Genomic DNA, 57,553 nt, shown 5'->3' on the forward strand with positions numbered 1-57,553 from the left:
GATGAAGCTGCTATACCTCGTACTCAACAAGGCCGCCGATGAATGGAAACGGCCACCGCGCGAGTGGGCCGAGGCAAAAACCCAGTTCGCCGTGATCTTCGGCGAGCGGTTCGTCATCTGATGACGATAACCGGCCTCGCGCACAAAATATCTGACAGTCCCTGCCCCTGCCCTCTTCGTTATCGGCTTCTCACGCGCGCTCCAGTCCAAGACAAGGTGCCGCTCTTTGCGAAGGGACCTCGGTCAAGATACCCTGGACATTGCCTAGAGTTCGACGTGCCGAAATGTCTCGCGCAGATGCGCTTCCAGCTGCGTGACCAAGGCACCACGTCCTAAGCTGCGGGAGGCGCGACGGATCTGCAAGGCAGGCAGGGGCCGTTCTAGCGACAACATCTTGATCGCCCCGCCGCCATAGTGCTCATCCTGCGCGGAGGCGAACATGCACACATAGCCTTCACCGCGCTGAGTGCTTGTGAGGATATGGCCATAGTCATCTGTTTCAACGCCGACACGCGCCTCACCCAAGCCATATGTTTCAAGCACGCGATCGATGAGCGGCCGCAGCGCTGTTCGCTGCGACAGGTGAATTGCAGGGAGCGCAGAAAGGTCGGCTACGCTCACGACGGGCTTGGAGGCGAGCGGATGATCTCGCGAGACGAAAATACCCAGCGGCTCGCGCTTCATCAAAAGGGAGTGGGCAGGCGGTAGCTCGCCACCATCGTCGACGCTAAAATAATAGCCCAGATCTACCATGCGGCGCTCCGCCTTTTCGGGAAAGCCGAGCGTACCGCTGCTATCGATATCCATATCGATGAGCACATCGGAATGGCTCACACGGAAGGAGTCAATTCCGGCCTGCAGATAGCGCATGATATAGGGATGGGCACCGACGACGACCCTGCGTGCTGCGGTGCGATCCGACGCATCATATAGGTAACTCAGATCATCGAGAATATTTGAGGCGAACTGGTATGCGCGCTCCCCGGGGCCGGTTAGCGTCGCCGGGCCACCGACGTGCCGCTCGAAGAGCTCATAGGAGAGCCGACCTTCGAGCGCGCGAATGTTAGCGCTCACAGCTTCGGGAGTGATGCCCAAGCGATCGGCCGCGCGGCGAAAGCTTCCGTGACGGATTATCGCGGCAAAAATCTCCAGCTGGCGAAAGGTTATCACGCAGACCCCCTAAGCAATTCTTTAATACTTGCTAAGCCTGAACTTACTTCCCGGCAAGGCCGGATGTTCGATAGCTGCCCCTCAAGAGGCTCGGTCATCGGGTCGGGAGAGGGTTCGAGATGCGTGTCGAGGGGCGTTTGGATCGCCTGTTCCTATCGCTCGAAGTAGCGATGCATGACTTGCAGCAGTCACGCACAGGGTGCGTTAAGCGCAACTGGAATTGCGTGACGGCCTGATGGAATTTGACGTCATCATCGTCGGCGCCGGCACCAGCGGGTGTGTTGTCGCCAATCGGCTTTCGGCCGATCCTGGCCGCAAGGTACTATTGCTGGAGGCGGGCGGCCCCGCGCGTCACCCACTCATCAGAGCGCCCATCGCCTGGCACCTCGCCTCAGAAAAGAGAAAGTTCAGCTGGGGCTACGAGTCCGAGCCTGAGGAAATGACCGGCAATCGTACGCTCCCGCAGGCACGTGGAAAATTGCTGGGAGGCACCTCTTCCATCAATGGCCAGATGTATTCGCGCGGCAATCGCGGCGACTATGATGGCTGGGCGGAAATGGGCCTGAAGGGCTGGAGCTACGACGAGGTTCTGCCTTATTTTCGCCGGGCTGAAACGAACTGGCGCGGCGACACGACTTATCATGGCGGCTCAGGTCCATGGAACGTGGCGCGCAACCCCAAAGCCCCGAACATCTACCCCACGATGATCGAGACCGCGCGCAACCTCGGCTATCACGAGCTCGATGATTTCCACGGCCAAAGCCAGGAAGGCTTCGGCATGCCGGACTTCACCTGTCGCCAAGGCCGCCGCGAGAGCACAGCAACGGCCTATCTCGACCCGATCCGGAGCCGGCGCAATCTCGACGTCTTGACGGGTGTGCTGGTTCGCCGGGTACTGATCAGCGGCGCAAAGGCGGTTGGCGTCGAATTTCTGCAGGACGGCCACGTCCGCCAGGTTCGTGGGCGGGAGATCGTCATCTCGGCGGGGGCTTTCAACTCCCCGCAATTACTGATGCTCTCCGGCCTCGGGCCGGCTGCGCATCTGCGCAACCACGGCATCGAGGTGGTAGCCGATCTGCCGGCGGTCGGTGCAAACTTGCAGGATCATCCGCTGGTCGCGGGGGTATTCTCGGCATCGCGTCCACTCGGCTTTGAGGCCATGCTGCGACTTGATCGCCTCGGCTTGCATGCGTTGCGTTGGGGCCTCTCGGGCGGCGGGCCGATCGGCTATGCACCTCTCTCGGTCCAGGCCTATCTCCGTTTGCTGGATGGCTCGGAGTGGCCAGACACGCAGTTCCAGATCAGCCATGTCTCCTTCATGTCGCGCCCTTGGTTTCCGGGTTGGCGGCCAACCGCGGGCAACCAGTTCACGGCTGCCACCATGCAGATGCGCCCTATGGGTCGGGGCAGCATCACCCTGCGCTCTGCCGATCCGCGCGACCCGCCGCGGATAAATCTCGGGCTGCTGAGCCACCCTGACGACCTGATGGCGGCGCGCGAAATGCTGAAGTTCATCCGCAGGTTTTTCGCGACAGCGCCTTTATCCAGCATCATTGCGGCTGAGTTGTTTCCCGGATCTTCCGTGCGCACGGACGCTGACCTTGATGCGGTCATTCGTGACACGATCCAGACTGGCGCCCATCCGTCCGGTAGTTGCGCTATGGGGCTGGACCCGAGGCAGTCGGTGGTCGATGCCACGCTCAAGGTCCATGGTATTGAGGGCCTGCGGATCGCGGACACTTCGATCATGCCGCGCATCGTGAGCGGCAACACTGCCGCTCCCGCCGTGATGATCGGCGAGAAGCTCTCCGATCTCATGCTGGGCAGAACTCTTGCGCCCACCACGCCTGACCAACGCGCGCAGGTCGCCGCGTGAGGAACCCTGATTTCATGGAGCCATCATGGCCACTTTAGCTGCCCATCCAGTCATTCGCCTGTCGCACCCGGATCGCCTGTTTATCGGTGGGTCCTGGATAGAGCCGGCGAAGGGCGGGCGCATCGAGGTCATCTCGGCGCACAGCGAGGCGGTGATCGCCACCGTCGCCGAAGCGACCGAGGCGGACATGGACGCCGCTGTCGCAGCGGCTCGGCACGCCTTCGACGAAGGTCCATGGCCACGCATGGACCCGGCCGAACGCGCCGCCTGGCTTCGCAAGCTGCATGCGGCGCTCGAGCCGCGCGTGCCCGAACTTGTCCGCGCCTGGATCGACCAGATCGGTTCGCTGGCTACCGTCGCACCCTTCGTGATCGGCGGCGGGATGGCAACGCTGCAATTCACCATCGACCAGGCCGAGACCTATCCCTTTGTGGAGACGCGCGCACCGGCAGACGGCCACGGCGAGGCAATGATCGTGCGCGAACCGGTGGGCGTTGCAGTTACCATCGTGCCTTGGAACAACCCATTCGGCATCATGATCAGCAAGGTTGCCGGCGCGCTGCTGGCGGGTTGCACGGTCATCATGAAGCCTGCGCCAGAAACGCCAATCGAGGCGTTCATTATCGCCGAGGCGGCCGACGAGATCGGCCTGCCGGCAGGTGTCCTCAACCTCGTTCCGAGTCACCGCGAAGCGGCCGATCACTTGGTTCGCAATCCCGGTGTCGACAAGGTCAGCCTGACCGGATCAACGATCGCAGGCAAGCGGGTTGCGTCGGTCTGCGGCGAACGGCTCGCCCGGTGCACGCTCGAACTGGGCGGGAAGTCCGCGGCGATCGTCCTCGACGATTATGATCTGGAGGCGGCTGCGAAGATGCTGACCTCTACGATCATCATGTCGGCCGGTCAGGTCTGCGCGACGCTTTCGCGCGTGATCGTCTCCAAGCATCGTCATGATGCGCTGGTCGAGGCGATCCGGGCGGAAATGGAGAAGGTGCGTGTCGGAGACCCATTCGATCCTGCCACACAACTAGGCCCTCTTGCGCTGGAGCGGCAGCGTGACCGAGTGCTTGGCTATGTCGAAGCAGGGAATGCGGGAGGCGCTCGGCTGGTCTTCGGAGGAGGTCGGCCGCTGCACTTGGCGCGCGGCTACTATGTCGAGCCGACATTGTTTTCATGTGTCGATCGGTCAATGAAGATCGCGCAGGAGGAGATTTTCGGGCCAGTCCTCTCAGTCCTCCCGGTCGCGGGTGAGGCTGACGCGATCCGGGCCGCGAATGCCTCCGATTTTGGCCTCTACGGGGCCGTTTTCACCCATGATCGCGAAAGCGCTTATCGCGTCGCACGGGGCATGCGGACCGGCACTGTCACGCACAATATCTTCCGGTTTGATCCTCACCTGCCCTTCGGCGGGTTCAAGCAATCTGGCATCGGCCGCGAGGGCGGCGTTGCCGGGATCACCAGCTACACCGAGCTCAAATCAATTCTTCTCGACGCTCCGGCGGACGTCTGAAGACAATAGGAGTGGCATCCGATGGCAATCATCATCACGGGCGCATCAGGAAATTTCGGGCGAGCGACAATTGAGGGTCTGCTTGAGCGAATGCCGGCCCGCGAACTGATCCTGGTCACTCGCGATCCGAGCAAGCTGCAGGACCTGGCCAGTCAAGGGGCCACGGTCAGACGCGGCGACTATGACGACTATGACTCGCTCGTTTCGGCCTTCGCCGGCGGCGACAAGATGCTTCTCATCAGCGCGAGCAAGGTCGGCAGCCGCATTCCACAACATCGCAACGCGATCAATGCCGCCAAAGCTGCCGGGGTGGGTCATGTCGTCTACACCTCCTATGTCGGCAAGGATGGCGACAATCCGTCGCTGGCCGTCGGAGACCATCGCGGCACCGAGGCGATGCTGGCCGAGTCCGGCCTCGACTGGACGATTCTGCGCAACAGCCAATATACGGACGCGGTCATCGAGGCGATGTCACCGCTCGCGTTGCAACGTGGACGCTGGATTGCCTCGGCTGTGGACGGAAAGATGGCCCAGGTCTGGCGCGAGGATTGCGTCGCGAGCGCCGTCGCGGTTCTGAGCACGCCTGGCCACCGCAATATCATCTACAACATCACCGGACCGGAACTTCTCTCCTTCCGCGAGATCGCCGCGCTTATCTCCGAGGTGGCGGGACGTCCCATCGAGTATGTGCCGGTCGATGACGAAGGCATGTACGCTTTCTTCGACAGTCTGGGCATTCCACGCGAGGCTGTGCCCGATCAGACGGTGGGCGATGTTCCCTGGTCGAGCGACGATATGGTCTCCGTCGAGCGAGCGGTCCGCGAAGGCTATATGGCCGTCATCTCCGATGATGTCGAGAAACTGACCGGCCGCGCGCCCAAGTCGATCCGCGCATTCGCGCTCGAGCGTCAGGACGATCTTCGGTCAGCCTGAAAATATTATTACGAAACAATATGTTAAGAAAATTATTGGGGAGGTTGATATGCAATGGAAGCTTGGGAAGAGCTTAAGTCGATTCGGTATGGCGATGAGCGCATCGGCACTCGCAATCAGCGCGGCTCAGGCTCAGACTCAGACCGCCGAGCCGCCCGCAGAGAGTGAACAAGCGGATGCCGAGATCGTCGTGACGGCGCAGTTCCGCGGTCAGCGATTGCAGGATACGCCGATCGCTATCACTGCACTTTCGGGTGAAGCGCTGGTGGCGCGGAGTCAGACGACGATTACCGATCTAGGTAAGATCTCGCCTAATGTGAATCTCTCGAACGCCACCGGCCTAATGGGCAACTCGATCGCCGCCTTCATCCGCGGTGTCGGCCAGTCGGATTCCAGTTTTGCGCTTGAGCCAGGCGTCGGCATCTATATCGATGATGTCTATTACGGCACAACTTACGGTGCTGTCCTCGACCTCACGGACCTTGATCGCGTCGAGGTTCTTCGCGGACCGCAAGGGACGCTTGCGGGCAAAAACTCGCTGGGTGGCGCTATAAAGCTCTTTTCGGCCAAGCCTGACGATGAGGCAGGCGGCTTCGTCGAAGGCACCTATGGTCGGTTCAGCAGGATCGACGTTCGAGCCAGTGCCAACATTCCCGTTGCGGACGGCCTCTTCATGCGCATTTCCGGCGTTTCTAAACATACGGACGGCTATATGCAGCTGCTCGACTTCGGCTGTGTAAACCCGGGCGGCGGGCTACCTGCGACAGGCGGCCAAAATGATTGCAGGCTCGGAACCGAGGGTGGCCTTGATGTCAAGGCGCTACGCGTGGCAGTTCGTTATGCGCCGTCAGACTCCCCGCTCGAAATCAACCTGATCGGCGACGTCTCGCAGAACAATTCAGAGCAAGTCGCGACCAAGGTGATCCTTGCAAACAATCCGAACACGCGGAGCTACGTCGCAGGCAATCCGGCCGGGGGCGTTCCCTATGACAGCCGCTTCATCACCGGTCCGGAAAGCTACACCTCCTATGCGACCTATTCGACCGGCGGCAATTACACGTCTGGCCTCCCGCCGGTGCCTCCGTTTAATGCTTTCCCCAATCTCCAAGTGGCGCCAGGCGGTTTCTCCACCACACCGGAAAGTCGCATCAAAAATTGGGGTGTGTCGGGCTCAATCGACTATGAGCTCAGCGACATGCTCAGCCTGAAGTCGATCACCGCCTATCGCAAGGCGACCGGCACGACCGGCATCGACCTCGACGGATCCCCGCTGGCTATTCTGCTGCAAGAGTTCACCTATGACCATGAGCAATTCACTCAGGAATTGCGGCTGAGCGCGAAGGTCAATGATCTCGCTGATGTCACTGTCGGCGGCTATTATTACCACGGCAAGGACCTGTTGACCGGTCGCGCGCACATTCCCGATGTCGCCTTCGACTTCCTCACCAACGATCCTGTCACCAATATCAGCAAGTCGGTGTTCGCTCATGCCGAAATTCATGTCTCGCCTGATCTGAACATCATCGGCGGCGTGCGCTACACGGACGACAAGAAGACATACACGTTTGGCCGACGCAACGCGGATGGGTCGCCGATCAGCCCTGCTAACTTCCCGACCAACATCTTGCTATTCGGGCTAGACGGGACGAGTCAGACTTATTCCGGGGACCGCTTCGACTATCGCATCGGCGTCAATTATCGCTGGAGCGATGCGCTGATGACGTATGCGCAAGTCTCGACCGGCTACAAGGGCGGCGGCATCAATCCTCGCCCCTATTTCGCTAGCCAAGTCGTGCCATTTAGCCCCGAGACGCTGACCACCTATGAAGTCGGTTTCAAATCCGACTTGCTGGATCGCGCCATAAGGCTCAATGGCGCCATTTTCTACAATAAGTACAAGGGTATGCAGCTGCAGCTGCAATCCTGCCCGGCGCTTCCCGATCCGTTCCCTTGCGCCGCCGTGGCGAATGCCGGCGATGCCGACGTCAAGGGTGTGGAACTGGAATATACGGTCCATCCGGTCGCCGGACTGACGATCGACGGCGCGATCGGCTACCTCGACTTCGAATATACCAGCGTCAACCCGGCCACGGGCATCGCGCTGAGCATGAAGGCTCCGTTCAATAACGAGTGGCAGGCTTCTGCCGGCATTCAATATGTGGCTGAGTTGGGAGGAGCAGGTTCGCTAACGCCCCGGTTCGACTGGGCCTATCAGTCCAGCTTCTACTATAATGCCGTCAATACGCCGTTAGATCTGGTGGCGGGCCGCAGCCTCTTCAACGGCCGCCTGACGTACGAAAACGCTGAACGCACCTGGACTGTGAGCGCTGCCGTCACCAACCTGTTCGACAAATTTTACTATGCCGGCACAAGCTACAATGCGACCTATGGAGTGGCATCAGCGGCGCTGGGCCGGCCTCGGGAATGGTCGATCTCCGTCAAACGGATGTTCTGACAATGTCGACGATCAGTCGCCATCTCGTTGATCCCGAGTTGCTCCGGGTTGCCGAGCTCTTCCCGCCGCAAATGCTGAGCGATAAGACGATCGAGGCCGCCCGTTCGGTCCCGCTCTCGTTGACGCAGGCTCTGTCGCCAGGTGTAACTCGCACAGAGCATGTGGTGCCCGGCCCCAATGGCGCGCCGGCCAGGCGGCTGATCGTTCTGACGCCTGATACGGTCAGCGGAGATACCTCGTGCCTGTTTTTCATTCATGGCGGAGGCTATGTCGTTGGCGATCCAGAGAGTGTGCAGTCTTGGGCAAGCGGGCTGGCGAAGGTTTCCCGGTGCATCGTGATCCTGCCGACCTACCGGTTAGCGCCGGAGACACGATGGCCGGCACCGGTCGATGATCTTCATGCACAATATCTCTGGCTTCATCAAAACGCCCGCATGCTCGGCATCGACCCGCAACGCGTCGCAACCGGCGGCGCCAGCGCGGGCGGTGGCCACGCCGTACGCCTAGCGCTGCGCGTTCGTGAGACGAACGGGCCTAGGATTCATTTTCAGCTGTTGCTCGGCCCGATGCTGGACGACCGGCATCCCGACAATCCCTATGCGGGCGAATATGTGTGGACCCGCGACTATGATCGCTATGGCTGGGATTCACTGCTGGGGCTGGCTTCGGGCGGCGACGGCGTGCCGACCGAAGCGGTGCCCAACCGGATTGCCGATCTGTCCGGATTGCCGCCAACATACATCGGGATCGGTGATCTCGATCTCTTCACGCACTCCTGTCTGGATTTCGCCCAGAGGCTGATGGCCGGCGGTGTGTCGACCGAACTTCATGTCTATGCGGGCGGCTTTCATGGTTTTGAGTATTTTGTACCCGACGCGCAGATCTCCAAACGCGCGCTCGACGACGTTCCGCGCGCACTAACTGCCGCCTTCGCGCGTCGGGCTTGAAAAACAGGACGAACTGCACCGCAGAGCCGCCGACATAAAGCTCAGGAGAAAGGCATGCCCATCATACCGGAATCATTTCACGCCGCGTCAGACGATCTGCCTTGGGCCGACAATTGGGCCGGTGACGCTGGCATCAAGCTCAAGCTGCTGATGGCCGACATCGAAGGCGGTCGCTACGCCATCCGCATGTTGTTCGCGCCAGGCCTCAAGGTCGCGCCACACAAGCATAGCGGGGAGATCCACGCGTTTACGTTCGCTGGCGAATGGGCCTATCTGGAATATCCGGACAGCCCCAGCAATCGCCCTGGCTCCTACCTCTTCGAGCCACCGGGCAGCACGCACACGCTGAAAGTTGCGGACGATGTCGAGGGGTACACCGACGTCATGTTCATCATGTACGGCGCGATGCTTCACCTCGGAGCGGACGGCGAGCTGCTCGGTGTGACGGACGCCGAGAGCGTGTTACGCGAATATCCGCAATTGCTACGGGAGCAGGGCAAGCCAGTGCCGGAGCAGATGCCGGTGGGTGGATCCATGGCATATCGAGCGCTGTGATGGCGAAGGAGACAGAGATGACGAGCATCGAAGAACAAATTGGTGCGCTGCGCATTGCCTTCAAAGAACAGGCCGCACAACTCGCGGCAGCCCGTCACCAGATTGGCCTGCTCGAGGACAAGAATGAGATCGAGCGGTTGCAGTACACTTACGGTTTCCTGATCGATAATCGCATGTTCCGGGAAATGGCCGATCTGTTTGCCGACGAAGGTGCCTGGATCGAGATTGGCGAGCGTGGCCGCTACATGGGCAAGGAGAATATCCATCGCTTCCTCCAAGAGATTCTCGGAGGAGGGAGATGGGGGATGATCGAGAATGAGGTCATCAATCATGTGCAACAGCAGCTGCTCATCACCGTTGACGATGATCGAACGCACGCCAGCGCCCGCGCACGGGCCGAGGTGCAGGGAAATTCACCGCCCGATACCCCTACATTCCTGTTCGCTGACGGGATATACGAGAATGAGTATGTCAAGGAGGATGGCCGCTGGAAGATTCTCGGCATCAAGGTGACCATGACATTTTACGCTGCGCTCGAACGCGCTCGCATCTGGTTTCCGACAGCGCCCCCGAGTGTAGACCTGCCGCCGGACCTGCCAAGCGATCCGCCCGTCGAGGGACTTGGGCGGCAGTTCAATCCGTTTCGCTGGCCTCATCCGATCACCGGCGAGCCACTGCCGGTGCCTGTAGCTGAAACTTCCAAGCGCGACATAAAGGGCGGCGGCGGCATCACCCAAGTGACGGAGGGCAGCAAGAAGCTGCGATAGTTCGAGACAAAGCCAGCGCTGATGACGCTGTCTCTCGTGGAGGCCTGCAAGCCGTTCAGGATGGTCCTCTAAATTCGGCGTCGCTCACTGGGCCGAGCCACGTGACAGTGTCGCCGTTCCTCATTTCCGAAACGGCGACGTGAGACATGGTGCTCGTCCGCGTCGCGCCGTGCCAATGTTTGACCCCGGGCGCGGTCCAGACAACGTCTCCTGCCTTCACCAGACGCACGGGCTCTCCCTCGGCCTGCACCCAACCCGCCCCCTCGCGAATGATCAGAAGTTGCCCGAGCGGATGCTCATGCCAGTTGCTCCGCGCGCCGCGTGCGAACATCACTGTCGCACCGCCGAGACGGGCTTCCCCCGTTGCCTGAAATGGCGAGGTGACGCTGACATTGCCGGTGAAGTTCGGCGCGGGCCGAGGCACCGCATTGGCGTCCGGTTGGACGACCGCCAACGGGTTTATCGCTTCCGGTCCGGAAGACGCAGTTGCAAAGGTCTTCTTTGATACCGCGACACCGGCCATCGCTTTTGGCCATCCCGCGTAGAAAGCGAGATGAGTCAGCGCTTCGCCGATCTGTTCAGAGGTCAGGCCATTGTCGACGCCCAGTTGGAGGTGAAAAGGCAGCTGGTCCGCATCTCCGCTGTCTGCATCTCCGCTGGCGGCCAGTGCAGCAATTGTCGCCAGGCTTCGGTCGCGCGGAGCAAGCTCGCTGCGGGTCCAGAGGTCACGAAAAAGAACCTCGTTCGTCAACGCCGCAAGCTTGGGGGCGAACGGCGCGACCTCCTGCTCGAGGCTTCGGCGCCGCGCCGCGTCCGACGCTGGCAAAGGGATCTTCACATCGCTTCGCGCCACGGGCTGCGGGATGTTACGCGCGCGGAACACCCGATCGACGACCTCGAGCGCAGAGACCGAGCTTGGCCAGCCCGCGTAAAATGCCAGATGCGTGACAAGGCCGCTGACCTCGATCGGCGTCAGGCCATTGTCGAGGCCACGGGCGAGATGCCCTTCCATCTGGCCGGTTCGGCCGGTAGCGATCAGGACCGTCAGCGTGACCAGGCTGCGATCACGCAGCGCCAAGCCCGGTCGACGCCACACATCACCGAACAGCACCTCATCTGTATAGGTTGCCAGGGCCGGTGCATTATCATGCATGGCCTTGGGCGCGACCGAACGCCGCGGTTCCTGCGCCTCGACAATACCTCCGGAGCCAATCGCCAGCGCGCCAGCTGCCGCGCGACCCAACTGCTTGATCGCCCTGGTCTTCGTCATTGCAAATTCCTCTCCTGGACAACGCCGTTCAAAGACCAGTCATCTTGAGAACGGGCTCGGGCAACCGCGCGCCACGAACCTCGACTTTGGCAGACTGCATCGTGATATGTTCGAGCTCGGCTGGGGTAAGCGCCAGCTCCACCGCGCCGAGATTTTCCTCCAGCCGGTGCAACTTGCTGGTGCCCGGGATCGGTACGATCCAGGGCTGCTGGGCGAGAAGCCATGCAAGCGCGACCTGTGCCGGTGTGGCGCCCTTTGCGTCGGCCACCGCCCTCACGATCCCGACCCGTGCCATGTTGGCCTTGCGAGCTTCCGGTGTGAAACGCGGCACCATCGTGCGGAAGTCGCCCGGCTCGAAGCTGGTCTTCTCGTCGATTTTGCCGGTGAGGAAGCCGGCGCCCAGAGGGCTGAAAGGCACGAAGCCAATGCCCAGTTCCTGCAGGGTCGGCAGCAGCTCGGTTTCTGGCTCCCGCCAGAAGAGGGAATATTCGCTCTGCACCGCGGTGAGCGGCTGGATGGCATGCGCGCGCCGGATGGTCTGCACGCCCGCTTCGGAGAGACCGAAATGCTTGGCCTTGCCGGCCGCGATCAGGTCCTTAACCGCTCCGGCAACCTCCTCGATCGGCACGGCCGGGTCGACGCGATGCTGATAGAAGAGATCGATGCGATCGGTCCGCAGCCGCTTGAGCGCCGCGTCCGCCACCGCCTTGATATGCTCGGGTCGGCTGTTGGTGCCGCCGCGCCGGTCACCGGTCACCGGTCACCGGTCTCAAGGTCGATGTCGAAGCCGAACTTTGTCGCGATGACGACCTGGTCACGGATTGGCGCGAGCGCCTCGCCAACAATCTCCTCGTTGGTGAACGGGCCATAGGCTTCGGCCGTATCGAAGAAGGTGACGCCTCGTTCGTGCGCAGCGCGCGCCAGCGCGATCATCTCGATCCGGTCCGGTGCCGGCCCATAGACAGCTGTCATGCTCATGCAGCCAAGGCCGAGCGCCGACACCTCGAGGCCATTACCAAGGGTTCGCATCTTCATTCCTGTCTCCTTCAATCTGGCCGAGCCAGTCTTTCACCTGGCTCATGGTGCGCCGCTCCTGGTCGGCTTCCATCACAAATGGTTGTTCGATCTGCGCGCCCGGCGCGTGACTGGCGAGCACGGACAGGCTCTTGCCGACGCCATAGCCGCCATGGGTGATGAAGGGCCGGACGGTCTTTCCACGCAGGGCGTGTGCTTTGAGGAAGGCGCGGATCACCGGCGGGGCAGTCTCACCCCAGATCGGAAAGCCTAGATAAATCTCGTCATACACGCCGATATCGCTGACATGCCCGCGAAGTGGCGGTTCGACGTCCTGATCACGCTCGCGCGTCGCCTGAGCCACTGTCTCTTCATAGTCCTTCGGATAGGGGCGGGCAGGGACGATCTCGAAAAGGTCCGCGCCAATGGTGCGCTGGATCGTGCCGGCAATGACTTTGGTATTTCCCGTGCGCGTGAAGAAGGCGACAAGTGTCTTCGATTGCGCGCCGGTGGGACGGGGCCCGGATTGCGCGCAGGCCTGCGTGCTTGCCACCACCATGACCGCAGCCCCGGAAAGCATGGCCCGGCGCGACAGGTCGGCCCCGCTCGTCACATTGCGCTCCCGGCCCTCGGCGGTGCTTCCACGTCGGAGAACGCCTGCACCGCATCGGGCAGGCGCGCGCCCTGAACCGTGATGGCCTTGACCGCGAGATTAAGCTCGGCCACCTCCGCCGTGCTCAATCGCACGGCTGATGCGCCGATATTCTCGAGCATATGCGGCATCTGCGTCGTGCCGGGAATAGGGACGATCCATGGCTTCTGCGCCAGGAGCCAGGCCAGCGCGATCTGCGCGGGCGTCGACTGCTTGCGCTCCGCCCACTGCCTGAGCAGCGTCACGAGCTTCAGATTGTTTGGCAGGCTTTCTGGTGCAAACCGGGATTCGCCGCCCCGGATGTCGCCGGGCGCATAGCGCGTCTGGCCATCGATCGCGCCCGTCAGGAAGCCGACGCCGAGTGGGCTCCACGGCACAAAGCCGATGCCGAGCTGCTCGCAGAGCGGCAGCACGGCGGTCTCGGGGCCACGCCAGAGCATGGAATATTCATTCTGGACCGCGGTGACGGGCAGTTCGGCATGGGCGCGACGCAGCGTGCCAAGGCCCATCTCGCACAAGCCCCAGTGCAGGACCTTCCCTTGTGCTCTCAGATCCTTGATCGCGCCGGCGACATCCTCGATCGGCACCTGCGGATCAACGCGGTGCTGATAGAGAAGGTCGATGCGGTCGGTGCGCAACCGCTTCAGCATGCCCTCTACCGCTAGCTTGATATGCTCCGGCCGGCTGTTGAGTCCTGGGCGACGCTGACCGGTCTCCAAGTCGATGTTCCAGCCGAATTTGGAGGTGATCACGACCTTGTCGCGGAACGACCCGATGCCCTCGCCCAGGATCCGTTCCACTTCGTGCGGGCCATAGGCTTCGGCGGCATCGAAAAAGGTGACGCCCCGGTCGAACGCGGTCCGGATGATGTTATACATCTCGGATCTGGTCGGGATCGTCGTCTGATAGGTTCGGCTCATATTCTGGACGCCGAGGCCGATGCTGGACACATCCAGCGTGCCAAGCCGACGTCGTCCAACGATGCGAGTGACCGCGTCCTTGCCTGTGCCAGCAGTTTGGGTGGCTTGCGCGGCCGTTACCGTCGTGCCCAAGAGTGGCGCAGCGGCGATCCCGCCGGCCGCTCCGATCAGACTGCGACGGCTGAAGGACGCGCTTTTCTCGATTGTCATGTCGAACTCCCGGTCTAGCGATTGACGAACTGCTGATGCGATGTCGGATAGCGGTCGCCCGTTACCTGAATGCTCGCCAACATCCGCTCGATGCGGTCGAGGTCGGCCGCGCTTAACTGGATGTCTGCCCCGCCCAGATTTTCTTCGAGGCGATGCAGCTTGGTGGTGCCGGGGATCGGCACGATCCAGGGCTGCTGAGCGAGGAGCCAGGCCAGGGCAATCTGTGCGGGTGTCGCACCCTTCGCAGCTGCGATCTCGGTCACCAGCACGACGAGCGCCTGATTTGCCTTGATCGCCTCAGGGGAAAAGCGCGGGACTGCGCTGCGGAAGTCGCTATCAGCAAAGGTCGTGTTCTGGTCGACCTTGCCGGTCAGGAAGCCCTTGCCAAGTGGGGCGAAGGGCACGAAGCCGATGCCCAGTTCGTCCAGCAGTGGCAGGACCTCGGTCTCCGGCTCGCGCCACCACATGGAATATTCGCTTTGCAGCGCGGTGACCGGTTGCACGGCGTGCGCGCGGCGGATCGCATCCGGTCCCGCTTCGGAGAGACCGAAGTGCAGCACCTTGCCCGCCGCGATCAGATCCTTGACCGCACCCGCCACTTCCTCGATCGGAACGTTCGGATCGACCCGATGCTGATAAAAGAGGTCGATACGGTCTGTGCGCAAGCGCTTCAGAGCTTCGTCAGCGACCTGGCGGATGCGCTCGGGGCGGCTGTCGAGACCATCTGCGGGAACACCGTTCTTGAAGCCGAACTTGGTGGCAATGACGACCTGATCGCGGACCGATGCGAGCGCCTCGCCCACAACCTCTTCGTTCACCCCCGGCCCATAAGCTTCGGCTGTGTCGAAGAAGGTGACGCCGCGTTCCTGCGCACTGCGAATGAGCGAAATCGCGTCCTGGCGATCGGTTGCCGGACCATAGCCGTAGCTAAGGCCCATACAGCCAAGGCCAATGGCCGAGACTTCGAGATTGCTCTTTCCGAGCCGCCGCTTGTCCATTTTATGCTCCTATAGGCCGTCTGCTTGCCGAAAGGCGCCCGAGCAGCGCGCGACCCGAGCAAGGAGATTCGATGCCGTCTGGAAGCAACATAGTCCTCGCGCGGCTTTACGATTAGACGCTATAATCGGGATGGCTCCATAAGATCGGCTAATGAATGATGAGCGAGAACTTCAATAATCTGGCTGCCTTCGTTGCCGTGGCGCAGGAACGCAGCTTCACGAAGGCGGCCGCGAAGCTCGGCGTCTCCCAGTCGGCGCTGAGCCAGACGATCAAGGCTCTTGAGGCGCGTCTCAACATAAGACTCCTCACGCGCAACACGCGCAGCGTCTCTGCGACCGAGGCCGGTCAGCGGCTTCTCGTGACCCTCGCGCCGCGTTTCGATGAAATAGAGTTGGAGCTGGCGGCGTTGAGTGAACTGCGCGACAAGCCGGCAGGCACCATCCGTATTACGGCCGGCGAGCATGCAGCCCTGACGGTGCTCCAGCCCGCCCTCAAGCGCATCCTGCCCGATCATCCCGACATCAGCGTCGAAATCATCGTCGACTATGGCCTGACCGACATCGTTGCCGAAGGCTATGACGCAGGCGTCCGCCTCGGCGAGCAACTTGCCAAGGATATGATCGCTGTCCCCATTGGCCCGCCGATGCGCATGGCGGTCGTCGCCGCCCCGAGCTATTTAGAGCGCCATTCCGTCCCGCAAACGCCCCACGACTTGACCAGTCACAACTGCATCAACATTCGTATGCCCACCTATGGCGGGCTTTCGGTCTGGGAGTTCGACCAGGATGGAAAAGAGACCCGGGTGCGTGTCGAAGGGCAGCTCGTGTTCAATAATGCTCCGCTGCGATTGGCATCCGCCTGCGATGGCCTCGGCATGGCCTATATGCCAGAGGACTTGGTGCTCCGGCACATTTCCGATGGCCGCCTGATCCGCGTGCTGGAGGACTGGTGCGAGCCCTTTGCGGGCTACCATCTCTATTATCCGAGCCGCCGGCATGCCTCACCGGCATTTGCCCTTATCGTCGATGCTCTGCGATACCGAGCGCCCTAACTTCCAGTCTCGTTACTTGTGATTGGCGACGATGAATGGATGGCAGCTATCAGGTACCGCACACACAGAAACGAATGTCTGCAATGAGGGCGGCTCCGGTCGCAGTGCCCGCCTCCCGAGATGCGGCTGCTGCCGACCACATTAGGACATCTGGCCATGCTAACGAGAACGACCGGATCTGACGAAAACGGCCGCTCAGAGATTGTGAAGCTGCTTCAAGGAATCGCTCCAAAGCCAGTTTGCCGGAAAACGATCCAACACCGTTAGCTGTTGATCTGGCCGAGCCAATCGCGGACCTGATTGAGCGTGCGCCTTTCCTGGTCTGCCTCCATGACGAAGGCTTCTTCGATTGTTGCCCCGGTCGCGTGGGTAGCCAACACCGCGAGACTACCGCCAACACCATATCCGCCGTGGGTAATGAACGGGCGAAGTGTCTTCCCACTTAGGTCATGAGCCTTAAGGAACGAGCGGATTGGCGGAGGTGCCGTTTCGCCCCAGATTGGGAAGCCGAGAAAGACGGTGCCATATGCGGCAATGTTGTCGACTTTGGCGGCCAGTGGAGGTTCATACCCGCTGTCACGCTCGCTCGTAGCCTGCGCGACATGCTGCTCATAATCATCCGGATACGGTCGCGCGGGACGGATTTCGAAGAGATCAGCCCCTAGCGTGCGCTGCAAGGTTCCTGCAATCACGCGGGTGTTGCCCGAGCGGGTAAGATACGCGATCAGCGTCTTGCCGACACCGGCGCTGGGCTGCTCGCGCTCCTCCGCACATGCCGTGCCAACCAGTGACAGCATCGCCGAATTCGCCAGGACGGTACGGCGGGAGAGCCACCCCACACCCTGCATCACACAATCTCCGGCAGCTGTGTCAGATGCTTGTCTAGCGTGATCGGATATTCCCGGACCCGCACCCCGGTCGCGTTATAAACCGCGTTTGCAATGGCGGGCGCGACGCCGGAGATACCAAGCTCGCCGACGCCCTTCGCCTTCACCGGCGATATGGTGGGATCGGTCTCCTCAAGGAAAATCACCTCCTGATGCGGGATATCGGCATGGACCGGTACTTCGTATCCGGCGAGGTCGTGGTTGACAAAAAAGCCGAAGCGTTTGTCGACGGCGAGCTCTTCCATCAGCGCCGCGCCCGCACCGCCGACCATGCCGCCAATTACCTGGCTGCGGGCGGTGATGGGGTTGAGAATGCGTCCCGCCGCGCAGACGGCGAGCATTCGGCGGATGCGGATTTCGCCGGTATAGGCATCAACCGCGACTTCGCAGAAATGGGCACCGAAAGTCTGCTGCTCGAACCTCTTCGACAGATCGCCATATTCCATCTTGTCTTCGGCAGTGATCGCACCATCTTTCGCCGCCTGGGCGAGCGGTGCCCGCCGATTACCGGCACGGACATCGCCGTCAATGAACTCGGCGTCGGCGGAGTTGAAGCCGAGCTTCATCGCCACGGCTTCGCGCAGTTTGACGCACGCGGCGTAGGCACCGGCCGTGGCAGATGCGGCACCGCCCTGTCCGCCACCCCCGAACGCTTCGGGATAATTCGAGTCCGCGAGCTTCACCACGACGCGATCGAGCGGCAGGCCCATCATCTCTGCGACCGTCTGGCCGATGATGGTGTAGCTGCCTGTACCCATGTCGGTCATGTTGCTTTCGACGGTGACGATCCCCTTGCCGTCGAGCGTGACACGCCCACCGGCCGGAATGATCGGCGCACCGCGGATCGCGGACGCCATCCCCATCCCGATCAGCCAGCGGCCTTCACGACGACTGCCGGGCTTGGGGTTACGCTCCTCCCAACCAAAGCGTTCGGCACCCGTGCGCAGGCACGGGATGAATTGCCGTATGGAGAAGGGACGCGGTCCTTGCTCCTCCTTGCCCTGATTGCCGCTTGCCGATTGCGGATCGGTCGAAGTCCCACGTCCGGGGCCCGCACCCGGTACGACCTGGGTATCGTTGAGGATACGCAACTCCACCGGGTCCATCCCCAGCTTCTCGGCCAGCTCGTCCATAGCGACTTCGAGCGCCATCAGGCCGGACGCCTCGCCCGGTGCGCGCATCGCATTGCCTTCGGGCAAGTCGAGGGTCGCGAGCCGGGTCAGGTTGAGACGGTTGGCACCGGCATAGAGCAACTGCGTCTGTGCAGCCGCAATCTCCGGCCCCCCTCCCGGCAGATTACCCGACAGCGTTTCGTGGCCGACCGCGACCAGCTTACCGTCGCGACCCGCCGCCAGACGGACGCGCTGGATGGTGGCCGGGCGATGCGTCGTGTTGTTCGGCATCAGCGGGCGCGGCAACGTCACCTTCACCGCACGGCCGACAGCGCGAGCGCCGAGCGCGGCAAGGATCGCGTCCGAACAGACGCTGCCCTTTCCGCCGAACCCGCCGCCAATGTAGGTCGCGACGATACGGATCTTGTCCTGCGGGATACTGAGCTTGTTGCCGAGGTCGCGTCGCGCCCAACCAACGATCTGTTGAGCGGACCAGATTGTAAGGTGATCGCCGTCCCAGCGCGCGATCGTGGCGTGCGGTTCCAGCATCATATGGCTGTGGTCAGGCGTAGTGTAGGTCGCATCGACCTTCATGGGTGCCGACGCGAACGCCTTGTCGAAGTCACCGATGCGGACGTCCGGTTGGCGCTGATGCGGCTTTGCGCCTGCCCGCGCAGCGGCGAGGTCGAACGCGCCTTGCGCACGCGCGTAATCGACCCGGATCAGCGAGGCGGCATGACGCGCCTGCTCGAACGTCTCCGCGACGACGAGAGCGATAGCCTGATGGTAATGCTCGATTTCCGGCCCCGCGAGCGGCTTGGCGACGTAGAACCCCTGCTTCTTGATCGGCCCCGCATTATCGGCCGTCACGATCGCAAGGACACCCGGCGCGGCCTTGGCCTCGCGCACGTCCATCGACGATATGCGGCCCTTGGCGATGCCCGAACCGACGACATAGCCATAGGCGGCATTCGGCGCGGCCTCATGGTTCTCATAGGAATAGACCGCGCGCCCGGTCGTCTTCAGCGGTCCCTCAATGCGCGGGTGCGGCTGGCCGACGACCGTTTCCCGGTCGATCGGGTTGGTGCCTGCTGGCGTATCGAACTTCATGCTGACTTGCCCTCCGCGATGGTGGCTGCAAGCGCCCGCGTCGCGAGCGGTATCTTGAACGCATTATCCTCTGTCGGTCGGGCGTTCGCGAACGCCCGGGCCGTCACGGCAGCGGCCCCCTGGGTCATCAAGGCATCCGCCGCTTCGACCCGCCACGGCTTGTGCGCGACCCCGCCGAACGCCGCACGTCCGCTCCCGTCCTTCTGGATGACGGCCGCTACCGAGACGAGTGCGAAGGCATAAGATGCCCGGTCGCGAACCTTCTCATAATGGTGCGTGCCGCCAAGCGGCCGGGGCACCGTCACCGCCGTAATCAGTTCACCGGCCTCCAAATTGTTGTCGAGGTGGGGCTTGTCGCCGGGCAGACGGTGGAAATCGGCGATCGGGATAGCGCGGGTCGTGCCATCCGCCTTGACCGTCTCCACGGTCGCATCCAGCACGCGCATCGCGACCGCCATATCGCCGGGATAGGTTGCAATGCACTGGTCGCTGGAACCGATCACCGCGAGCTGACGCGAATAGCCACCAATCGCAGCGCAGCCCGATCCCGGCTTGCGCTTGTTGCACGGCATGTTGGGGTCATAGAAATAGGGACACCGGGTCCGCTGAAGCAGGTTGCCCGCCGTGGTTGCCTTGTTGCGAAGCTGGCCGGAGGCTCCTGCCACGATCGCGCGGGTCAACACGCCGTAATCGCGACGGACGCGGGTGTCGGCAGCGAGTGCGGTGTTCGTGACCAGCGCGCCGATCCGCAAGCCGCCATCCGTCGTTGGCTCGATCCGGTCGAGCTTCAGGTCCTGAACGTCGACCAGATGCCGGGGCGTCTCGATTTCCAGCTTCATCAGGTCGAGCAGGTTGGTGCCCCCGGCAAGGAACTTTGCTCCGGGCTGACGGGCAACAGCGGCAGCGGCTTCCGCCGGCGTCTTCGCGCGCTCATAGGTGAAGGGCTTCATGCCTCTCCTCCCGCGACTTCCGCCATCGCCTCGGCGATGTTGGAATAGGCACCGCAACGGCAGATATTGCCGCTCATCCGCTCGCGCATTTCGATGTTGGTCGGCTGCGGTCGCGCAGAAAGATCGGCCTGGACGTGGCTCGGCACGCCGCGCTTGATCTCGTCCAGCACCGCGACGGCCGAACAAATCTGGCCCGGCGTGCAATAGCCGCACTGGTAGCCATCATGACGGACGAACGCAGCCTGCATGGGATGGAGCTTGTCGGGTGTCCCCAGCCCCTCGATCGTCTTCACCTCGTCGCCCTGATGCTGGACGGCGAGGCTCAGGCAGGAATTGATCCGCTCGCCGTTGACGATGACGGTACAGGCTCCGCATTGCCCGTGATCGCAGCCCTTCTTCGTGCCGGTAAGTTTCAGATGCTCGCGCAGCGCATCGAGCAGCGTCGTGCGTGTGTCGAGATTGAGATCACGACGCTTGCCATTGACGGCCAGTGATACCGGCATGGTCGCAGGCGCAGGCGCAGGCGCAGGCGCAGGCGCTTTTGCGGGCTGTGCTTCCACTTGCGGGGCCGCCACCAGCGCAGCCGCTGCGGCGCTGCCGGCGAGGACGCCGCGCCTCGACATTTCGATTTCCGACATCATCGCCGTCTCTCCCGTTACAGCTTGTTGTATAAATCGTCGGCGACTGGTTCGAGCCACGTCACGGACGTACCGTCCTGCGCTTCGGACACCGCTACATGCGTCATCACGCTATCACGCGCCGCGCCATGCCAGTGCTTGACGCCCGGCGAGATAAACACCGTATCGCCGGTCGCGATCGGCTTCGCGGCCTCGCCGTCGACCTGGACCCATCCGCGTCCAGCGGTGACGATCAGCAACTGTCCCAGCGGATGCGTGTGCCAGTTCGTATGCGCGCCCGGTTGGAACGTAACCGTCGCACCGCCAAGGCGCGCATCGCCGGTGCCTTTGAAGGGCGATGCGACCGACACGCTGCCGGTGAAATAGTCGGCGGGGCCAGCCTTCGGCTCCTGCCCGGGACGGATAACCTGAACCTCTGACATGGTGGCAACCTCCTGTTTGGCGAATACCTTACCCGCGATGCCGATGGCCGCGTTCGCTTTCGGCCACCCTGCGTAGAAAGCGAGGTGGGTCAGCGCCTCGACGATCTGCGGCTGCGTCAGCCCGTTTTCGAGACCACGTTGAACATGGAAGGCGAGCTGGTCGGCATCACCGCCTGCGGAAAGCGCGGCGATGGTGACGAGGCTGCGGTCGCGGGGCGACAGGTCGGTGCGTCGCCACAAGTCGGCGAACACGACGTCGTTGGTAAGCTGCGCGAGCTTGGGTGCGATCGGGGCGAGCGTCCTGTTGACGGTCGCGGCGCGCGCGGGATCGGAACCGGGGAGCGGCGAAGTGGCCGGAGGCACCGCTGCAAGCGGCTTCAGATCAACCTGGCGCGCAGCAAATACCTTCTCTACCTCATTCAAGGCTGACACAGCGTTCGGCCATCCGGTGTAGAAGGCGAGCTGCGTCACCATGCCGGCCACCTCGGACGGCTTGATGCCGTTATCGAGGCCACGACCAAGATGGCTTGTCATCTGCGCGGTTTTGCCGGTCGCAATCAGCACCGAGAGAGTGACGATGCTGCGATCACGCGGGGCCAGTTCGGGGCGCACCCACACATCGCCGAACAGCACCCGGTCCGTATAGCCAGTCAATACCGGCGCGATTGCCTGCATATTCTTGGGCGCAACCGACGGACGCTCTTGCGCCTCGACCGGCACGGCCATCACCAGCGCGGCAGCGGTTGCAGAAGCGACCTTCATCGTCTCGTCTCCCGTTCTGATCCCGGTTGGGATCAATCCCCGCCAGTGCTCGTCTTCACCGGCCGAACGAGGCGCGAGAAGGTGAGCTGGGCCAGACGCCACTTGCCAGCCTGCTTGTTGTAAACTTCCGTGACCATGAAGGGATTGGTGACGGTTCGACCGCCGACCACGGCCTCCAGATCGAGGTCTTCCAGCACGATCGCGGTGTTGCCGAACACCCGCACGTCAACCGCGTAGATCGACGCCTTCTTGTACCAAATACCACCGCTCTGGATGGTGGCGAGTTCCGCCGCCTTGCCCCAAGTTCCGCCCATGTGGGTGAACATGGCCCGGTCGTCGAAGAGCGTCGTGAGAGAGTCGACCTTCTTGTCCGCCATCCAATCCCATTTGGTCTTCGACAGGTCGATGACCTGCTGCTCGGTTGGGGTATGCGTGGCGGCCGTCTTGATCGTCTCCGTCGGGGGTGGCGGCGTTTGCTGCGCGAGCAAGGGTTGCATCGGCAGCGCCGACAAGACAGCCGCACTTAGCCAGCCAAGCCGCTTCATTCCCTGGTTCGATCGAGTGTCCATCACAACTGCTCCCGCACGAGTTTGAAAGAAGGCAGGCTGATGCCGGATCATCAGCCTGGAATGACAATCAGAGCTTCCGTTGGCCGAGCCACTTCACCATCGCCGGATCACGGTGGTCGAAGAAGCTGCTGGCGTTCTGATCGAGCTTGGCGATGGCATCGAGGTCGCCGGCGTCGAGGTCGAAATCGAAGATGTCGAAATTCTGCGCCATGCGCTCCTTGCGCACCGATTTGGGGATCGCAACGATGCCCCGGTCGGTCAGCCAGCGAAGCACGACCTGGGCGATGCTTTTGCCGTGCTTGTCGGCGATCGGCTGCAACACCTCGTTCGTGAACAGGCCATTCTTGCCCTCCGCGAACGGTCCCCACGCCTCGGGTTGGACGCCGTATTCCTCAAGGATCTTCACCGCATCGGTCTGCTGATGAAAAGGATGGATCTCGATCTGATTGATCGCCGGCTTCACCTCGTTGTGCAGCACGAAGTCGACAAGGCGATCGGGGTAGAAGTTGCTGATGCCGATCGCACGGATGCGTCCGGCCTTGTGCAGCTCCTCCATCGCGCGCCATGCGCCGTACACGTCACCATAAGGCTGGTGGATCAGGTACAGGTCGAGATAGTCGAGGCCGAGCTTGTTGATCGAACGCTCGAAAGCGGCCTTGGCACCCTCGTAGCTGGCATCCTGCACCCAGAGCTTGGTGGTGACGAACAACTCGCTCCGATCGATGCCGTGGTTCTTGATGGCGGCGCCGACCGCCTCTTCATTGCCGTAGGACGCGGCGGTATCGAGCAGGCGATAGCCGACGTCGATCGCGTCGCGGACGCTACGCTCGCATTCTGCGGGATCGGGCACTTGGAACACGCCGAAACCGAGGATCGGCATGGCAATGCCGTTGTTGAGGGTGACGGTCGGAACGGTGGTGGTCATGGGCGTGGTTCCTCGTCCGGTTCAGCGATTCACGAACTGCTGGTGCGAAGCCGCATAGCGCTCGCCATGAACTTCTATCCCCGACAGGGCGTCGGCGATGCGCGCCAGGTCCTGCTCGGTCAGCGCCAGATCGGCACCGCCTAGGTTTTCCTCTAGCCGGTGGAGCTTGGTCGTACCCGGGATCGGCACGATCCACGGACGCTGTGCGAGCAGCCATGCAAGCGCGACCTGCGAGGGCGTGGCCCCCTTCTCGCCAGCGATCGTCGTGACCAGATCGACAAGCGCCTGGTTCGCGGACATCGCATCCGCCTGGAAGCGTGGCACGGTACTGCGGAAGTCATCGGCCGCGAACTTGGTGTCCGCCTTCAGCTTGCCGGTCAGGAAGCCCTTGCCGAGCGGCGCGAACGGCACGAAGCCGATACCTAGCTCCTCCAGGAGCGGCAGGATCATCGCTTCCGGCTCACGCCAGAACATCGAATACTCGCTCTGAAGTGCGGCCACGGGCTGCACCGCGTGAGCGCGACGAATAGCGTCTGGTCCGGCTTCCGACAGACCGAAATGCTTGACCTTGCCTTCCGCGATCAGGTCGCGGACCGTGCCTGCCACGTCCTCGATCGGCACGTTCGGGTCGACGCGGTGCTGATAGAAAAGGTCGATCCGATCGGTGCGCAGACGGGACAGCGCCTCGTCTGCAACCTGCCGGATACGCTCGGGGCGACTGTTCAAGCCATCGCTCGGGCGGCCGTTCTCGAACCCGAATTTGGTGGCGATCACCACCTGATCGCGAACCGGCGCCAGTGCTTCGCCGACGACCTCTTCGTTGTCCCCCGGCCCATAGGCTTCGGCTGTGTCAAAGAAAGTAACGCCGCGATCGTACGCTGCGCGGAGTAGTGAAACCGCCTCCGTGCGATCGGTAGCTGGACCGTAGCCATAGCTCAGACCCATGCATCCAAGCCCAAGAGCCGATACTTCAAGGCCGCTGCGGCCGAGTATGCGCTTCTGCATTATCAAAATCCTCGTTTGGCCCATGGTCACAAGCGGGGCCACAATGATCGAAAGGTAGCTCGATGCCGTTCTGATAATTAGACAGGGCAAATCGCTTGGGTCTATGACATGAAGTCATGAAACTTGATCACTTAGGCTTGATATGAAACGTGAAGAATTGGGCAATCTCGCGATGTTCCTGGCCGTCGCGGAAGAACGTAGCTTTACCAAGGCCGCAGCAAAGCTCGGGATTTCGCAATCAGCGCTAAGCCATACGGTCCGACGCCTGGAAGCCAAATTGGGGCTGCGGCTGCTTACCCGCACAACAAGAAGCGTCGCACCCACGGAGGCCGGTGAACGTCTGATTGAGACGCTGCGACCTGCATTCGATACGATCGATGACAAGCTGGCGACGCTGACGGAGCTTCGCCAGCGTCCCGGAGGGACTGTTCGAATTACTTCCAGCGCTCATGCCGCGCGTGCTGTGCTGTGGCCTATCATCGACCGCCTGACGGCCGAAAATCCCGACTTGAACATCGAAGTCAGTATTGAGGGTGGCTTCGTGGATATCGTTGCCGATCGATATGATGCGGGGGTTCGCCTTGGTGAAGCGTTGGAACAGGACATGATTGCGGTGCCAATCAGCCCCAAACTCCGAATGGCGGCGTTCGCTTCTCCATCCTACCTGGCTCGCCAGGGAACGCCCCTGACGCCTTATGATCTGGCGAACCACAATTGCATTAGTCTGCGCATGTCTTCGTCCGGCGGTCTATATGCCTGGGAGTTTGAGCGCGGCGGCAAAGAGCTGAGGGTCAAGGCCGAGGGTCAGTTGGTGTTCAACGACGCGCAGCTCATCATAACAGCAGCGCTTGCCGGACATGGCATTGCGTTCATGATCGAGGATCATGTTCTCAATCACTTTTCTGACGGATCTCTTGTTCGGGTGCTCGACGAATGGTGCGAGCCTTTCGACGGATATTATCTTTATTACACCAGTCGCAGGCAGCCTTCTCCCGCGTTCAAGATCGTGCTTGAAGCGCTTCGCTATCGGTCCCTATGATACTCTCACCACTCGATTAAACGGTAGGTTTCGTCACGACCTGACTATCAGAAGGCGACGGGGAAACGGCAGCTTCGTCCCAAACCACGTCATTCATGCTGGCCCAAGCGGAGATGAATGAAGGACGGCTTTCGACGGCCCTGCTTTGCTCCGTGAACGTCGGCTCTGTCGGCGGAAGGATATGTGGCCAACGGCATAAGGCGGTCACATATGGTACGCCACCTTCCCGTTGTTTCGACTCTATTTCACCAGAAACCATTCGACTTCCGACCTTCGTCGAGCACTGTTCCGAGGGCGTAGCCGTGCGTATGAGTCTACCGCAACTTCAGCGCAAAGGCGAATCTTCATCGGCAGCAGCGCGCCGTTGTTCCTCGAGCCGGCATTGTTTCCGACCTTTCCACTTGGGGTCCGGTTCCGAGGGTTTCAGGAAGTGGACAATCTTCAGTAGCTGGAATTCATTGAACAGATTGGCGCAGCCTTGCAGGGCTTTTTGAAGCGTGCCTGGATAATCCCCGTGGTTCCTTTTCCCGAGGATGTCACGCAGTCGAGCTTTGTGCAACTTAGGATCAGCGATTGCGCGTTCAAATAGCAAATCAATGGCGTCACGGGTGCTTAGCGACAGCGACCAACTCATCGTTGAGTAACGGTCCGCCGCAATCGGAACGAGTTTGAAGCGAAAATAGCGCAAGGGTGGATCGCCGGGAAGGCCGTCCTGGCCGATCCGGGTCGAGAGGCGTTTCGCGCCGGAGATGCCGCGTGCTTCTGACGTATTATACAGCCCGCCAACAATGGCGCGGGGCCCTGCAAGGAAGGGCGAAAACCAGCCGGGTTTACGGGGATCCACATTGGGCTGCATCTGGCCTATTGCGCGCAACGAGTCCGGCAATGGCGCTCGATCATTATTGCTGATCTCAATCACAATAATGGGGCGTTTGGGGTCATGCTTGCGCACGAAGCGAAGCACATCGACCAACGTTTCCAGCCCACCATTTTCGAAATAGCCGCCATCGATGATGTGGCCATATGAACCAAACAAGCCAGTGCCTAGGCGTCCGGCCGGGCTAACGATTGGAAAGCGGGCACTATTGGTTACGGCCGTTGACGCCCGAATGCGGCAAGGTCTGCCTCCACATCCATCACCGTAACTGAAGTCGAAGAAGTCATAGGTATCTTCGAAGATATCGGGCGTGACACGGATTGGCGAGGTAATGATCCGTTTGCCGTTGTTCGCGAGAGTCCCGTTTGCGAGGACGATCGGAATCCAACGTGCGCCTGTGTCCTTACTGGCAAGAGAGCGAGACCAGATGGCTTCGAAGTCTCCCGAAAAACGATTGTCGTTGCTGACGCAACGCGGGCCGCAGTTCTGAGCGGCCTTGTGCCACGCGATTTCCCAACTCTCCTCAAGTGATTCAGCGCGATCGTCAAACATCGGTACCGGCCAGAAGCGCTGAACCAAGTCCGGGAAAAGCATCCCGCCAATCGCAGGCGCCAAATAGTCGGCACCAAGAAATTGTTGCATGAACTTGAGACGTTGCACGCGCATAGCAGCGGGCTGTGTCTCTGGCGGATTGTCCGCTAGCCAAGCGGTATAGCCAATTGCCCCTAGTGTGCCTCCCGAAACGGAGCTGATCGCAAAAACCGACTGCGAGAAGCCACCGTCCAGCTTCTCGTCAAGGCTTCGAAGCACCGCTCCCGTCCAATAGGCGGCTCTCGATGCGCCGCCGGCTGTCGCAATCAGAACGATTGGATCATTTTGATCAGGATGGCGCGACTGCCAGCGTTTGAGCGCTTCGTCCAGCGTTGGCGCAGGCTGATGCGCAAGGGGTAGAGTTCGAACCCGATGATTGTCGTTGATGGTCGTAAACAGGCAGAAGCAAATCGTGCCGACTGCGACGACTGGAATGCGCGCATCCCGCGTAGCCCAGATCAGCAAACTGGTTATTGGAATGATGCACCCAACAGCACCAAATGCGATCGCGGCCGAGCCAAGGCACCAAGCGGCTTCTGTTCGCAGGACGGGAATGCTGAAGGTAACCAGGCCAAGCACCGAGACCGCTAAGGTCAGTCCGACAAACCAACGATCAAAGCTTCCAAGAAGCAGACCGTGGTGGATACCATTTGCCGCGTTTGGTCGGAGAGGTCGAGGTCTGCCATGAAAGGAGGCGCCTAACTTTCCGCCAATGCGCTTTGTGATCCTATGCTTGGAGGCAAAAAAGAGAAGCATGATGACTGTAGCCGCCGAAAAACAACTCATCGCGATCCAATTGTCCGCAAGGCTCCATCGCGTAACGACGAGCATCGCGACCATCGCGCAAAGCAGCGGGCTGACACCCAATATGCGCCGAAACCAGGTGAACCAAAGTGGCTGCTGGGTACCCCGCTGTGTCTTATAGAGTACGTTAGACCAGAACCACGCGTTGAGCCCGGTCCAGACGCAGGCGGCGAGAAATGCTATCCATTGCCGAGCAGCGCCCACGACGCTGAAGTCATGGAGACTGATTGGGCTCAAGTTTGCATCATCGAGCATGCCGCGAACGACATCGAGTCCCGGCTCCAACCCTATAATGGTGAGAGCGCAAAGGAGCAGCAGCAAACATATGATTCGAAGATCCGAGAGGGGTGAAAACCAGTCTCGGAAGGCGATGAGTTTGGTCCCGAACCAAAGGATGGCTGTGTTCAGCGCATGCTGTGTGTATTTGCAGAATCGCCTGCAAAATGACCAGAAATTTGTCATGTTCGACTCCCCCAAAGTCGAACAAATCATCTCACAACGTCGCAAATCTTCAACGCTAGAATCTATTTAGATAGCAAAGCGGACTTAACTCTTCAGCCGATTGAGCTGAGTTGATGGAAGGTCATTTGGCGAGTTGCGAATTTTCGGTCGATTGGGTTGCTGCCAACTGGAGGGTGAGGAGGTCCTGCTGATGCTCATTCAAAACCCTCTGACCTTCTTCCGCCGCCACGCCACCAAGCTGTTTGAGCTGTGCTTTGATGACCGCCAGTTCATCCTGCTTGGTCCGTAAAGCCTGTGCCGCGGTTGTAGCTGTCAAAATCTTACCACTTACATTTGAGCGCGTCGCCGCAGCTTTCTGGGCAGCTGCGACGCAGTCTGAGCCGCAGTTGTTCAGTTCTGCCTCATCCGCCGTCAGCTGTTGTTCGGCGGCTCGCAGTGCTGTGCCAGCTTCGATGGCTGCTTTTTCGGCTGCATCGGCTGCCGCCTGAGCTGATTTCTGGTCGTCTGTGAGTGCAGACTTTCGTTCGGCGAAGCGCGTTTTGAGCGCTTTCAGCCTCGACGACGTCCGAACGTGCAGCGCGGCAATGTTAAGACCCCCAACATTGGATGCAGAGGGCGCCTTGCCGGTCGAGAACCTCTCCGCCAGATCGAGAAGTCCTGCACCCCAGGCGACCTGTGTCGGATCGCCCGACGCCTTGCGGGCCACATTGACCGCCGTTGCGATCAATGCGTTGGCGCCCGAACGGTAGGCGGCCAGCAATTCGGATGGATCGTTGGTGTAGGATTTGAGATTCCAATTGCCTAGCTCGTCTTTGACGAAGGCCATGGAAACCTCACCTTGGCCACTTGCATAGACCTCATTGACCTTCTCCCAATGATAGTCATTCGTCAGAGCCTTAATCGCGCGGACACGATCCTCCTGTTTGTAGGCGCCAGTGCCCTGTGACGACATGCTGGCGTTGAACCAATCGTAGGCATCGAGGAAACGTGTGGGAGCGACGTCGCGCAGGAAATCGCTCGTCGGAAACTTCTCGTTGCCGTAACGGCAATCATCTGTAGCACGGCGCTCGGTTAGCGCTTTGGGGTCGACAACGAGCTTCGCGGAAGCTCCGACGCCGACTTCTGGGTAGTCACTCTTGTCCGTCGGGGCGCACTTTTCGATGACCTTCTGGAGAATGGAGGTGCGCGTTGCGATCAGGTTGGATAGCTCCGAGAGCATGAACGCATAACCCGCAACCAGATTGCGGACTCTGTGATCCTTTGGCACCAGCCCCACATTGCTGTCGGCGGCGCGAAACGCCTGTACCCGCATCATCGCGGCAACGGTTGAGACGCGCCGGGCATAGTCCCCGGATTCGCCAATTATAACCTGGGTTGTGATCTCGCTTCCAATCCTAGGATCGGCCATGCGCGCCACATGCGCGCCAGTCCTCCAACTTTTGCATGCATCTATCTTTGTCGTTGTTCCACCGCTCAGATAAATATGCTGTTCCAGCAGGTAGCCGGAATTCCCGTCTTGTACGGAGGTTAACTGGCAGATTGCTGATGCTACGTCTTCGGCGCCGCCAATGGTCTGATACAGGATTGTGCAGTCCGATTTGGCGAGCTTGGCCTGGTCGCAGCGTAGCTCGGGCACAAGAGCAAGGGTCTTGGCTTGCTGCTGCCAACCAGACATCGCCTTCACCGTCTCAGCCAGGAGGGCCGACAACTCACCGATCTGAGACTCAGGACTCTGGGTCAGCGGGCCCTTGTACACCTCGACTTCAACCCGCATCGAACCTGCTCCACTGATCCCCGCGCGATTGCAGCCCGCCAATCCGAGCGCAACAAGAGCCATGACGATCCCAGCTGATCTCATTTCGCTGTCCCCTCTTCGGGTTTGGAAAAAGCCGCGATTGCATCGTCGAGCACGCCAATGTCTGGTTCGGCCCTGCTTGCATCGGCCAGCTTTCTCCGGGCCGTTTCAGTGAGTAGATTTTCGTTAGCAATGGCAAGAAGCTGTGCGGTTGGATCAGCTCGATTGTCGAGAATGCGGCCGGAATATTCTTGCAACGTCTCTACCAAGGGCTTTGCTGAGCTCGACATCGCCATGACGAGGCGATCATCCTGGTCGAACGTCTTCAAGCCCTCAGGTCCCATGATCTGGAAACCCTTGCGAATCTTCTCATCGACGCGGCACAAACCCAATTGATTGAATGCGAGCTTCTGAGCTACCGCTTGAAGTTGGGTGATTTTTCCGTCGATGATTTCGGTAACTTTGGCTTTTACTTTCTCGTCACTGAGAGCGCTGATCTGTGTCCTGAGATCTGCTAGTTCCTTCTGTATCGCCTCAAAATTTGGTACGGCCGACGTCGGCGCCGCAGCCAATCGATAATCCTCCAACGCCTTCTCGATCGTTGTCTGCGCGGCGGCACGAATTGCCTCGGGAATATCTTGGGGGAGCTTGAGATAGAAGTCGGTCAATGACCGAACTTTCTCAAGTTTCGCATCGCGATCGGCTTGAGCCTGCTGCAGGTTTGACTTCGCCTTAAGAGCTGCCTCAGCGTCGGCTTTCACCTCGCTGTTGCTGCGGACAAAAAAGCCGTCGGCGTCGCGCGAGTAGGTGACCTGCGTGCCGAAAGGATCGATCGTCGAAGCTTTGAGGACACCGGATTCGAAGCGAATCCGGCTGAACAGGGCGCTTGCCTGGCCAGTCATCCGATATCGGTAGAGCGAGTCGGTCTTGGGGATGATTCGGCGATATGGAACGCCCGCTTCCGCGGCCAGCTGTTTATCAGTTTCGCTTGGGGGGAATTGCGTCAGTGATACATCCGCGTCCCAGCAATAATCGAAGGTTCGAAAATAATATGTAGTCCTGAAGCGAACGTCGTCATCTACGAGCTTGGGATCAATACCATACGTAATATGCATATCTCTTGGAACGGTACAAGCTGTCATGCCGAGGACGGCGAACACATTAGCTAGATTCTTTGAGAATCTCGTCACTTTCGCCATTATTCCCCCGCAATTATCTATGTCGAGATGAGCCTCATGATAATTCGTCCGAGTGCATTCATTCACTATATCGACATTAGCCTCCGGATGTGCGGAATTGGCTCCAAACTGAAACCGATCCGGATGGACTTTTTGGCTCTTGCGGAGAGTATTGGTGGCGCAGCCGTTCATCGTCTGACGCGTGAAAGATCTTGAGTGGAAATACATGGCAACGAGGCAGACGGACTTGCTCGTGACAGCGCTCAATCGTTGCCTGGACTCCGCTGATCCCCCGGTCGAGCAAAATAGCCGATCATCCATGCTGAGCGACGCCCAGGAGCAAAACTGGACCAGATGAGTCCTGCAGACCGCGCGAAGGTCGATTCTGCACTGAGGCCGCAAGGCGAGAAGCGGCGGGCTTCTTGCCCAAATCAATCAAGGGTTCAATCCAGAGCACGTTGACGAAGACGAAGAATGAGAGTCGTATCCGGCCGTGTGATCGCGTGGCCACGAAGCGAGCTACCTCATGTGCGCTACGGCTCGCGTACGCCCCCGCGCTTCGCCAAATCCTATTGCAGTCCGTTCGCAATCGACCGCGGCCGTCAAAAGGTCGATCGCGAGGTCATGCAGCTTTGGGTCATCCACGGCATATTTAAGCAGATCACTGGTCGCTTTGGAAAGCTTGCTCCGCGCCTCGACCAGCAGCGAGGCCGTTGCTTTGACCTCATCCGGTCGCAATTCCTGCCAATCTTGCTGGCCGACTTGGAACTGCGGCGCGGTCAGCGTGTCGATCGCCATGCTGATGTGACAACCGGCAGTAGAGAGCCCGATAGTCTCGCAGCCGCCAAGGGCGAGATTGAGGTGGCGCAAGATCTGATTTTGACGGCGCGCAAGCGGGCTTATGTTGAAAAATGTCATAGCGCACAGATACCGCCGCAATGATTCGAAGACCAATCATGTTGGGACCAAAATGGGTCGCCTTGTTCGCTATGAGTCTCAGAAGCGGACGAATTAATAGCCCTAACGATTGACAGGAAAGGCCGCCTCGGGATCAATTCGCTCCATAATGACGAATCCGGTCCGAAACTTTGACGATTTGAACGACGTTCAGAAGCGCTTGCTGCGCGAAGTCGCCAAAGGTCGGTCCAGCAAGGATATGAGCCGCGACTTCGGCCTAGAGCCGCGCACAATCGACGTTTACATCTCGCGCGCTGGCAAAGCGCTTGGGTTTCCAGACCGCCAGAGAGCAGCGGCCGCCCTCGTCGAGTACGAAGCTGCGATGTTAATTCGATGTATATCGACATCGGAGGGGCTGGAAACCTCGCCAAAATCCGGCGAGCCTCATGCTCGACGGACGGTGAACGACCAACTGGTTCGACTTCATCTTCCGCCACTTGGGGGAAGCGAAAACGACTATGACATCAAGAACCGCATTCTCGCTTCTGCCAAGGTAGCCGGCGTAGTCTTTCTGGTGATGATCGCTCTCATGCTGATCATCACCATGATCTTCTGGGCTTTCGCACTCATCAAACTCTAAGGCTGCGCATCCCCTGCGATGTGCAGGGGGGACAACGCATGTACACTTTCAGTGAAAACGCCATCCCGGCGATCAGGGGCGATATAGAGAATGTGATCAGCGCGGCCGACACATTCCTCGCTTCCCAGGCTCAAATGCTGAACACGATGATCGAGGCTGCGCAAACCTCGAATATTCCGCTCAACGCCACGCAGCGCGCCTATGCCGAATTGCTAGAAGCCATGACCAGCACACTCGATGCTCGCAGCCACACCGGCAAGACGCTCGCCACCATGACGGCAATCGGACGCCAGAGCGCGCACCGGGAAATGATGGAGGGATGCCCTGGGGGCGTTCCGCCCTCGCTCACGCAGGCTTTCGAAGAGATCCGCGCCTGACATCCGACCTCAACCGTCATTCCTTTGACAAGGGATGCATTTTGCTTCTCGGGTCACGGAATGGCGGTCGCTTTTCTCTTCTGGACAGTCGCTCTTGGCACCTGCGCCTATGCAGCTTGGTGCGGCGGCAGGGACGGCCGATGGTTTGCGTTCTTCTACATCGCGGCGTGCCTGCTCACGCTCTGGGCGACTTGGATCAATTTCGATTGGTCGAGCGTCAACTGGCTCACCTTTGGGATCGACTTTGGATTGTGGCTGGGCCTCGCCTGGTTGGCGCTGCGCTCGAAGCATTTCTGGCCGATCTGGGTGTTTGGAATACACAGCATCACGATCACGACACATCTGGCGAGCCTCGTTCGAGGATCGGCGCCCGTCCAGGCCTATTTCATTCTGGCGACGATGACGTCGTTGCCAAAGCTGCTGATCGTGGCCGTCGGCATCCACATGGATCGACGGTTTGTGGCAAGAGGACTGCCTCATGATCGGATCGGAGAAGCTAAGAGCGGAAGATGAGGTCGCCAGCATCCTACAGCTTGCGCAGCAAGCGGAGGATCTGAATAGGCAGCTTAAACACCTGGCAACCGCGCTAGATACCGCTCGGCGGTTTTCAAGGCTGATTACCTCGCCGGCGTCGCCATCCGTTCAGCATAACGTGCAAGCTCCTCCTCAGGTGCGCGTACGGCGATATCTGAGGCAACGACGAGCGCGCGAGGCGGCTTTCCCGGCTGGGACATTTTCAGATCCAGCATGGGACATCCTGTTGGACCTCTATGCAAGCGATCTGGAGGGCCGGCGCGTCAGCGTGTCTAGCGCATGCTTCGCGGCAGCCGTGCCACCAACGACGGCGTTACGGTGGATACGCAAACTGGTTGAGGACGGGGCGCTCACTCGCGTTCAAGATCCAAAAGACGGCCGGCGCGTCTACGTCACGCTCTCCGAATATGCATGGCAGAGCATGGATCACTGGGTAGCGCAGGCCCTCGTTTAAGCAGAGTTTTTTGCTGTCCTACACGGGACAAAGATGGTCCACCCTCTTCGGAGGTGTCCCATGATTATGTTGGATTGGCAGGCACTCATTGCCCTCGCCGCTATCATCAGCAGTGTCTCGTCGTTGGTTTGGGCGATGAGACGCCGCCGCTGAGCCGGCGTCGCTTTCTATCGTGGAGGGAAGGGGCCTGACCGTCCCTTCCCACCGCGGTCTTTCGGCATACCCTTGGCAGACGTCTACTGTCCCACACCGCTCGCGGCAGAGGTTGCAGCAGGTAATGGTGTGCCGTGCGAAGCCGGCACGATATTGCGATCGGGACTGTCGCGACCGGAAGTGGCATCGGCCGGAGCAGTGTTCAGGAATGGTCCATCGACATAACCAGTGAACATGTCGCCCGCCTTCAGTCGAGCACTGTCGCCTCCGGTCAGCAGTCCAAGAATTCCAAAGCCAACGACCGCCAGTGCCACGCCGGCGCCGTTGCCATCGCCGCGATCCGACGGTGTTGATTGCCGCTGAGAAGTGACCCGGGAAGGGCATAAATTTCCACTGAGAAGTGACCCATGTTGAACTCACCCCTGGCTTTGACGAGCGAGGGGTCATGGAGTGTTGGACATGGCGTTATTGAGCGTTATCCGGCGCTGGCATTTCCGCGATCATCTTTCGATCCGCGAGATTGCGCGGCGTACCGGGCTGTCACGTAATACGATCCGTAAATATCTACGTTCGGACACGGTCGAGCCGCGGTTCAAGGTGCCCGATCGGCCGAGCAAACTGGACCCGTTCGCGGAGCGGCTGTCAGCCTGGCTGAGACGGGAGATGAGCCGCCCGCGCAAGCAGAAGCGCACGGTCCAGAGCGTTTCGGCAGACGCGGGCGATCAACTCAAGGCTGCGGTTGAAGCAGCGGTTCCTCGATAGCGCGTTAGAAACGATGTGGAGGTGGCCGGCCGACGGTCCGGAAGCTTCTTCCTGGTTCCGATGTATAAGGGCAGTTGGCCGGAGCGACTCCAGGAGCAACCCGGCGACGCGAGAATTATGTTCTGCAAGCCCCAGGCAAGAAGGTGCGAAGCTGTTTGTCGGAGAGAAGGTCGCCGATCGCCCATGCTCCCCAAGGGCGTTTGTAGAGCAGGAACGGAATGTCGAGCCTTTGTGGGCGCCAATTACCGCTCGAGGGCGGTCAGCCAAACGCGATCAGCTCAGGAGGGCGGAAACAGTAGTGCCCAGGGGCGTCGCTAGCTTCTCCACGACTGTGATTGTCGGATTCCGCGCGCCGCGCTCGATGTCGCTGACGTAAGTGCGGTGGATGCCAGCGCGGTCGGCAAACTCTTCCTGGCTCCAGCCTCTTTCGGTGCGAAGGCGGCGTAAGTTCCGGCCAAGGCGCTGACGAATATCCACTCCCGCATATCGACACCGATGTCGCCTATCAATCTACAGACGATCAGTGACATTCGGCTTGACTTGCACGCCGATCAGAGAGGTAATGTCACTCATAGTCGAAGTTGTTCAATGGGAGCTGAGGGCATGAAATTAGAGCGAGTGAAGATCGCGCGCAGCAACGGACAAAACTGGCTCGGCGTCGCGATCGCATCAGGCCTCTTGGGCGGCCTTGCCGTCGCGCTTGCTATGATGGTCGGAACCTATAGCGCCTGGTGGCTGCCGCTCGTGGGGTTGGCTGCGCTGTTCCTCAACACCTCGGTGCTTGCTCTGGTGACCGGCAGCATCATCCGCGCGCTTTGGTTCCTGCCGGGACAGGACGTTAAGGAAAGCGCGGAATTCGACTACGTTCGAGAGTGAGGAAAAAACAGCTAAACCTGCGGAAACTCCGCCTCCAGCAGGTCGCGGAACGCCCGATCCTCATCGCTGAGCTCCCACTCGTCCGGCCCGTCATCGACGTCGGCTTCGAACCGGTCTGAATCGGGCAGGGGGATCACGGCGCCCTTGGGATTGGCATGGGCGCTGAAACACGCATGAGCCCCTTTCGAAAACTGGCGAAAGGCCAGAAACCGGAAAACCTATTCTTGAGGCAAGACGAGTTTAAATAAGCGGCGGGTTAACTACGCAAAATTACCCGCTCTAATGTTCGTCCTCATCCATGTCCTCGTCTTCGTCGTTGTCATCCATAGCAGATTCCGCACCGGATCGGCCAAGGAGCTGCTGAGACCTTCGCAACTCAGGCTTCTCTTTCTCTTTCATTGGCTCGCGACCGTCATTCTGTTCGGCATAGGTCGGACTCTCGTCGCCAGTGAACTCATACTCGTCCGACACCTTTTCGATGCCAAACCTACCGCTCTCCCGAATGAACACGCTATAAGTACCGATGGTTTTTCGCGTGAAGGCTTCATCACCCTCTTCTCCGCGCGGCAAGGGCTCGCCGGCCGCAAGGCTGAGGAGCAGCAAGCACAGATTGAGTTCAGCCTCAGTGAACTGCGAAAAGTCGTTCGATGCTTCCGGCGCGAGGGGCTCTGGAGGTCCAAATTTTTCGGCCATCTCGAGACCGAACTTGAGACCTGAAATCGATGTCGTCGTGAGCGACACCTGGCGCACACGTTGTGCGATCGCATTCGTCATAGGGACCTTGGTACCATCCCGAAGGGTCACTTTGCCATGAAACGCCTTCTTCATGGCAGACGCCAGACTCGTGCTTCCTTTGGGCCTCCCGGGTCCACCTTTGCCTCCCTTCTTGAACTGACCACTGACCGGAGGGTTGCCAAAGCCGCCGTCGTTGTTCGCCTTATATTGATCGGAGGAGGAGGGGCGTTTCTTGCCGGGAGCGTTCCCTTTGTTGTCCGAACTGGTCATCACTCTTCCCCGATTTCACGGTCGGTGCGGACCTCATCGAAGGTGCGACCATCCTGGTGAATGGCCGGTCGGCCGAGTGCCTCGCTGATGCGCTTGACGGCCACGTCGACATAGGAGGGATCGAGCTCAATTCCTCGACCGATGCGGCCGGTCTTCGCAGCTGCCAGAATCGCGGTGCCGCTGCCCAGGAACGGGTCGAGGACGATCGAGCCGCGCTTGGTGCAGTCGAGGATCGCGTCAGCGATCATTTCCAAATTTTTCCCTGTGGGATGAAATTTGAGGTTCTCGCGCTGGCTGCCGAACACCGACGGCGAGGGATATTCCCAAATGTTCGAGCGATTCCGGCCATGCTTGCCGAGCTGCACATTGTTGCGGGCTTTACCGCCCTTGCCACGGAATACCACGATCAGTTCGTGCCGGCTGCGCCAGATGCCGCCCATGCCGCCGCCGCCGGTCTTCGCCCACACGCAAATGTTCTCAAGCCGGTCGAAGATCGGCTCGCCAGCCCAGATCATGTCGGCGACCGACCTCCAGTCGATGAAGTTCATGACGAGCGCACCGGGCAGGCAGAACCGGGCCTGGCACTCAAACATCTTGCGGAGGAACGCGCGGAACTCCTCGCGAGACATCTCGCCTGCAGCCATCACGAAGTCGCCGAACTTGTACTTGCCCTTGCCGCTGAACATCCGGCTGGCCAGGTTCCACGGCGGGTCGGAAATCACAGCCTCGGCGAGCTCATCGGCCATAAGGGCAAGATACACGGCGCTGTCGCAGCCATCACCGCACGCTACGCGGTGAGAGCCCAAGGACCAGATGTCACCAACGCGAGAGACCGGCGCGATCGAGCGATCCGGCTCCTCAATCTCCTCGGCTTTGCGCTCGCCAGGCTGCGTGGTGCGCTTATCCGAGCTGCTCAGGATGAAGTCGAGCTCAGGGACTTCGAAGCCCAGATCTTCGACACTGAAGTCGAGGTCGGACTCCAGGACAAAGGCGACCTCGGTCGCGAGCAAATCAGGGGTCCACCTGCTGCGCGCCTGCAGAGCATTGTCAGCAATCCGGTAAGCGCGCTGCTCCGCCTCAGTGAGGTGATTAAGGATGATACAGGGCACTTCATCAAGGCCTGCAATCGGCGCAGCCAAGACGCGACCGTGGCCAGCTACGACTTCGTATTCGCTATTGAGCAGCACCGGGTTGGTGAAGCCGAAGTGCGTGATACTGTTCACGATCGCCGCCACTTGCTCGGGCGGGTGTTCCCGCGGATTGTTCGCGAATGGAACGATCTTCTCGATCGGGACAAGGACGACGTCGAGCTTAGGGGATTGGCGCATAAGAACCTCCGAGAGTTGGAGGTTCCCTTTCAATGGAGGCCTTTTGCTTCTGGCCTAGAAAGATTGGGCAGGATCGCGCTTCCGGCCGTCCAAATATGCTTTGAGGGCGTTGTGAGGCCGAGTTATCGGAAGCTTTGGATGAACAAATCCGAAGAAGGTCTCGATAAACAGACCGCATTCCGATCCTGCGGCGCGCGATTGCCCACCGTCAAAACCTAGCTCGCCTAAGCGCCGATCTGACCAGGTTGCAGGTTTGCCAGCATATTGCTCGAACAGCTCAACCAACCGACCAACAGCGATATGCAGATTGCGATCCACATAATCACCGCGCTTTGGCCCAAGAGCTTGCAAGGCCGAGAGGCTCGCAGCCAGTAGCTCTTCGACGCTGTGCGATTTTAGCAGCTGCTCATTCACGTCCGCCCAAGGCACTCGGAGCATTGACCCTGCAAACATCTTTGCATCGTCATTAAAGCTATTGAGCACAGTTTGAAGCTCAGTCTGATCCTTTTCGGCCGGCGCATTCTTCAGCTTCCAGCATAGGTGAGCCGCCAGCTTGAGCTGAAATACGGCATCTCCCCTCGGATTGGCGGGTTGCAAAGTTGATCGTCGATATTCGCCCGCGATTTCCTGCATGGCGTGTTCGATCGCCGCACAGGAAGATGCCCCCAGATAACCTGTCAGCTTTTGAAGCTGCGAGTGCGTTAAGAAATTCAGTTTTATCTGCATGAAACGCGGCACGAAGCCCGAACGTGCCACGCGTTGAGACTCGGCTCGCGAGCGCGCAGGGCGCGGACGAGAGCTTGGGTCAAAGGCCTCCGACATGCCCTAGATTATCGCTTCAATCCCGTAATTCAAATAACTCCTTCCCAATTATGCGTTGCCATTTCCCGTTTTTGTTAGATGCCAAAGTAGGGCGGAAGGTGCCAAAAACTGCGCTAGCGACTAACGAAGAGGCAAGCCGCGACCCGAGAATTCCCGTTTATACCCGTTTAGGCCGAGACAGGTTCGCTCGCGACTGCGCTCCGCACCAGACAGTCCATAAAACCTGGCGAATGAGGTCGAGCCGGCGGCTCGGCCCAAGAACTGGCGCGGTTCTGCGGTACTCGCAGTCGTGGGAGGTTGCTCCTGCAGTCAGAAACGGGCCGATGTGGCGACCTTTTCGCGCGGCATATCGCGGCCGTTTCTCGTCCTAACTTTTTGACCGCAGCGAGAGCTGGCTCAGGAGATGCCGAGCATCTCGCGCCCGTCGCGCCACGCGAGCGGAGGTTTTTATGCTCATGATCGAGCAAGTCGTCAGGCTCACCGGCTGTCGGCCTTCGACCATGGCGGTGGCGATGTCGGGCACGAGGCAGGCTAGGCCGACGATCTTGCCGATTCGGGTGCGACGGCGACCACGGTCGTCTGCAACGAGCCGCGCGTCGTGGGCGTCCAATTGCGGGTTGCATTCGGCAAGCGCCGAGATCCATTCTGGCCCGCGGCACGCATGGTTCGCGGGCCTTTCTCCTCGTTGCCTGAAATGAGTGTTCTCCCATGGAATCCTTCGTCCGATCTTCAGCTCTTCTCCTCGGCGGCATCATCAGCGCGCCGCTCCTTGCCGGCCCACTGTCCGACGCCGATCGTGCCGCCATCGTCGGCGACGTCGATCGCGGCACGCCCGCATTGTCGAAAACCGCCTTGCAGATATGGGCCTATGGAGAGGTCGGTTTTCAGGAACAGAAGAGCTCAGCGCTGCTTCAGCAGGAACTCAAAGCCGCCGGTTTCCGCGTCGAAGCCGGGGTTGCCGGGATGCCGACGGCCTTTGTCGCCAGTTTCAGGACCGGTGAGGGGCCGGTCATCGGCCTTCTCGCCGAATTCGACGCACTGCCCGGGCTCAGCCAGACGGCCGATGCGGCGCGCAAGGCGCAACCTGGCATGGCTGCGGGTCACGGGTGCGGCCACAATCTGTTCGGCGCCGCGTCGGTCGCGGCGGCTATCGCGACGAAGAAATGGATGATCGAACATGGCATCAAGGGTGAGCTGCGTGTCTACGGCTCCCCGGCGGAAGAAGGGGGCTCGGGCAAGGTCTTCCTGGTCCGTGCCGGTTTGACCAGGGATGTTTCCGCGATGCTGCACTGGCATCCCGGCGACAGCAACAGCGCGTCGCAAGGACACATGCTTGCCAATGTCAGCGGCAAGTTCCGCTTCCACGGTGTGGCGGCGCACGCGGCTGCCGCGCCCGAGCGTGGACGCTCAGCTTTGGACGGCGTCGAGGCGATGGACATGATGGTGAACATGATGCGCGAGCATGTCCCGCAGGAGGCGCGCATCCACTATGTCATCACCGACGGCGGCAAGGCGCCGAACGTCGTGCCGGACACGGCCGAGGTTTATTATTATGTCCGGCATCCCGAGCAGAGGGTCGCGGGCGAGATCATCGAGCGTGTGAAGAAGGCGGCCGAAGGCGCGGCGCTCGGCACAGGCACGACGGTCGCGTTCGATCAGACCGGCGGCACTTTCGACACCTTGCCCAACGACACTCTGGGCAAGGTCATGCATTCCAATCTGACGCATGTCACGCTCCCGGCCTACACCGCCGAAGAACAGGCGTTCATCGATCAGATTCGTGCGACCTTTCCCAATGTCCCGCGCGCGCGCGCTGCCAGTATCCCGCCTTATGCGAGCGGGATGATCGTGCCAGCTTCCTCCGATGTCGGCGACGTCAGCTACACCACGCCGACCGTGGGGATGTCGGCTGCGACATGGGCGCCGGGGACGGCGGCGCACAGCTGGCAGGCCGTGGCCGCCAGCGGAACCAGCATCGGCGTGAAGGGCGCTGTCGTGGCCGCCAAGGCCCTCGCCCTGACGGCGGCGGAACTGTTCCAGAGTCCCGACACGCTTGCTGCCGCCAAGGCGGAGCTGGAACAGAGGCGGGGTGCGGACTTCGTCTACAAGTCCCTCCTTGGCGACAAGCCGCCCGCACTGGGCTACCGCAAGGCGTCAGGCGGCCAGTGACCGATCGGACTTCGATGTACGACGCTTCGGATCAGCGGGTTCAGATATGCCCGTCCAAGCAATATCAAACGGCCCGACAGACCATTCTTCCCTGATCGAAACCTCCAGATTACCGCAGGCGCACTCCTGGAGGAAAGGGCAGCGCCTTGCCGTCCTCAGGCACGGCCGGGAAAGCTAAAGGCGCGATGAAACGAGGTCTCCCACAGGCCTCGCTCCAGTCCCCCGCGACGACGTTCAGGCTTGCGCGCGGTAGTCCTTCCGGACCGCCTCGTCGATGGGCCAGGGTTGTGCCTCGCAACCGATTGTCACCTGGCGATGGCGATGGACCGATGGCTTGTCCGTGCCGCCGTCAGGCTCACCCCAGATGAGGCTGAGCTGCGTGCCCGGCGCTGCAACCTCCGGATCGACCAACGAGACGGACAGCCATGCGCGCTCATTGGCGCTATAAAGTGGATAGCCGGAAATGCCGACGAGCCGGCCGTTTTGTTCGACGCGGTCATAGGGATGGATCGCGTAGTCCGAGGAGGGCATGTCCATCCACATTGCCATTTCGCCCGGTTCGAGCAGGCTCGCGAAGACTTTGAGGACATCCTCCTTGTCCCAGACGAGCGTAACTTTTTTGCGGTGTTTCCGATCCTTCATGGCGCGGAGGGCTTCGCGGCCGAGAAACTGGTGATCCCAATGGATCAGGCGATCATAATCGAGATCGTAGGGCGTGAGATAATAGTCGCGCACATCATCCGGCTGAAAGCTTCCGCCCGCCGAGCAGAAGCCCTCGAAATGGTATTCGGTCAGCCACTCGCGATAGGGGCGCATGTCATCGCCGTCGTAAATGGCGGGCAGAGGCGCCGCGAACCAGCCGGACTCCGCAGCGGTGATGCCGTAGGCGCGGCCGCCGCCGCGCAGCATGCCATATTTCCGGCCGACCTCGACCAGCCGCTGCTCCACCTTGGCCTTGTCGGCGAAAGGCCCCCAGATTTCGAGCCCCGTCGCACCGCCCATGGCATGAACCAGCGTCTTTGCGGCGCAACCCGCAATCACGATGTCACCCATGGCGAAGAAGCGCGTCGTAAGCGGACCGCCCTCGTTCACTTCCTCGAGTATCTCCATCGCGCGGGGGCCTTGTACCTCGAAGCGATAATGCGGGCGAAGATTGGTCGGATCATATCCGCGCAGATGGTCGATCGCGACCTCTACGTCATAGTCGCCGACCTCGGCATTATACTGCAGCCAGTTGGGCACAACCGGCCGGCCGACGACCAGCGCCTCGTCGGGACCATAGCCGAAGATGATCGCATCGCTGATGAGGAAGCCATCCCTGTTGCAGCAGACAATCTGTTTTGCCTTGTTCGCACCGAATTTGGAGAAATCATTGATCGAAAAGTCAGATAGGAGGCGGCGGGTGTCCGGCCCCTTGATGTGCAGTTCGGTCATGTGGAAGGACTGGTCGAACAGGATGGCGCTCTTGCGCCAGGCCTGAGCCTCGTCGATCAGGTTCGACCACATCGACTGGACGGGAAATTCGAATGCGCCGGTCTGCGCGTTTTGCAGCATGTGCGCTGCGCTTTTGGATTGTTGCAGCTTCTCTTCCAGGGACTTCACCATCTCGATTTCCTCGCGTTTGACTTTGCGGCTTGGCGCCGTTGCTGCGTCGACCGTTTTCGCTGAGCGGGGGTGATGCGGGGCGGCAGGCCAAGGAGAGGCAAATCCGCCGCCCCGCATCGGGCAGCGATGCGCTTCAGAACTTGAAGCCCACCGTACCGCCGTAACTTGCCGGTTTGCCGTATGAGACATTCTGACCGCCGAAGACGGTCGTGTTGTCGAAGCCGATCTGGCCGTAACGTTCGTCAAAGACGTTCTTGCCGAAGATGGAGACTGACAGGCCGCCGTCGGGATTTTCCCATGTCATCGAAAGGTTGACGAGCGTCCGCGGCGCGAAGCGTTGTGCGTCGAAATTGCGGATATTATGGAAGATCTCGCCGGCATAGTTGACCGTCGCATTGAACGAGAGGTCGCCGCCTGCGATCTCGCCCGGCACGGTATAGTCAATCGTGCCGGTCGCCTGCACGCGCGGCGAATAAGGCGGTCGCACATCCCGCAAGATGCCCGGAGCCACTTCGAAGTCTTTGATCTCGGCATGCGAGTAAGCGAAGTTGGCGCCAAGGCGCAGAGCATGACTCACGCGATAGGATGCATCCAGATCGACGCCGTAGACTTGTGAATCGACGTTGCGGACGACGCCGCTCGCGGTCGTGAAAACGAAGGCCTGAAAGTCCTTATAATCGTAGTAGAAGGCTGACGCGGCCAGCGCGAGCGGCCCGGAGTTCAACTTGAAACCGCCTTCGTAGCTCCACAATTTTTCCGGTGCATAGCCGAGCGCGGCGGTCGGCACGACGTCGGCCGGGCTGAACGTGAAGGGAGCATTGTAGTTGCCTGCCTTCACGCCGCGGTTCACGCCGGCATAGACGAGCAATCCGTTGGCAGGGCGATATTCCAGCTGCAGCTTGCCGGTCCACATGTTGAAGCTGCGCGCATTATTGTAGTCGGGCTGAAAGGACGGCGCGGTCACGATATTGCTCATGTGATAGGCGCTGAGGTTCGCCGCGTTGAACTCGCGGTAGCTGTCGGTCTGCTTCTCGTGAATATATCGGGCGCCCCCAACGATCGTCCACGCATCGGCGATCTGATATTCGACCTGTCCGAAGACCGAGCCGGACTCCGATGTGAAATGGACTTGCGCGTTGAGCTGGTTGCCCAGGTCCGCGATCGCCGGGAAGTGCGCGAAGATGGAGGTTAGATAGGCCAGCGCCGAGCCGGGGGGCATGATGATGCCCTGCAACACGTCGACCTTGTTGTTGAGGTAGAAGATGCCGGCCTGCCACTGCAGACGATCCGTCTTGCCGCTCAGGCGCACTTCTTGGGACCAGGATTCGGTATGGGACTCGTCCCCGAAAGCCAAAGTGCTCGCGGCGGATCCGTCGCCCAGAAAGACGTTCTTATAGTATTTCTGATACGAGGTGATCGAGCTGAGCTGCGCGCCGCCGAAGTCATAATCCAGATGAGCCGCGTAGACTTGCGCATCGACCTTATTCAGATCGCTCAGCGCATAATCCTCTGACAAGGTGAGTGATTTCGGGTCTGGCGCGATGTATCCGAAGAAGTCGCCACCCGCCGCCGGACGATGGAACACGCCGTTGATGACGGGCACGATCACGACACCGCCGGTATAGTTCGCGCCGCCGGGGCCGATGGCGAGTCTGGTCTCGGTCGGGGAAACGCGAAGTTCGTTGATGACGCGATCCTGACTGTCCACCACCGCGATCGTCGGTTCCTGCGAGTAGGGTGCGACCGACATGTTGCTTCTCGAATAGGCGCCGGTCAGTCGGATCGTGAATTCCGGGACAGGTTCGAACAGCACTTGTCCCCGGACAGCAAAGCTGTCGCTGCCGCCCAGGTCCTGACCGCCAGGCGAGAGCACCGTGCCGTTGGGCGAGAAGGAGGGAATGATGGCGCTGCCGGTGGCGCCGGCCCGATGGATGTTTTCCCACAGATCGTCGATGCGGGAATAGGTGCCGGAAAGGCGGACCGCGATCTTCTGGCCGATGGGCAGATTGAGCGCGCCCTGGACATTCATCTCGTTGAAGCGCGCGTAGGTGAACTGGCCATAGCCGCCGAGTTCGCCAAGGCGGGGTTTCGCGATGATGTTGTGGACCAGGCCGCCCGTGGCATTGCGGCCGAAGAGCGTGCCTTGAGGACCTTTCAGGATTTCGACGCGGTCGAGATCCAGATAGGCCGTCGTCTGCCCTTGCGCGGAGGTGATGTAGACATCGTCCGTATAGAAGGCGACCGGGTTCTCGATCGTATCGAGATAGTCGGACTGGGTAACGCCGCGGATCGTATATTGCTGGCTCTGGCCGCCGAAGGCGCCGGCCACGTAGACGCCCGGAACAAGCTGGGCAAGATCGGTTGAATCGGTCGCGCCGGCCTTGGTGAGATCGTCGCCCGAGAACTGGCTCACGGACATGGCCACGTCCTGGATGTTCTGGACGCGCCGGTTGGCGGTCACAACGATTTCGGCCGTATCGTCTTCAGACTGGTCGGCGGACTGGGCCTGCGCCGCTGTGCCCGAAAGGACGAACGCGAACGACGCGCCCGCATAGAGAAATCCCCGTCTCATCGCATCTCTCCCAATTTTATCGTGTTTTCACGTGCCGTCGGGATGGCCGCTCAGAGGTCCGCGCCGGTTGTTCGGCGTCAGGAACGCATTACAGATACCGATCGGTATCAGTGTTGCTATTTCGAATTTGACTAAACGTCAATTGGAAATTGTTTTGCCTCGCTCGGAGTGGCGATATGATCATTTGTTAATGCGAAATGCCATTTGGCTGCTCGGAAAGGATGTGCGGCGTGCCGAAATGCCGCGCGAATCGCGTCGGGAAAGCGCGGATGAATTCGGAATGACGGGTTGCGACGACGTTGCGGTCATTATCGCCCCTCCTCTGAAGAGGGGATTGATCACTTGACATACCATGACGATAAAGAGCAGGATACTGGCGACAGGCCGGTACTAGAAATCGAGATTACGCCCGAGATGATCTCCGCAGGCGTTGAGGCTATTTGTCGCTACTCGGATCAGGACGATCCCGAGACTGTGGTGGCTGTGGTTTTTCAAGCCATGTCGGCACGCGCTCAAGCATTGATTCGAAAATTGGCCTGATGGCCTCAAAGGCGGAAGCCGACATTGAATTTGAGATCGATGATGCGATGGTAGCGCACAAGAGCACGAACACGTCACGCCGCATTGCGACGGTCCACTCCTCGATTGGCGCTGAGGAGTTGCCCTTCAAATAGTTTAGCGCGGCCACAATTTCGGGACTAGCAAAAGAAAGTTGGTTTGCCGCGTGGGCAGAGGCATTTCGCATTTCTCGGACAAGATCGATGTGCTTTCTCGTCTTCCTGTCGATAATGCCGAGGGCTTGAGCGAGAACGATGCGTTCGGAAAAGGCGCCCGCGATACCGGCGTCATGCCGGAAGAAGCGAGCCATTTCGTCGCTATTCAACGTTGTTAGTTTTTGCTCGATTGCCCACCGCAGTCGATCGTCGATCATCGTCGATGCCAGAATGATAGCACCCCGGTCGCTCTCTCCCTTGAGAGCTTCAACCATTCGCAATGGATCTAAGTCGAGGCTGGCCGTCTTGGAAAGAGACCGCAAACTATCTACAATGTCCTTATGCCCCAACATCGAGAAGCTACCCAATCCGACTCGCCGATAAGCAGGCAAGAAGAGCGCGAACGAGACGAAGTGGTCAAGCGCATGCTTGCCACCCCGCCGCAGCCTCGGGGAAAGCCTAGTAGAGGACAGGCGGATAAAGCTCGCAAGACATAAAGCGACCTTTATGACTCACTGTTGCGGAATCAACACAAGGCGGCACGATTCCATTAACCACAATTTGTAGTGGATCGACTCTGTTGATCGATGCTGCATGATGTGCCGTTGATACGATTTGGGGAGCAGGCCTCCACAGCCCACTCCCCGGATCAACCACCGACGAACCGTAATCGCAGGTGGACTGAGCACTGAATGCAGGGGCAAATTGGCCCCTTTAGAGCGAAGCGTCAAGGCGATTGCGACTAACCCTTCAACAGGGATTAAAGGCAATGGCTAACTACTTCGTTTCCTACGATCTGAATGGCTCGACACCCACGCACGAGCAAATGGACAAGCACATGGCAACCGCAGGATGGGCGCGTGGCCGTGTCCTCGAAACTGTCTGGTATGTCGGCACGCCGATGAACCTTGACGCCGTGTTCGATCACGTCAATTCGATCTTGAGCAACAACGACCAGCTGCTGGTCATCGATGCGCGGAATGCCTCATTCCGTAATCTTCTTATTACGGATGAATCACTCCAGCAGGCGTGGGGCCAGAACGAATAACCGCGCCGTAGGACAAGCCATCCACCTTGAAGCGAACACGGAGCAACTTCGCGAACAATGAAAGGATGAGCAAGCGCATGGCGGGTATCTAGATACCCGCTACGGGCCTCTTGTTCAAGTCATTTCTTAACCTGCCACCGCTGATTACGCGGCGGCTTTCCAGCCTTCTTTGACTTCTTAGCGCGCAGATTGTTGATACATCAAACGTTTGCCCACGGCGCCCTGAATGGCACGGACAGCGCGGTCATCATCGTTGCAGCCAGTCGCTTCACGGAACGAATAGCGGAAATCGAACTCGGCAACGTAGCGGTGCAGATACTGCTTGCCGCAGTGCTGATAAACGCCGCGCATGCCACGCTTGAAAATCGAGAAGCTGCCTTCGATCGTGTTGGTGTGGATCGTCGGATTGTCGCGGTCCACATAGACGCCCTTCATGTGCGGCGTCGTGCTGTGGCTGGCAAAGTGCTGCGACATGAAACGATACTGGCCAGCGTCGTCGGTGAGCAAATGAGCTTCGCGAGCAATGTTCGCTTTCAGGATCGGCGTGATTTCCGCAATCGTGATCTTGTCCACGACCATCGAGCGCTTTTCGCCCGTGGAGCGGTCCAGAAGCGAAAGCACCTTCATCTTGTGGGCAAAGCCGCCCTTCTTCGCATCAACACCCGGCTCGCGACCGATGAAGGTCTCATCGACTTCGACAACGCCGCCATTGCCGCCCATCGGCTCGACCGTGGCGGGCGTCATGGCCTCACGGATGCGGTGAGCCATGAACCATGCCGTGCGATACGATCCAAAGCCGAGCATGCGATAAAGCTGGTGGGCGCTCATGCCCTTCTTCGACGACACCATGAGTTGAGTTGCTAGCAGCCACTTGTGCAGCGGAATGTGCGACTTCTCATAGGCCGTGCCCATGGTGGCGGTGAACGGCTTGCGGCAGTCCTTGCACTTGTAGAGACCCGGACGGGTCGTCTTGCCCTGCATCAGCGTGGAATTTCCGATCGTGCCGCAATGGGGGCAGATGCGCCCATCCGGCCAGCGCAGCGCCTCGAAATGGGCGCGGGCTGCATCTTCGTCGGTGAAAATAGGATCGGTGAGCTTTGCCATGCCGAAAACCTACGTTTTCAGCCTTGGTATGTCAAGTGCATAATCGCCTCTGAAGAGGAGGGGCTAAACGTCCGCTCTCCGCCCCACCTCTGTCATTGCAGCGACCGTCGAATCGGTCGCCGCCTTGGGGGCAACTGGCGAAGGCGGTCGTGAGGCCGCGTCGTCGCGCGCCCGTCAGCGCCTTGCGAGAAATTCCGCCATGTCGATGACGGGCCGTTCCGACGCCATGCCGTGCTCGGCAAGATAGGCGAACGGATCGGGCAAAGGCGGCTGAACGCAGCGCTCGATGAGCGTCGGGCTGACACCCAGCCCGCGCATGATCTGTGCAACGAGCTCTTCAGGAAAATCGGGCGGCTGGGGCGCGCGCAGCAGCGTGATCATGCCGGCGAGCGTAGCGCCCTGCATCAGGTCATGGCCGATTTCCGGGCTGGCGACGGAAAATTGCTCGGTCACCATGCCGTCCATCACGCATTCGGTGGCGTAGCGCATTGTCTCTTCGCCGAAGATCGGACCACCCGCACTCAGATTGACCATTGCCCAGCCCCAGGCCGGATCGTCCCGCGTCTTGTGGAGATAATAGCGCAGCGCGAACGATGCGCTGATCGCGCCGTTTGGAACCCGCCGGATGACCGAGCGCACGGCGATGTTGAAATCGTGACTGATCTCGAAAGTTAGGGCGCGGAACATCTCTTCCACGCTTGTGAAGTGGTTATAGAACGTGCCTCGCGCGACCTTGGCGGCCACGCAAATCTCCTCGATTCGCGTGGCGCGCCCGTCTTCCCGGCCGAGCAGCTCGAAGGCGATCTGGAGAATGTGGGCGCGCGTCTTCAGCCGGCGTTCGCGCCCGATTTCGGCACGGCGTTCAAGGCTGATGTTGCGGCCCATATGTCCTCTAGATGGCAAGTTCCTCGGTCAGTTGCACGCGAATTTCAAATCGCGCTTCCCTGTCTCAATCACTGCGCGCCGGATTTGATGATCTTCTCGAAATAGGGAGCGGGCGCCACGGTTGCGCGGATCTCGAATGGAAGGTGCTTCTCGACCGAGGCTCGCATGGTGTCAGGCTCTCCCCAGATCATCGTGACCTCGGTGCCCGGTTCGGCATTCTCGATGTCGATCGTCGCCAGCGAAAGATAGGTTTGCGCATTGGGCGAGTAAGCCGACCATTGCGAGATGCCGACCATCTCGTCGCCCCGCATGACCGCATCCGCTTCCCAGGTCGCATACATGGGCGAAGGCGTGGCGATGTAGCGTGCCGGCCCTCGGCCGTTCGGAAACAGGGATGAGCGCTGCGCCTGCATCACGTCATCCGAGTTCCAGATAAGGCTCCGCTTCACGCGCGTTTGCGAGGCGCGACGGGCCTGAAGGGCGTCGCGGCCGATGAAATCGCGATCCCAGTCGATGATGTTCTGATAGCCGAGCTCGATCGGATCGACATAATAGTCGGTGATATCATCCGACTGGAAGCTGCCACCCAGCGAGCCGATCGTTTCAAGATTGTTGGTCGTGAGCCACTCGCGATAAGGTCGCATCTCCGCACTATGATAGATAGCCGGAAGGGGCATCGGCATCCAGCCGGACTCGACCGCGGTCACGGAATAGGCATCCGCCCCGATCCTGCGCAGGCCGAACTCCGCGCCTGCCTCGATAACGGCATTGCGCACGACATGCTGGTCCTCCCAAGGCCCGTAGAGCTCGAAACCCGGTGTTCCGGCCATGCCATGACGGAGGGCGCGGACCGTCTTGCTGGCGATTGTCGTCTCGCCGATGTGAAAGAATTTTGGCGTTGGCACGTTTCCGCCCGTCACCTTGTCCATCAACTCCAGCGCCAGCGGGCCCTGGACCTGGAAGCGATAGATGTCGCGGTCGCCCTGCCGCACCGAGAGTGGATCGTCGCGAACCGCCTGCACGTCATATTTGCCGAGACTCGCATTGAACTGGACCCAGTCGCTCGCGAAGGGCGCCCCGACAATCCGGTAGAACTCCTCCTCCTCATGGAACACGATCGCATCGGCCAGATAATAGCCGTCGTGGCTCGCCAGAACGAGCTGCTTGGCGCGCATGACCGGAAAATTGGACAGTTTGTTCACCGATAGCTCGGTAAGCAGCTTGAGCGCATCAGGGCCGCGCAGATGCAGCTCGCACATATGATAGGATTGTTCGAGCAGCGCGACGCCCTCCTTCCAGGCCCGGATCTCGTCGCGCCAATTGGTGAATTCCGGCGGAATCACGGGGAAAACATAGCGCCCAAGTGGCGCGCTGCGCAGGAGCTGTGTGGCTCCCCCGGCATTGTCCATCATGTTTTGAAGGTTCTGTACGGTCGTCGAAGCCAAGGTAGCCATATCGCTCTCCTGTCGTGATTTCCTTTCATGCTGCATTCAAAATGAACTTATTGTCAATTTGATTCTGGACACGGCTTTCAAACTGATGCACAGATGAAATGCGACAATGTGCGCTCGGGCGGCGAGCGGGGCGGCGAGTCATTCGATGTGCCTCTCTGCTGCATCGCCGATCGACGCGGAAAACCAGAAGGAGAGGGACAGCGATGCTTCCGCCCAAGATGCGCGCAGCGCGCATGTATGACGTCGGTTCCGAAATGGTGATCGAAGACGTCGATACGCCACGACCCGAGGCGATGGACGTCATCGTGAAGGTGCATGCCTGCAACGTTGTTCCGAACCTTGGCAACGTGCTCAGGAACTGGACCACCTGGTTCCCTCAACTGCCGCTGCCGCACTTGCCCGCGACCTTCGGACTGGATGCGGCTGGCACGATCGCCGCTGTGGGTAGCGGGGTGAGCGATCTCAAGGTGGGTGACCGCGTCTATGTGAACCCTGCCCGCAGCTGCGGCAGTTGCGGACCCTGTCGATCCATGAATCCCATTGGTTGCAGCGCCTTCGTGTTTCAGGGCTATTTCGGCTTCACCGCGCGCGCCCAGGAAACATTCGATCGATATCCCTGGGGAGGGCTGTGCGAATATATGGCGGCGCCGGCGAATGCGATCGTCACCTTGCCCGACAATGTCACATGCCAGCAGGCCTCGCGCCTCGGCTATACGGGCACCGGATATTCGGCACTGCGCAAGGGCGGAGCTGGCCCGAACGTTACGACCATGATAACCGGTGCATCGGGCACCCTCGGACTTGGCACCATGCTCTGCGCGCTGGGGCTGGGCGTTACGCGCATCCTTGCCGTGGCGCGTGACAAGACGCTCCTGGAGGAAGTCCGCCAGATCGCGCCGCAGCGTATCGAGATACATTCCCTGCTCGACGGTCCCGTGTCTCCCTGGGCGCTGGCGAAGACGGACGGCGAGGGCGTCGATCTCATCGTCAATTGTCTCGGCCCTGGCGCCCAGCCCGATCAGATGCTGGACGAACTCCTCGCGTTGCGTCGCGGCGGGCGCTTCGTCAACGTTGGCGCCGTGGCGGCGCCGGTGCCGATCGACGTGCATACGCTGATGGATCGGAACCAGAGCTTCATCGGCTCGGCCTGGTTCACCACGCCGGAAGGCCAGGAAATGGCGGAAATGATCCGTGGCAGCACGCTGGACATGGGGACGTTCCGGCAGGTCTCCTTCCCGCTGGAGCGCGTCAACGAAGTGCTCGGCGGCATCGACAGCCGCCATGGCGGCTTCTCCAACTTCACGATCGTGCCAAATCCGGAGTGACAGCAGCCTCGGTGCGGGGAGGGTGGTTCACCCAGTCTCCGCACCGGTCAGGCAACCGACGCCATTTCAGTCTTAGCCCCTCCTCTTCAGAGGAGGGGTTGGGGTGGTGTAGCAACGGTGCGAATGATCGCTTCGCGAGCGATGCTGGCGCATCGCCACCACCCCCTGACCCCTCCTCTGAAGAGGAGGGGCGATGGCAGGAAGCCACCCCTTACCAGCCGAGCGCCATCGCCAGTACCCTGGCTGCCGATGCCTCATCGAGGCTGTTGCCGCGCCATGCGATGTGTTGGTCGGGGCGCACCAGAAGCATATCGGCGGCGTAGATGCGGCGTGCGTGGTCGTCGGCGATACGAATGATCTTGAGCGGGATACCCCGCGCAGCCGCAGCCCGTTCGGCCGCCATGCTATCGACACCGCCGAACGCCAGCAGGCTGAACCAGCGGTCGAGCTGTGCATAGACGGCGCGGCCATCCTTCAGAAAAAGGCTCGGCAAGCGTGCGCCGGGGACGGTATTGCAAATATATCTGTCCGGGTCGTTGGCCACCTCGGCGCTCGGTTCGGCGGCGACGATCGGCGAGCCGGCATAATGGTAGCCCATCTCGATCCCCAGGCTTTCCGCTTCGGCATTGCCCAAACGCTCGATTTCGCTGGCGACCCGCGCCCGTGTGGCTTCGGCGCCGTCCTCCTCCAGCTCCGGACCATAGAGCGCGGCAACCACCGCGCGCACCTCGTTGTGCCGTCCCGACGCTTCGCAGTTGCGCCGCCATACCGGCACGCGCTCGCGCTCATAGGCGTCGATCAGCCCTGGTCCGCCAAAGCCCTTGAGGATGGCGGCGAGCGTCCAGCCGAGGCTGAAGGCATCGCCGATCCCGGTGTTCATGCCATAGCCGCCAGTCGGGATATATTGATGCGCGGCGTCGCCGGCGAGCAGGACCCGTTTCGTGCCGGCCCGCTGCGCGACGAGCAGGTGCGGCGACCACGGATTGGCGACGAGAACTTCCATCGGTATCTCGCGCCCGGCGAAGCGTGCCACGAGCGTTTCAGGAGGGGCGCCGTCGCTGGCATTGTGCGGATAGCGCGAATGTAGTGTCCAGGTATCGACGTCGTTCTGCGCGATCAGCGTGCCGTGGATCGACTGATAATGCCAGGTGAGGCCCCAGCGCTGGAGCAGGTGGCGCGCGGCGGCATCATCCGTGCGAAAGTGCGTCATGAAGCGGGGCATGATGTTTCGGCGGCCGTCGAGTCCGATGCCGAGCGTTTCCCGCACCGCGCTGCCGCCGCCGTCGCAACCGCACAGGAACAGGCAATGCACCTGTTCCATCCGGTCGGTCTCCCGGTCCCGCAGGGTCGCGACGACGCCGTCCGTTTCCTCGACGAGATCCACCAGCTCGACACCGAAGCGGACCTGGGCATTGGTCTCGCGTTCGAGCTGCGCCTTGAGCACTGGTTCGATTTCGGTCTGGGAGACGCGCATTGGCGGCGAGAAGGGTTGGCTTCCGTCATTGCGCTCCCGATAAATCTTGCGCGCACGCTCGGGCGAGGGGAGCGGGAAGCGCTTGAGCTCGTGGCCGGACATGCTGGTGACCCACGAAACGTCGAACGGGTTCGCCTCGTCCACGGCCACCGCGCGCAAGGCCGGTTCGAGCCCGGCGAGATTGAAGAGCTCCATGCTGCGGACATTGGTGTTGTCCATCTTGGGATGGCGCGTGGTGGTGGCGTTCCGCTCGACGAGCATCACATCGATACCACGCCGGGCGAGATCGCGCGCCAGCGTGAGTCCCACCGGTCCGCCGCCGGCGACAAGAACGGATACCTGTCTCATGCAATCCTCTCCACATGCCGGGGTCGTGACGCATGCAGCGTCATTCGAAACTGACCGTATCGGCAATTGCAGTTTGCATTTCTAACTTCTAAATGACAATATGTACAATACGAAATTGATTGCGCACGCGGAAGGAAAGACCCGATCCGATCGAGTTTGTCAGGTCAGCCCGAACTGGATCAGCTGTGGGAGGCGCCGTAAGCGACGTGAATGGAGGTAAGCGCCAGTCTCACGAGGTCGCGGACGTGCGGCGCGTCCCCCTCGCTGAAACCCGATGCCGCGCCATAAGTCAGTTCGAGCACGATGGCACCGAGGATTTCGGGCTTTGCCGGCTGGAGATTGGGCGCGAGCGGCAGCAGCAGCGCGCCGACTTCGCGCCATTGCTCCAGAAACAGGGTCGAGGGCAATGACCCGAAAGTCGCCTCGCGCCGAACACGCCGGAACAGCTCCAGCGCAAGGAGACCCCAGGTCGGATCGGAGGCGCGCTGTTCCGCCCAGTCGCAGATCCGGTCGATCATCTCGCCTGGCTTCGTGACGTCGCGAAGCAGCCTGCCGATCTCGACGACATCCTGCCTGGCGTGGCGGTCCAGCAGTTCGAAGAAGAACGCCTCCTTGCTGGAAAAATTCGAATAGAAGGCGCCCTTGCTGAAGCCGGCCGCCTCGGCGATCTTGTCGATCGATGCGCCTTCATAGCCTTCGCGGGCAACGACCTCGGGCGCGCATTCCAGCAACTTTGCTCGGGTGAGCGCCTGGCTCTCTTCCCGTGTCAGTCGGGCCAATCGTATCTCCTAGATGACGGCCAATATGCAGGCCAGGCTCCAGAAGATCATATATTCCGGTCCATTCTTGTTCCAGCGCCAATTCCATCCATGCATGCGCAGGACCGCATAAGTCGCGCCCATGAGAACGAAGACCGCAAGCGCGGCAGCCGGCTGCGGATAGATGTTCAGGATGAGCCCGGCGGCAGCGATCAACTCCATCACGATCGTGAGCGCGAGGAAGGCCCAGCCGGGATTCAGGCCCACGTTGGAGAATGTGTGCTGGGCGAGCGTCGCGTTCTTGAGCTTCAAGGCGGCGTGGGGAAGGAACCAGGCGCCGCACATGATGCGAAGCAAATCCTGCGGATCGAGCGCCATCAGGCAAGCTCCCTTCCGAGCAGTTCTGGCGCGAAGACCCCGAACGCATTCGTGCGCTGATCTGCTGTGATGAGATTGGCGCGAACCATCAGGTCGATGCTGGTCTCAAGCGCCGGGCGTGGCACGGCCATATGATATGGCCACATCCCCATGTCGCGCATGTAGATGTAACCGCGCCGGGCCAGGTCGGCATTGTCTCTGGTTGTGATACCCCGAAAGATTGCGGAACACGCGCTCTCGTTCGCCGGATCGTTCACGAAGTCGTAGGCTTCGTCGAGCGCCGCAAAGAAACTGCGGAAGACGGCCGATTTCGCCTGCAGTACCGCCACCTTGCCGATGAACGCGGCGAAGACGATCTCCGGGATACTGTGGTTCACTTCTGCAAGCAGGGAATAGCCCTGATCGGCTGCCAGGAAATTCCAGGGCGCCGGCTGGGGGGCTGCGTCTATCTCGCCCTTCTGCATGGCGTCCCAGCGCGCAGTGTGAATGCCGGCAATCGCAAACTCGTAATCGCCCGGATAGGCCAGGCCATGCTCGGCGAGCATGATCTGCGTATAGATGGCTGTTCCCTCGGTCAGCGAAGATGTGCCGATCTTCTTGCCCCGAAGATCGGCGATCGACTGGATTTCGGGGCGGGCGACCAGTGACATCGGCAGGCGGTTCGCATTGGAGGCGACGACGCGCAGATCGCCGCCCGCGAGATAATTGCTGATCGCGCCTTCCGGTGGGGTGATCGCGAGGTCCGCTTCGCCGTCGATCACCGCCTGCGTCGCCTTGTCGACGCCGCCCAGCTTGATGAGCTCGACCTCGATCCCCGCGCGATCGAACAGTCCCCGCTCGATCGCGACGAAGACCGGCAGCCAGTTGAAACCCTGGGCGCCGCCCGCGAGCTTGAGATGCGTCTTGGTCATTCTCTTTCTCCATGTGCCGGTGCCCGAAGCAAGCGGAGCACGGGACGGGTAGATCGAAAGCGCGGGCGAGGGCGGCCCTCGCGCGCGCCGCTAAAGTTCGAGGACGTAGCTGGTGAAGCCGCCATCGCCGGAGGCCGCGCCGTTGATGGCCTCATTGACGCGATCCAGCGGAAAGGCGCGGGCTTCCAGGATGGACAGATCGACGACACCGCTGCGCACCATCTCGGCCATTTCCATCCCTTCCGCCGTGGTGAACCAGGCCGAGCCGATCAGCTGCATCGAATTGTCCATCCACCATTTGGTGTTGAGCGCCATGTCGCTGCCCGTGCCGCCGATATTAATGATGCGCCCGCCGCGCCGGACGCCCATCATGGCGTCCTTGAGGGCAGCAACATCGGCGACGGCGCCGAGGCAATCGACCATGAAGTCGGCCCCCAGGCCGGCCGTCCGGGATTTCACCCAGTCGGCGGCATAGCCTTTGGCGTTGGAGAACGTCTCGATGCGGCCGGGCGCGAGCTGCTTCAGCCGCTCCAGCAAAGGCTCGCCGCGCGCGACCGCGTAGATTTTCGCGACGCCCATGGCGAGCGCGAAGATCGTCGCACCGACGCCGAGCGTACCGGTCGCGCCGTTGATGACGAGCGACTTGCCGGCGAGGATACCGCACTTCTTGAGAGCCGAATAAGAGGTGCCGAGATAGCCGAGCCGGGCTGCCTGAACGAACGACAGATTATCGGGAATCTTCACGATGGCGCCTTGCGGGGCGGACATGAATTCCGCGAAGCCGCCACCGGGATAGCGTGCGTAGACATCGAGGCTCTTCTCGTTGAAGCCGAAATAGCCGCAGAAGGTGAAATAGTCGCATTTCGCCTGCTCGCCCGAGGCGCAGGCATGGCAGGCGCCGCAGGAGCGCAGCGGGTTCACATAGACGCGATCCCCCGGCTTGATGGCGACGACCTGCTCCCCGACGGCGCGCACGATGCCGGCCGGATCGAGGCCGAAGATCGCCGGCTTGGGCGGCAGCGGCTGATGGGGATACCAGCTTTCCCAATTGTTCAGCACATTGGCGAGATTGGGCACCAGCCCGCAGGCCTTGACCTCGACGACCACATCGTTGCCGGATGCGACCGGTCTCTCGACCTCCTCGATCACCATCGGCGTGTTGATGGCGTGAAGCCGCGCGGCGCGCATATGCTCAGTCATGTCTCTCCCGGTCCTTGTGAAGCGTCGAACAGGCGATCTTCGATCGTCTCTTATGAATACTGCATAGTATCTGAGATTTTGCAACTACCAAGATGCAGCCACGATTTTCGGGCCTTAACGCGATCCAAGAATCTGAAATAAAATGAATTTATTTCGATTCTTTCACCTTGGCGTCGATGCCAGCGATCCGGTCGGACGTTGATTGTATACCGATGGGATTTCTGATACCGATCGGTTTCTAAAGCAAGCCGGAGAGGAATGGGATGCAGGTCCGCCGCGTGGTCACGGGCAAATCCGCCGAGGGGA

Annotated in this window: 52 protein-coding genes and 2 pseudogenes (1 of these 54 cut by a window edge); 19 read left to right on the forward strand and 35 right to left on the reverse strand. The window is 60.6% G+C overall.

What is annotated here, in order from left to right:
- Positions 1-264: 264 nt before the first annotated feature.
- Positions 265-1,170: a LysR family transcriptional regulator gene (locus KM135_RS18735; RefSeq protein WP_221715606.1), complete on the reverse strand. Its 906-nt coding sequence runs from the start codon at positions 1,168-1,170 to the stop codon at positions 265-267.
- Between the two features lie 235 nt (positions 1,171-1,405).
- On the opposite strand from KM135_RS18735, the gene KM135_RS18740 reads away from it, so the two are divergent.
- The 7 genes from KM135_RS18740 to KM135_RS18770 are packed head-to-tail and all read left to right on the forward strand — an operon-like array spanning position 1,406 to position 10,213.
- Positions 1,406-3,046: a GMC family oxidoreductase gene (locus KM135_RS18740; RefSeq protein WP_221715607.1), complete on the forward strand. Its 1,641-nt coding sequence runs from the start codon at positions 1,406-1,408 to the stop codon at positions 3,044-3,046.
- A 25-nt stretch (positions 3,047-3,071) separates the two neighbouring features.
- On the forward strand, positions 3,072-4,556 hold the full coding sequence (locus KM135_RS18745; RefSeq protein WP_221715608.1) for an aldehyde dehydrogenase: 1,485 nt from the start codon (positions 3,072-3,074) through the stop codon (positions 4,554-4,556).
- A 21-nt stretch (positions 4,557-4,577) separates the two neighbouring features.
- Complete coding sequence (locus tag KM135_RS18750; RefSeq protein ID WP_221715609.1) at positions 4,578-5,489, forward strand: SDR family oxidoreductase; 912 nt, start codon at positions 4,578-4,580, stop codon at positions 5,487-5,489.
- A gap of 49 nt (positions 5,490-5,538) precedes the next feature.
- The gene (locus tag KM135_RS18755; protein ID WP_221715610.1) at positions 5,539-7,944 is read left to right on the forward strand and encodes a TonB-dependent receptor; all 2,406 of its coding nucleotides are present in this window, start codon (positions 5,539-5,541) and stop codon (positions 7,942-7,944) included.
- A gap of 2 nt (positions 7,945-7,946) precedes the next feature.
- On the forward strand, positions 7,947-8,891 hold the full coding sequence (locus KM135_RS18760; protein ID WP_221715611.1) for an alpha/beta hydrolase: 945 nt from the start codon (positions 7,947-7,949) through the stop codon (positions 8,889-8,891).
- A 54-nt stretch (positions 8,892-8,945) separates the two neighbouring features.
- Complete coding sequence (locus KM135_RS18765; protein WP_221715612.1) at positions 8,946-9,446, forward strand: 2,4'-dihydroxyacetophenone dioxygenase family protein; 501 nt, start codon at positions 8,946-8,948, stop codon at positions 9,444-9,446.
- A gap of 17 nt (positions 9,447-9,463) precedes the next feature.
- Positions 9,464-10,213: a nuclear transport factor 2 family protein gene (locus tag KM135_RS18770; RefSeq protein ID WP_221715613.1), complete on the forward strand. Its 750-nt coding sequence runs from the start codon at positions 9,464-9,466 to the stop codon at positions 10,211-10,213.
- 55 nt (positions 10,214-10,268) lie between these two features.
- On the opposite strand, the gene KM135_RS19905 is transcribed toward KM135_RS18770, so the two are convergent.
- From KM135_RS19905 to KM135_RS18800, 5 genes and pseudogenes are all read right to left on the reverse strand, one after another.
- Positions 10,269-11,483: a (R)-mandelonitrile lyase gene (locus KM135_RS19905; RefSeq protein WP_246606356.1), complete on the reverse strand. Its 1,215-nt coding sequence runs from the start codon at positions 11,481-11,483 to the stop codon at positions 10,269-10,271.
- Between the two features lie 28 nt (positions 11,484-11,511).
- Positions 11,512-12,518, reverse strand: a pseudogene (locus KM135_RS18785) (aldo/keto reductase).
- A complete protein-coding gene (locus tag KM135_RS18790) occupies positions 12,496-13,110 on the reverse strand; it encodes a flavodoxin (protein ID WP_343228231.1) in 615 nt (204 codons plus the stop codon). Before KM135_RS18790 ends, KM135_RS18785 begins: the two are co-directional and overlap by 23 nt.
- A complete protein-coding gene (locus KM135_RS18795; RefSeq protein ID WP_221715614.1) occupies positions 13,107-14,279 on the reverse strand; it encodes an aldo/keto reductase in 1,173 nt (390 codons plus the stop codon). Before KM135_RS18795 ends, KM135_RS18790 begins: the two co-directional genes overlap by 4 nt.
- A 14-nt stretch (positions 14,280-14,293) precedes the next feature.
- Positions 14,294-15,277, reverse strand: a complete 984-nt coding sequence (locus KM135_RS18800) for an aldo/keto reductase (RefSeq protein ID WP_221715615.1) — start codon at positions 15,275-15,277, stop codon at positions 14,294-14,296.
- A gap of 155 nt (positions 15,278-15,432) precedes the next feature.
- On the opposite strand from KM135_RS18800, the gene KM135_RS18805 reads away from it, so the two are divergent.
- Entirely contained in the window at positions 15,433-16,329 is an 897-nt protein-coding gene (locus KM135_RS18805) for a LysR family transcriptional regulator (protein ID WP_221715616.1), read from the forward strand.
- Positions 16,330-16,592: 263 nt separating this feature from the next.
- Here KM135_RS18805 and KM135_RS18810 read toward each other — a convergent pair whose 3' ends face one another.
- The 8 genes from KM135_RS18810 to KM135_RS18850 are packed head-to-tail and all read right to left on the reverse strand — an operon-like array spanning position 16,593 to position 24,709.
- Complete coding sequence (locus KM135_RS18810) at positions 16,593-17,126, reverse strand: flavodoxin (RefSeq protein ID WP_221715617.1); 534 nt, start codon at positions 17,124-17,126, stop codon at positions 16,593-16,595.
- A gap of 50 nt (positions 17,127-17,176) precedes the next feature.
- Positions 17,177-19,438: an aldehyde oxidoreductase molybdenum-binding subunit PaoC gene (gene paoC, locus KM135_RS18815; RefSeq protein WP_221715618.1), complete on the reverse strand. Its 2,262-nt coding sequence runs from the start codon at positions 19,436-19,438 to the stop codon at positions 17,177-17,179.
- Positions 19,435-20,388: an FAD binding domain-containing protein gene (locus KM135_RS18820; RefSeq protein WP_221715619.1), complete on the reverse strand. Its 954-nt coding sequence runs from the start codon at positions 20,386-20,388 to the stop codon at positions 19,435-19,437. The genes paoC and KM135_RS18820 overlap by 4 nt, the downstream gene beginning before the upstream one ends.
- A complete protein-coding gene (paoA, locus tag KM135_RS18825) occupies positions 20,385-21,029 on the reverse strand; it encodes an aldehyde dehydrogenase iron-sulfur subunit PaoA (RefSeq protein ID WP_425517093.1) in 645 nt (214 codons plus the stop codon). The genes KM135_RS18820 and paoA overlap by 4 nt, the downstream gene beginning before the upstream one ends.
- A 14-nt stretch (positions 21,030-21,043) precedes the next feature.
- Positions 21,044-22,210, reverse strand: a complete 1,167-nt coding sequence (locus tag KM135_RS19910) for a (R)-mandelonitrile lyase (protein ID WP_246606357.1) — start codon at positions 22,208-22,210, stop codon at positions 21,044-21,046.
- Between the two features lie 32 nt (positions 22,211-22,242).
- The gene (locus KM135_RS18840; RefSeq protein WP_221715620.1) at positions 22,243-22,830 is read right to left on the reverse strand and encodes a nuclear transport factor 2 family protein; all 588 of its coding nucleotides are present in this window, start codon (positions 22,828-22,830) and stop codon (positions 22,243-22,245) included.
- A gap of 16 nt (positions 22,831-22,846) precedes the next feature.
- Positions 22,847-23,704, reverse strand: coding sequence for an aldo/keto reductase (locus KM135_RS18845; RefSeq protein ID WP_221715621.1), 858 nt, complete (start codon positions 23,702-23,704; stop codon positions 22,847-22,849).
- 21 nt (positions 23,705-23,725) lie between these two features.
- Positions 23,726-24,709 (reverse strand): aldo/keto reductase, encoded by a 984-nt coding sequence (locus tag KM135_RS18850; protein WP_221715622.1) that lies wholly within the window; start codon positions 24,707-24,709, stop codon positions 23,726-23,728.
- Positions 24,710-24,851: 142 nt separating this feature from the next.
- Here KM135_RS18850 and KM135_RS18855 point away from each other — a divergent pair, with 142 nt between their 5' ends.
- Positions 24,852-25,748 (forward strand): LysR family transcriptional regulator, encoded by an 897-nt coding sequence (locus tag KM135_RS18855; RefSeq protein ID WP_221715623.1) that lies wholly within the window; start codon positions 24,852-24,854, stop codon positions 25,746-25,748.
- 325 nt (positions 25,749-26,073) lie between these two features.
- Here the strand turns inward: KM135_RS18855 and KM135_RS18860 are convergent, their stop codons facing one another.
- From KM135_RS18860 to KM135_RS18875, 4 genes are all read right to left on the reverse strand, one after another.
- Entirely contained in the window at positions 26,074-28,482 is a 2,409-nt protein-coding gene (locus KM135_RS18860; RefSeq protein WP_221715624.1) for a hypothetical protein, read from the reverse strand.
- Positions 28,483-28,603: 121 nt separating this feature from the next.
- A complete protein-coding gene (locus KM135_RS18865) occupies positions 28,604-30,319 on the reverse strand; it encodes a hypothetical protein (protein ID WP_221715625.1) in 1,716 nt (571 codons plus the stop codon).
- Between the two features lie 17 nt (positions 30,320-30,336).
- Positions 30,337-31,476 carry a hypothetical protein gene (locus KM135_RS18870; RefSeq protein ID WP_221715626.1) on the reverse strand — a complete coding sequence of 380 codons (1,140 nt, stop codon included), beginning with the start codon at positions 31,474-31,476 and terminating at the stop codon, positions 30,337-30,339.
- Between the two features lie 498 nt (positions 31,477-31,974).
- A complete protein-coding gene (locus tag KM135_RS18875) occupies positions 31,975-32,373 on the reverse strand; it encodes a hypothetical protein (protein WP_221715627.1) in 399 nt (132 codons plus the stop codon).
- Between the two features lie 148 nt (positions 32,374-32,521).
- Here KM135_RS18875 and KM135_RS18880 point away from each other — a divergent pair, with 148 nt between their 5' ends.
- The 4 genes from KM135_RS18880 (at position 32,522) to KM135_RS18895 (ending at position 34,357) form a co-directional block, all read left to right on the forward strand.
- A complete protein-coding gene (locus KM135_RS18880; protein WP_221715628.1) occupies positions 32,522-32,992 on the forward strand; it encodes a helix-turn-helix domain-containing protein in 471 nt (156 codons plus the stop codon).
- A 92-nt stretch (positions 32,993-33,084) separates the two neighbouring features.
- Complete coding sequence (locus KM135_RS18885) at positions 33,085-33,369, forward strand: hypothetical protein (protein WP_221715629.1); 285 nt, start codon at positions 33,085-33,087, stop codon at positions 33,367-33,369.
- Between the two features lie 60 nt (positions 33,370-33,429).
- Entirely contained in the window at positions 33,430-33,882 is a 453-nt protein-coding gene (locus tag KM135_RS18890; RefSeq protein ID WP_221715630.1) for a hypothetical protein, read from the forward strand.
- The gene (locus tag KM135_RS18895) at positions 33,848-34,357 is read left to right on the forward strand and encodes a winged helix DNA-binding protein (RefSeq protein WP_221715631.1); all 510 of its coding nucleotides are present in this window, start codon (positions 33,848-33,850) and stop codon (positions 34,355-34,357) included. The genes KM135_RS18890 and KM135_RS18895 overlap by 35 nt, the downstream gene beginning before the upstream one ends.
- A gap of 236 nt (positions 34,358-34,593) precedes the next feature.
- Here the strand turns inward: KM135_RS18895 and KM135_RS18900 are convergent, their stop codons facing one another.
- Positions 34,594-34,824: a hypothetical protein gene (locus KM135_RS18900; RefSeq protein WP_221715632.1), complete on the reverse strand. Its 231-nt coding sequence runs from the start codon at positions 34,822-34,824 to the stop codon at positions 34,594-34,596.
- A gap of 145 nt (positions 34,825-34,969) precedes the next feature.
- On the opposite strand from KM135_RS18900, the pseudogene KM135_RS18905 reads away from it, so the two are divergent.
- A pseudogene (locus KM135_RS18905) lies at positions 34,970-35,224 on the forward strand (winged helix-turn-helix transcriptional regulator); the annotation flags it as partial.
- Between the two features lie 321 nt (positions 35,225-35,545).
- Here KM135_RS18905 and KM135_RS20190 read toward each other — a convergent pair.
- Positions 35,546-35,749 carry a helix-turn-helix domain-containing protein gene (locus KM135_RS20190; RefSeq protein WP_221715633.1) on the reverse strand — a complete coding sequence of 68 codons (204 nt, stop codon included), beginning with the start codon at positions 35,747-35,749 and terminating at the stop codon, positions 35,546-35,548.
- 126 nt (positions 35,750-35,875) lie between these two features.
- On the opposite strand from KM135_RS20190, the gene KM135_RS18915 reads away from it, so the two are divergent.
- Positions 35,876-36,148, forward strand: a complete 273-nt coding sequence (locus KM135_RS18915) for a hypothetical protein (protein WP_221715634.1) — start codon at positions 35,876-35,878, stop codon at positions 36,146-36,148.
- 11 nt (positions 36,149-36,159) lie between these two features.
- Here the strand turns inward: KM135_RS18915 and KM135_RS20095 are convergent, their stop codons facing one another.
- From KM135_RS20095 to KM135_RS18930, 4 genes are all read right to left on the reverse strand, one after another.
- Entirely contained in the window at positions 36,160-36,285 is a 126-nt protein-coding gene (locus KM135_RS20095) for a hypothetical protein (protein ID WP_281422213.1), read from the reverse strand.
- 142 nt (positions 36,286-36,427) lie between these two features.
- Positions 36,428-37,153 carry a hypothetical protein gene (locus KM135_RS18920; protein WP_221715635.1) on the reverse strand — a complete coding sequence of 242 codons (726 nt, stop codon included), beginning with the start codon at positions 37,151-37,153 and terminating at the stop codon, positions 36,428-36,430.
- Positions 37,153-38,481, reverse strand: a complete 1,329-nt coding sequence (locus tag KM135_RS18925; protein WP_221715636.1) for a site-specific DNA-methyltransferase — start codon at positions 38,479-38,481, stop codon at positions 37,153-37,155. The genes KM135_RS18920 and KM135_RS18925 overlap by 1 nt, the downstream gene beginning before the upstream one ends.
- Positions 38,482-38,535: 54 nt before the next feature.
- Complete coding sequence (locus tag KM135_RS18930) at positions 38,536-39,303, reverse strand: hypothetical protein (RefSeq protein ID WP_221715637.1); 768 nt, start codon at positions 39,301-39,303, stop codon at positions 38,536-38,538.
- A gap of 708 nt (positions 39,304-40,011) precedes the next feature.
- Here KM135_RS18930 and KM135_RS18935 point away from each other — a divergent pair.
- Positions 40,012-41,472, forward strand: coding sequence for an amidohydrolase (locus tag KM135_RS18935; protein WP_221715638.1), 1,461 nt, complete (start codon positions 40,012-40,014; stop codon positions 41,470-41,472).
- 234 nt (positions 41,473-41,706) lie between these two features.
- On the opposite strand, the gene KM135_RS18940 is transcribed toward KM135_RS18935, so the two are convergent.
- From KM135_RS18940 to KM135_RS18950, 3 genes are all read right to left on the reverse strand, one after another.
- Positions 41,707-43,077, reverse strand: coding sequence for an aminomethyl transferase family protein (locus KM135_RS18940; RefSeq protein WP_221715639.1), 1,371 nt, complete (start codon positions 43,075-43,077; stop codon positions 41,707-41,709).
- 133 nt (positions 43,078-43,210) lie between these two features.
- Positions 43,211-45,649, reverse strand: coding sequence for a TonB-dependent receptor (locus tag KM135_RS18945; RefSeq protein WP_221715640.1), 2,439 nt, complete (start codon positions 45,647-45,649; stop codon positions 43,211-43,213).
- A gap of 436 nt (positions 45,650-46,085) precedes the next feature.
- Positions 46,086-46,637: a hypothetical protein gene (locus KM135_RS18950; RefSeq protein ID WP_221715641.1), complete on the reverse strand. Its 552-nt coding sequence runs from the start codon at positions 46,635-46,637 to the stop codon at positions 46,086-46,088.
- A 494-nt stretch (positions 46,638-47,131) separates the two neighbouring features.
- On the opposite strand from KM135_RS18950, the gene KM135_RS18955 reads away from it, so the two are divergent.
- Positions 47,132-47,410 carry a hypothetical protein gene (locus KM135_RS18955; protein ID WP_221715642.1) on the forward strand — a complete coding sequence of 93 codons (279 nt, stop codon included), beginning with the start codon at positions 47,132-47,134 and terminating at the stop codon, positions 47,408-47,410.
- 177 nt (positions 47,411-47,587) lie between these two features.
- Here the strand turns inward: KM135_RS18955 and KM135_RS18960 are convergent, their stop codons facing one another.
- The 3 genes from KM135_RS18960 to KM135_RS18970 form a co-directional block, all read right to left on the reverse strand.
- Positions 47,588-48,514, reverse strand: a complete 927-nt coding sequence (locus KM135_RS18960) for an IS1595 family transposase (protein WP_221715643.1) — start codon at positions 48,512-48,514, stop codon at positions 47,588-47,590.
- Positions 48,515-48,688: 174 nt separating this feature from the next.
- Complete coding sequence (locus KM135_RS18965; protein ID WP_221715644.1) at positions 48,689-49,399, reverse strand: TetR/AcrR family transcriptional regulator; 711 nt, start codon at positions 49,397-49,399, stop codon at positions 48,689-48,691.
- A gap of 68 nt (positions 49,400-49,467) precedes the next feature.
- Positions 49,468-50,853: an aminomethyl transferase family protein gene (locus KM135_RS18970; protein WP_246606358.1), complete on the reverse strand. Its 1,386-nt coding sequence runs from the start codon at positions 50,851-50,853 to the stop codon at positions 49,468-49,470.
- A 203-nt stretch (positions 50,854-51,056) separates the two neighbouring features.
- On the opposite strand from KM135_RS18970, the gene KM135_RS18975 reads away from it, so the two are divergent.
- On the forward strand, positions 51,057-52,178 hold the full coding sequence (locus KM135_RS18975; protein WP_221715645.1) for an alcohol dehydrogenase catalytic domain-containing protein: 1,122 nt from the start codon (positions 51,057-51,059) through the stop codon (positions 52,176-52,178).
- A gap of 211 nt (positions 52,179-52,389) precedes the next feature.
- On the opposite strand, the gene KM135_RS18980 is transcribed toward KM135_RS18975, so the two are convergent.
- From KM135_RS18980 to KM135_RS19000, 5 genes are all read right to left on the reverse strand, one after another.
- Complete coding sequence (locus tag KM135_RS18980; RefSeq protein ID WP_221715646.1) at positions 52,390-54,000, reverse strand: FAD-dependent monooxygenase; 1,611 nt, start codon at positions 53,998-54,000, stop codon at positions 52,390-52,392.
- 179 nt (positions 54,001-54,179) lie between these two features.
- Entirely contained in the window at positions 54,180-54,779 is a 600-nt protein-coding gene (locus KM135_RS18985; protein ID WP_221715647.1) for a TetR/AcrR family transcriptional regulator, read from the reverse strand.
- Between the two features lie 9 nt (positions 54,780-54,788).
- On the reverse strand, positions 54,789-55,136 hold the full coding sequence (locus KM135_RS18990; RefSeq protein WP_221715648.1) for a DoxX family protein: 348 nt from the start codon (positions 55,134-55,136) through the stop codon (positions 54,789-54,791).
- Entirely contained in the window at positions 55,136-56,047 is a 912-nt protein-coding gene (locus KM135_RS18995; RefSeq protein WP_221715649.1) for an ABC transporter substrate-binding protein, read from the reverse strand. Before KM135_RS18995 ends, KM135_RS18990 begins: the two co-directional genes overlap by 1 nt.
- A gap of 90 nt (positions 56,048-56,137) precedes the next feature.
- The gene (locus tag KM135_RS19000) at positions 56,138-57,247 is read right to left on the reverse strand and encodes an alcohol dehydrogenase catalytic domain-containing protein (protein WP_221715650.1); all 1,110 of its coding nucleotides are present in this window, start codon (positions 57,245-57,247) and stop codon (positions 56,138-56,140) included.
- 263 nt (positions 57,248-57,510) lie between these two features.
- Here KM135_RS19000 and KM135_RS19005 point away from each other — a divergent pair, with 263 nt between their 5' ends.
- On the forward strand, positions 57,511-57,553 hold the 5' end (the start) of the coding sequence (locus KM135_RS19005; RefSeq protein ID WP_221715651.1) for a cupin domain-containing protein. Its footprint extends 497 nt past the window's final position; 43 of the gene's 540 nt are visible here — the first part of the coding sequence; the start codon lies at positions 57,511-57,513; its stop codon lies off the right edge, out of view.

Source organism: Sphingobium xanthum, assembly GCF_019737615.1.
In the GTDB taxonomy this organism is placed as follows: domain Bacteria; phylum Pseudomonadota; class Alphaproteobacteria; order Sphingomonadales; family Sphingomonadaceae; genus Sphingobium; species Sphingobium xanthum.

Coding starts and splice junctions, on each gene's coding strand:
- KM135_RS18740 (WP_221715607.1), top strand. CDS start 1,406: ATGGAATTTGACGTCATCATCGTCGGCGCCGGCACCAGCGGGTGTGTT.
- KM135_RS18745 (WP_221715608.1), top strand. CDS start 3,072: ATGGCCACTTTAGCTGCCCATCCAGTCATTCGCCTGTCGCACCCGGAT.
- KM135_RS18750 (WP_221715609.1), top strand. CDS start 4,578: ATGGCAATCATCATCACGGGCGCATCAGGAAATTTCGGGCGAGCGACA.
- KM135_RS18755 (WP_221715610.1), top strand. CDS start 5,539: ATGCAATGGAAGCTTGGGAAGAGCTTAAGTCGATTCGGTATGGCGATG.
- KM135_RS18760 (WP_221715611.1), top strand. CDS start 7,947: ATGTCGACGATCAGTCGCCATCTCGTTGATCCCGAGTTGCTCCGGGTT.
- KM135_RS18765 (WP_221715612.1), top strand. CDS start 8,946: ATGCCCATCATACCGGAATCATTTCACGCCGCGTCAGACGATCTGCCT.
- KM135_RS18770 (WP_221715613.1), top strand. CDS start 9,464: ATGACGAGCATCGAAGAACAAATTGGTGCGCTGCGCATTGCCTTCAAA.
- KM135_RS19905 (WP_246606356.1), bottom strand. CDS start 11,483: ATGACGAAGACCAGGGCGATCAAGCAGTTGGGTCGCGCGGCAGCTGGC.
- KM135_RS18795 (WP_221715614.1), bottom strand. CDS start 14,279: ATGACAATCGAGAAAAGCGCGTCCTTCAGCCGTCGCAGTCTGATCGGA.
- KM135_RS18800 (WP_221715615.1), bottom strand. CDS start 15,277: ATGGACAAGCGGCGGCTCGGAAAGAGCAATCTCGAAGTCTCGGCCATT.
- KM135_RS18805 (WP_221715616.1), top strand. CDS start 15,433: ATGATGAGCGAGAACTTCAATAATCTGGCTGCCTTCGTTGCCGTGGCG.
- KM135_RS18810 (WP_221715617.1), bottom strand. CDS start 17,126: ATGCTGTCACTGGTTGGCACGGCATGTGCGGAGGAGCGCGAGCAGCCC.
- paoC (WP_221715618.1), bottom strand. CDS start 19,438: ATGAAGTTCGATACGCCAGCAGGCACCAACCCGATCGACCGGGAAACG.
- KM135_RS18820 (WP_221715619.1), bottom strand. CDS start 20,388: ATGAAGCCCTTCACCTATGAGCGCGCGAAGACGCCGGCGGAAGCCGCT.
- paoA (WP_425517093.1), bottom strand. CDS start 21,029: ATGATGTCGGAAATCGAAATGTCGAGGCGCGGCGTCCTCGCCGGCAGC.
- KM135_RS19910 (WP_246606357.1), bottom strand. CDS start 22,210: ATGAAGGTCGCTTCTGCAACCGCTGCCGCGCTGGTGATGGCCGTGCCG.
- KM135_RS18840 (WP_221715620.1), bottom strand. CDS start 22,830: ATGATCCGGCATCAGCCTGCCTTCTTTCAAACTCGTGCGGGAGCAGTT.
- KM135_RS18845 (WP_221715621.1), bottom strand. CDS start 23,704: ATGACCACCACCGTTCCGACCGTCACCCTCAACAACGGCATTGCCATG.
- KM135_RS18850 (WP_221715622.1), bottom strand. CDS start 24,709: ATGCAGAAGCGCATACTCGGCCGCAGCGGCCTTGAAGTATCGGCTCTT.
- KM135_RS18855 (WP_221715623.1), top strand. CDS start 24,852: ATGAAACGTGAAGAATTGGGCAATCTCGCGATGTTCCTGGCCGTCGCG.
- KM135_RS18860 (WP_221715624.1), bottom strand. CDS start 28,482: ATGACAAATTTCTGGTCATTTTGCAGGCGATTCTGCAAATACACACAG.
- KM135_RS18865 (WP_221715625.1), bottom strand. CDS start 30,319: ATGGCTCTTGTTGCGCTCGGATTGGCGGGCTGCAATCGCGCGGGGATC.
- KM135_RS18870 (WP_221715626.1), bottom strand. CDS start 31,476: ATGGCGAAAGTGACGAGATTCTCAAAGAATCTAGCTAATGTGTTCGCC.
- KM135_RS18875 (WP_221715627.1), bottom strand. CDS start 32,373: ATGACATTTTTCAACATAAGCCCGCTTGCGCGCCGTCAAAATCAGATC.
- KM135_RS18880 (WP_221715628.1), top strand. CDS start 32,522: ATGACGAATCCGGTCCGAAACTTTGACGATTTGAACGACGTTCAGAAG.
- KM135_RS18890 (WP_221715630.1), top strand. CDS start 33,430: ATGGCGGTCGCTTTTCTCTTCTGGACAGTCGCTCTTGGCACCTGCGCC.
- KM135_RS18895 (WP_221715631.1), top strand. CDS start 33,848: ATGATCGGATCGGAGAAGCTAAGAGCGGAAGATGAGGTCGCCAGCATC.
- KM135_RS18915 (WP_221715634.1), top strand. CDS start 35,876: ATGAAATTAGAGCGAGTGAAGATCGCGCGCAGCAACGGACAAAACTGG.
- KM135_RS18920 (WP_221715635.1), bottom strand. CDS start 37,153: ATGACCAGTTCGGACAACAAAGGGAACGCTCCCGGCAAGAAACGCCCC.
- KM135_RS18925 (WP_221715636.1), bottom strand. CDS start 38,481: ATGCGCCAATCCCCTAAGCTCGACGTCGTCCTTGTCCCGATCGAGAAG.
- KM135_RS18930 (WP_221715637.1), bottom strand. CDS start 39,303: ATGTCGGAGGCCTTTGACCCAAGCTCTCGTCCGCGCCCTGCGCGCTCG.
- KM135_RS18935 (WP_221715638.1), top strand. CDS start 40,012: ATGGAATCCTTCGTCCGATCTTCAGCTCTTCTCCTCGGCGGCATCATC.
- KM135_RS18940 (WP_221715639.1), bottom strand. CDS start 43,077: ATGGTGAAGTCCCTGGAAGAGAAGCTGCAACAATCCAAAAGCGCAGCG.
- KM135_RS18945 (WP_221715640.1), bottom strand. CDS start 45,649: ATGAGACGGGGATTTCTCTATGCGGGCGCGTCGTTCGCGTTCGTCCTT.
- KM135_RS18950 (WP_221715641.1), bottom strand. CDS start 46,637: ATGGTTGAAGCTCTCAAGGGAGAGAGCGACCGGGGTGCTATCATTCTG.
- KM135_RS18955 (WP_221715642.1), top strand. CDS start 47,132: ATGGCTAACTACTTCGTTTCCTACGATCTGAATGGCTCGACACCCACG.
- KM135_RS18960 (WP_221715643.1), bottom strand. CDS start 48,514: ATGGCAAAGCTCACCGATCCTATTTTCACCGACGAAGATGCAGCCCGC.
- KM135_RS18965 (WP_221715644.1), bottom strand. CDS start 49,399: ATGGGCCGCAACATCAGCCTTGAACGCCGTGCCGAAATCGGGCGCGAA.
- KM135_RS18970 (WP_246606358.1), bottom strand. CDS start 50,853: ATGGCTACCTTGGCTTCGACGACCGTACAGAACCTTCAAAACATGATG.
- KM135_RS18975 (WP_221715645.1), top strand. CDS start 51,057: ATGCTTCCGCCCAAGATGCGCGCAGCGCGCATGTATGACGTCGGTTCC.
- KM135_RS18980 (WP_221715646.1), bottom strand. CDS start 54,000: ATGAGACAGGTATCCGTTCTTGTCGCCGGCGGCGGACCGGTGGGACTC.
- KM135_RS18990 (WP_221715648.1), bottom strand. CDS start 55,136: ATGGCGCTCGATCCGCAGGATTTGCTTCGCATCATGTGCGGCGCCTGG.
- KM135_RS18995 (WP_221715649.1), bottom strand. CDS start 56,047: ATGACCAAGACGCATCTCAAGCTCGCGGGCGGCGCCCAGGGTTTCAAC.
- KM135_RS19000 (WP_221715650.1), bottom strand. CDS start 57,247: ATGACTGAGCATATGCGCGCCGCGCGGCTTCACGCCATCAACACGCCG.